We start from the raw sequence: 57447 nt of genomic DNA, 5'->3' as shown, positions 1-57447 counted from the left end.
TTCCCGCAATGTGAAATTCTGCATTTTCAATAAATTGCATCGCTTCAATCATCTTATCAATTCCTCTGGAATAATTGATGGTTCCTTGGTAAAGAATGATTTTTGGAGAGTTTTCAACGAAATTTTTGGGTGGTTCTGATTTTTGAGGAAAATTTCTAATGACAATAGGTCTCTTAATCTTGTAAGTGCTCTCAAACCAGTTGGCATAAGAATCATTTGCCGTGATAAAATATTTGATTTTTCTAATCAAAGCATTTTCCAGAAGTCTCCAAACATGCTGAACCCAACGGTTGGTTACAGTTGGCATTTCGGTAAAAATCTCGTGACTGTCCCAAACTAAAGGAATTCCTTTGATTTTTGAAACCAGATAATTCGGTAAAAGTGCATCTAAATCGTTGGCGTGGAGAATTGTATTTCGGTCGGCTTTTTTCAGCAATTCAAAGAATAATTTCCACTGAAATTCTAAGTAAGCGAAACGTAATTTTTTGGACTGTAAAGAAATTCTTGAAAATGGATAAGGTCTTTGCATTTCGGTAGTTCCACCCCAATTATTGCCTATTACTTCTATTTGGTAAGCATTTTCGTGCAAGGTTTTGCAGAATTTTTCCACACGCTGATCGGTGTATAAATTATTGAAAACGCTTACCAAAATTTTCATTATAAAAAACTTTTAATCGTGTTTTATTAAATGATAAAGTTGTATAACGCAAAGAATTGCGTTAGGAATAATGATAGGCCACAACATTCCGCTGAAAACACCATAAATTACAAAAGCGATACAACCGATAAGATTAATCACTCTAATTTGCTTGATGTTTTTCACCATAAAGCTCAGCACTACAAAGAATGATGCAGCATAACCTACATAATTTGCCCAATTCGCGTCCATTTCAAAAAAATTTAAGACGACAAAATTACTAATTTCCTGCTATTAATTTTGTAAAATAATGTCATAAAGTCATAATATGAGTTTGGTAAAGTATTTGTAACTTTGATTTACGAAATCAATTCATATTGACTTCATTAGAATTTTATTGAGAGAAATTATCATGGAAAATAAATTTTCAGAAGGCTTAACCAAAGTCTTCAAACACAGTAAAAGCGAAGCAAAACGTTTGCATAGCGAATTTTTATCTACTGAACATTTCTTGCTGGGAATTATTCAGACGGATAATTCTGCTAAAGAAATTTTAGAAAATCTTCAGGCAGATCTTACTCAGATTCGCAGAAAGATTGAAAACATGAATGTAAATACCAATCCTTTTTTAGAAGAAAAGGAAAATATTTCTTTCACCAAATTAGCAGATTATGCGGTAAAAAGAGCAGATTTAGAATGCAGACAATACAGAGCTTCAGAAATTAATACTGTTCATCTTTTGTTAGGAATACTCTATAAAATGGAAGATCCTACTACCAATATTTTAAGCGCTTATGAAATTGATTATGATAGCGTAGCTAAAGAATATCAATCTATGCTTAAAAACTCTGGTCAATTGCCAAAAAGTTCTGCGTATGATGATGACGAAGAGCGTGAAGAATACGGTCAAATGAAAAAACCTACTGGAAATCTAGGAACAGGAAAAAGCAAAACGCCAACTTTAGATAATTTTGGTAGAGATCTTACTGCGCTAGCTTCTGAAGGGAAATTAGACCCTGTAATTGGTAGAGAAAAAGAAATTGAAAGGGTTTCTCAGATTCTGTCAAGACGTAAGAAAAATAATCCGCTTTTGATTGGGGAACCAGGCGTTGGTAAATCTGCGATTGCAGAAGGTTTAGCGCTTAGAATTATGCAGAAAAAAGTGTCTAGAGTTCTGTTTAATAAGCGTGTAATTACGTTAGATTTAGCAAGTCTAGTTGCTGGAACTAAATACAGAGGTCAGTTCGAAGAGAGAATGAAAGCGATTATGACGGAACTAGAGAAAAACAGAGACGTCATTCTTTTCATAGATGAGTTACACACGATTGTTGGTGCAGGAAGTTCTACAGGAAGTTTAGATGCTTCTAATATGTTTAAACCTGCTTTAGCAAGAGGCGAAATTCAATGCATCGGTGCGACTACTTTAGACGAATACCGTCAGTACATCGAAAAAGATGGTGCTTTAGAAAGACGTTTCCAAAAAGTAATGGTAGAACCTACTTCTGTGGAAGAAACCATTTTGATTTTGAATCAAATTAAAGACAAATACGAAGATCACCACAATGTAACGTATACAGACGAAGCGATTGCAGCGTGTGTAAACCTTACTTCGAGATATATTACCGATAGATTCCTTCCAGACAAAGCGATTGATGCGATGGACGAAGCAGGTTCTAGAGTGTATATCAAAAATATGAAAGTTCCTACTGACATCATTGAGCATGAAAAGCAAATTGAAGAAATCAAGGAACTTAAACAAAAAGCGGTAAAAGCTCAAGATTATTTAGAAGCGAGAAAATTAAAAGATGAAGAAGAGCGTTTACAACTAGAATTGGCTGTGGCTCAAGACAAATGGGACAAAGAAGTGAAGGAGAAAAAAGAAGTGGTAACCGAAGAAAATGTAGCTGAGGTAGTTTCGATGATGTCTGGAGTTCCAGTAACAAAAGTGGGCAAAAACGAGATGGATAAATTAGCCAATATGGATAATTTACTCAACGGAAAAGTTATTGGCCAAGAAGATGCTGTGAAAAAAGTGGTGAAAGCCATCCAAAGAAACAGAGCAGGATTGAAAGATCCGAACAGACCGATTGGTACGTTTATTTTCCTAGGAACAACGGGTGTTGGTAAAACCGAATTGGCAAAAGTAATGGCTCGTGAATTATTCGATTCTGATGATGCATTGATTAGAATAGACATGAGTGAATACATGGAGAAATTCGCGGTTTCTAGATTGGTAGGAGCGCCTCCAGGTTATGTAGGTTATGAAGAAGGCGGACAATTAACCGAAGCGGTTCGTAGAAAACCTTACGCTGTAGTTTTATTAGACGAAATAGAAAAAGCACACCCAGATGTTTTCAATATTTTATTGCAAATTTTAGATGAAGGTCACGTTACCGATTCTTTAGGAAGAAAAGTAGATTTCAGAAATACGATTATCATCTTGACTTCTAACATCGGAACCAGAGATTTAAAAGATTTCGGTGATGGAGTAGGATTCGGAACTTCTGCGAAGAAAACTTCTTCTGATGCTAGAGCGAGAGCAACCATAGAAAACGCTTTGAAAAAAGCTTTTGCGCCAGAATTCTTAAACAGAATAGACGATATTATTATTTTCAATTCTCTTGAAAAAGAAGACATCAAAAAAATTATTGACCTTGAGTTAAATAAACTCTACAAACGTCTAGAAAAACTAAACTACAAAGTAGAATTAACAGACGATGCTAGAGATTTCATCGCAGAGAAAGGTTGGGACAAAGATTTTGGAGCAAGACCTCTAAAACGTGCCATCCAAAAATATATAGAAGATTTATTGGCAGAAATGCTCGTAAATAAACAATTCTCTGAAGGCGAAACCGTAGTTCTAAAACTAAACGAAGCCAAAGATGCTTTAGAAGGTGAAACCCAAAAGAAATCTAAACAAAAAGCATAAAAAAACCTCCGAATTTTGGACTGCCCCCAAAAAGTTAGACACTTTTTAGGGGCATTTTTTATGGGGAAAAGTAAATATTCATTAGACTTTAAATTAAAAGCTATAAAGAGATATCACAAAGGGGATATTGGAACAGACGATTTAGGAAAACGCATTGGAGTTTGTGGTTCCTTGGTTCGTAAATGGATAAAATTTTATGAACTTTATGGAGTTTCAGGACTTGTTCGGCTTTCCAATACGCATTACACAAAAGATTTTAAATTAAAGATTTTATCAGTAATTGAGAAAGAGAATTTAAGTTTAAAAGAAGCGTCGAGAAGGTTTAATATTCCTGCGGAGTCCAGTATTCTTAGTTGGCAGCGTAATTACAAAAAAAATGGTATTTTAGGTTTAGAAAACATACCCAGAGGAAGACCTAAAACCATGAGTAATTACACGCGAAAAAAAAAGAAAACAGGCAAACCCTTAACAAGGGAGGAAGAACTGTTGGAGAGGATTTATTATTTAGAAGCCGAGAACGCCATTTTAAAAAAGTTAGACGCCTTAATTCAGGAAAGGAAAAATCCAAAGCCATCGAAGAGTTAAGGCAGGACTTTGATTTAGCAGTACTACTGCATTGTACATCGATGGCAAGAAGCAGTTTTTATTACTATCAAAAACGCTTTCAAATGAAAGATAAATATGCGGAAATAAAAGAAATGATTAAGCAGATTTATCATCGTCACAAAGGAAGGTTGGGCTATAGAAGAATTACTTTGCTTTTGAAAGAAAAAGGAATTTTGATTAATCACAAAACTGTTTTACGACTTATGAAAATATTAGGTTTAAAGAGTATTATCCGAGTGAAGAAATATAAATCTTACAAGGGAGAGCAAGGGAAAATTGCGCCCAATGTTCTACAGAGGAATTTCAAATCGGACACTCCTAATCAGAAATGGGCAACCGATGTTACAGAGTTTAATGTATCGGGTAATAAACTTTATCTATCTCCAATCATCGATTTATTTAATGGTGAAATTGTCAGTTTTGACTTATCTGAAAGACCTGTGTTTAGCCAAATCATCAGAATGCTAAAGAAATCATTCAGAAAAGTAAAATCTACACAAAACATCATTCTACATTCTGATCAAGGTTGGCAATATCAAATGAAACATTACCAAAACTTGTTAAAAGAAAAAGGTATTATTCAAAGTATGTCCCGAAAAGGAAACTGTTTGGACAATGCGGTGATAGAAAACTTTTTTGGAACGATAAAATCAGAAATGTTTTATGCCAGAAAGTTTGGTTCCATTCAGGAACTTAAGATGGAAATAGTGAAGTACATTCACTATTACAACAATGATAGAATAAGACTCAATCTCAAAGGAAAGAGTCCGGTACAGTACCGAACTCTTTCCTTTGAAAATATTGTTTAATTTTGTCTAAACTTTTGGGTGCAGTCTATTTTCGGAGGTTTTTATTTTTTAAAATATTCTACAACCCAAAAACCATCCCAATATTAGGTACAAAACCACTGCTGAAAATACTGCTGTTTTGTTTCCAAAGTACATTATACATTCCACCAATCTGCAAATAAGAATTGTTACCCATTCTTTGCATATAACCTCCGCCAATGTAAAGTGCAGATTCGTTTGAACTGTATTTTTCTTCTGAAGATTTTACTTTTTGATTGATAAAATATTCTTGAAATTGAGAACCTAAATAGAAATTTCTGCCCAAATAATAATTCACAAATGGTCCAATTCCAAACAAAGTGGAGTAAGAATAAGATGAGTTTTGCCAATTGAGACTGCTCATCAAACCTGCTTCTAAATTCTCAGAAATTTTATAGCCTACTTTTGGTGCAATATGTACTGCAATGCCGTTATTACTGCCAAAACCGCCCGTTAAACCAGCATAACCACCAAAAGTCCATTTAGAGTTTTGTGTAGAGGTTTCCACCTGAGAAAATGCCGAAAAAGACATCAAAATCAGAAAGAATAGAGATAATTTTTTCATTTTTAGAAAATTTCTATGATTCAAATTTAGCAGAAAAATTTCAAATGAGTTTTTAATTCGTAATTTTGCAGTCGTAAAACTTTCCCTTAACGAAAGCGTAACTCAATTATGAAAATAGTAGTCGGTTTATCAGGAGGTGTAGACTCCAGCGTTGCAGCGTATTTGTTGCAGAAACAAGGTCACGAAGTCATCGGACTTTTTATGAGAAATTGGAACGATGCTTCCGTAACTTTAGAAGATGAATGTCCTTGGATTGAAGACAGTAATGACGCCCTTTTAGTGGCCAAAAAACTGGGAATTCCGTTCCAAGTGATTGATATGAGCGAACTCTACAAAGAACGCATTGTAGATTATATGTTTGCCGAATACGAAAAGGGTAGAACTCCCAATCCTGATGTTTTGTGCAACCGAGAAGTAAAATTCGATGTTTTTTTAGAAACCGCACTTTCTCTAGGTGCAGATAAAGTAGCAACGGGACATTATGCAAGATTAGATTCTTTTACCAATGAAAATGGGGAAGAAGTGTATCAACTTTTGGCTGGAAAAGATAACAACAAAGACCAAAGTTATTTTTTGTGTCAATTGAGTCAAAAACAGCTTTCTAAAGCGCTTTTCCCGATTGGAGAACTCACCAAACCAGAAGTAAGAGAAATTGCCAGAGAAATGGAATTGGCAACTGCCGATAAAAAAGATTCTCAAGGTCTTTGTTTCATCGGGAAAGTAAGTTTGCCTACTTTTCTTCAGCAACAATTAAAAGCCAAAGAAGGCGAAATTGTAGAAATTTTCAGTGATTTTGCTGAATATCACAAAGAAAAACCTGAGTTTTCTTCAAAATTAGAAGAGTTAGAATATTTGTCTGCAAAAATCCATTACAAAAAATCAGACGGGAAAGTGATTGGCAAACATCAAGGTGCACAATTCTACACGATTGGTCAAAGTAAAGGCTTGGGAATTGGTGGTCATAAAGAATCTTGTTTCCTCATTTCCAGAGATATGGAAAATAATTTGGTGTATGTAGGAGAAGGAAGAAATTTCCCAGGATTGTTTAGAAAAGCCTTGAAAATTGACAATTCAGAATTGCATTGGGTTCGTGAAGATTTACGTCTTAAAAACGGAGAATCTATGGAAGTAATGGCGAGAATCAGGTACCGTCAACCTCTAGAAAAAGCCACGCTTTATCAGTTTGAAGAAGGATTTTTCATAGAATTCGAAAATCCACAATCTGCGATTGCAGAAGGACAGTTCGCAGCTTGGTATGTAGGCGAAGAATTATTAGGAAGCGGAGTGATTTCTTAGAAATTTTAAAAGTATAAAGGAAAGCAGTCTGTCTTAGGCTGCTTTTTTTATGTTTAGTGACCCGTCCTAAAATAAGTTTACACCAAATAGACTTATTATGGAAAATCGAGAGAAGACAGTAGAAAAGCGTACACAACAAGATTACACAATGGCTTTTAAATTAGGTATTGTAAGCCGTGTAGAAAAGGGCGAATTCACTTACAAACAGGCACAGCAACATTACGGTATCCAAGGTAGAAGTACCGTTTTGGTTTGGCTCAGAAAATATGGTAATTTAGATTGGAGCAAACCCACCATTCATACCATGTTACAATCCAAAGAAACACCCGCCGAAAAGATTAAAAGATTAGAGAAAGAATTAGCTGATGAGAAACTAAAAACCAAAGTTCTCAATATGATGATTGATATCTCGGACAAGCAATACGGCACACAGATTCGAAAAAAGTTTACGCCCAAACAGTCAGACAACTCCAAGAAAAAGGATTGAGTTTATCCAAAATCTGCAGATTGTTTGGGATAAGCAGACAAGCCATTTACCAGCAGCGCCAAAGATTATGTGTTCGGGAAAAAGAATTGGAGAAAGTTAAACGATTTGTTGAGGAGATTCGTTTAGAACAGCCCAGAATAGGAACAAGAAAACTTTATTATTTGCTTAAAAATAAGTTCAAGCTTGAAAAGATAAAAATAGGCAGAGATGCGCTGTTCAATTATTTACGAAGAGAAAACCTGCTTATTTATCCTAAGAAAAGATATACAAGAACAACTTTCTCCAAACACTGGCTCAGAAAACACCCCAACCTTTTGAAAACGACTTGCCTGAAAAGAAAAGAACAGGTATTTGTAAGCGATATCACTTATATAAAAACCAAAACGAATGTCTGTTATTTATCTTTGGTTACGGATGCTTACAGCAGAAAAATAATGGGTTACGAATTAAGTGAAAATATGAATGCTGAAAATGTAGTCAAAGCTCTGAAAATGGCCGTTAAAAACAGAACAACACATCTTCCGCTTATTCATCACTCAGACAGAGGATTGCAATATTGCTCAGAAGTGTATCAGAAAGTACTTGTTGAAAACAAAATAAAACCCTCAATGACAGATGGCTATGATTGTTATCAAAATGCTTTGGCAGAAAGAATAAACGGAATATTGAAGCAGGAATTTTTAATTTATAAATGCAAAAACATTCAGGATTTAAAACAAATGGTTAAAGAAAGTATTTATATTTACAACAACAAAAGACCACATCTTAGTCTGAAGATGAAAACCCCGGAAACAATCCACAAAAAATCCGGAAAATCAATATCTTCCGGATTGGTATCTTAATGTAAAACTTGTAAACCTATTTTAGGATTAGTCATAGAATAAGAAAAAACCTTATCAATAAAGGCTTTTAAGCAATAAAAACTTTTATTTTGAAGTTATAATTAAAATGATGCTTATGAATTACAATGAACTCTATGAAATTTTAAAAGAAAACTTTGAAAAAGAAGGAAATTTCAAAACAATTGAAGACCTAAATGTAACGATAGAAACCATTCATTTTCATTCTAAAAAAGCAGATTTACTCAATGGTTCTTTTTCTACCACTTCTTGCGAAAAACACCAAACACATTTCAAGGAAAGCAATGAAAATCAAACGCTTTACGGTTTTTCCAGCATTGATGTAAAAGATTTTGACATCGAAAGAAATAAGCATTTTGAATATTATATTCTCAAAAGAGCAGATGTAGAAATCGCCGAAGGAACGCTTATTTTTTTCCATGGATTGAACGAGAAAAAGTGGGATAAATATTTACCTTGGGCTTATGAATTGGCTCAAAAAACCAAAAAAGCCATCATTCTTTTTCCGATTGCTTTTCACATGAACAGAGCCGAAGAAATCTGGAGTGACAGACGTGCAATGGTAGAAGTAGCACAGTTCAGAAAGAAAAATTATCCCGAAAATACCAATTGTTCATTTGTAAATGCAGCAATTAGTTCACGTTTAGAAGCACATCCTCAGAGAATTTTTTGGTCTGGTTTTCAGACATATTCAGATGTGATACAAGTGGTGAAAGATATTAGAAATCAGAAGATTAAAAGTATTTCAACGGAAACTTCTATTGATTTATTTGGCTATTCTATTGGTTCATTTTTGTCGATGATTTTAAAAATGGCAGATCCTGAAGGAATTTTTGAAAATTCTAAATTATTCTGTTTTTGTGGCGGAATGACGATTGATAGAATGTTCCCGATTTCTAAATACATTATGGATGCAAGAGCAGCTATAAAAATGCAAACGGTTTTCGCAGAATTGTTAAGCTCTGATTTCCAGTCAGATGAAAGATTAGGTCATTTTCAAGACGAGAAATTACATCCGCAGGAAAGTTGGTTCAAAATGATGTTGAGGTACAATTATTTCCAAAAAGAAAGAGAAGACAGAATTAAAAAACTGCATCATCAAATCAAACTCTATGTCCTTGAAAAAGACGAAGTTGCACCACCAATGGAAGCACTCAATACTTTGCAAGGTGGTTACAGAAATATAAAAACAGAGGTAGAAATTCAGGATTTTCCTTATGAATATTCACACATGGTTCCGTTTCCTTTAACCAATAAAATTCAGAAAGAAGTTACGGAAGCTTTTCAGCATTTTATCAATTCTGCGAGTGAGTTTTATAAGGGTTAATTTCTACCAAAACAATCTTTTAAACTGATATAAATAATAATTAAAGCTAATCCTCCAAAGATTATTTGGTCTATTAAAACATCATAGCGATATTTGGGAAGTTGATGTTCTGGATAATAAATTTCCCAAACCTTTGTATTAGCAAATTTTGTTAAAATTTCTGGAGTTATTGGGATTCTTTCTACGCTATCATAAGGAGGTTTAAAGAATATTTTTCCAATTGAAAAGTTATTGCTAATTTCTTCTTCATTATGAAAATACCATAAATAATTATCAAAGTTTACTCCATATTTTTTGTGATAGCTTCCAAGAAATTCATCCATATCATCACCATAAATCCCTAAAGAAAAAATATCAGTGTCAGGAAAAATATTATCTTCTTTTAAGAAATCTTTTGTAAAATCTACAATTTCTTCTATAGTAATCATTTTCAATTTTGCACTTTCAATTTTCAATTACTTCACCAACCAATCCTTAAAATCTTTCACACGTTCTCTACTTACCGTAATTTCTTCGGCTGGTTGCGCTTGCAATTCTACTTTGTAATTCGGTGAAGTATGAATGTTTTTGATACAATCTGAACTGATGATAAACTGCCTGTTTACCCGGAAAAACGTCTTTTCATCCAAAACTTCTTCCAATTCATCTAAGGTAAAATCTGTTGGGAAACTGCGTTCTAAAGTTTGAGCGTAAACAATTTTGTTTTCAGAATAAAAACAACAAATTTCTTCGGTTTTAACCACTTTCAAATTATATCCAATTTTTACCAAAATTCTAGACAATTTCGGTTGATCTTCTTTGATTAAAGATTTCATTTCCAAAGCGTTGTGCGTTTCTTCTGAAGGCAAAAAACTTTTGAATTTTTCAATTGCTTTGGCTAAATCTTCCTCTGAAATTGGCTTGAGAAGATAATCTATGGAATTGAGTTTGAAGGCTTTTAAGGTATATTGATCAAAAGCAGTGGTGTAAATAATGAAACTTTTGGTAGGAACTTTCTCAAAAATATCAAAAGACAAACCATCACCCAAAACGATGTCTGAAAATATTAGTTTCGGATGTTCGTTTTTACTGAACCAATCTACAGCGTCTTCCACAGAATGGAGCGTTGCAACCAATTGTAAATCAGTAAAATTGCTTATTAATCTTTCGAGTTTTCTCGCGGCTGGTTTTTCGTCTTCTATAATTACTACTTTCATATTCTTTAATTCAAATTTTCAAGGTAAAAGCTTAGGGTTTCTAATGTCATTCTGAGTGAAGTGAAACGGAATGAAGAATCTATTTTTAAGAATAATTTCATCTCCAAATTAGCTCATTTTTTATATTTTCAAATTTCTATTTCTTTCCATCAATTCACGTATTTTCTTTTCTTCCCAGTTTTTTCCGAGGATAAAATTAGGCAAGAAAACGGATAAACCATGAGCAAAAAGTCCAATTCCCCAAAGTCCGATTCCCCAGAATTGATTTTGCTGGAAAAACGTTTCAAAAGAATCGTATTTTATGGATGTTGACAGAATTAAAAACAAGTTGACCAAAACATAAACCAAAGCGTGAATATAGAAACCTTTGATTTCTTTCACCCTTTTTTTGGCTCTTTCGTATTGAATATTTTTATCGTTTATAGGTTCCATTTTTTAATTTTTTTGTTTGTATTTCTCCATTAATTCTTTGGTTTTTCTTTCTTCCCAATTTCTGAAATAAGGCGTGAATAAATAAATTCCGTAACCCAAAAGAAAAATTCCCCACAAGATTACAATCCAAACGCTGTAATTTCTAGAAATATTAAGAAGATTCCCGTCATAATTTCGGCTAACAATGAAATAACCCACCGCTAAATATCCCAAAACCATGTAATAATACGTTCTGATGTCTTTTACTCTTTTTTGTGCTTTTTTGTAAGCAATTTCGTTGAATTTATTTTGATTTTCCATAGTTATTTCCATTTTCTGGCGTTTTCTTCTTCTTTTTCCATGTATTTTTTGATTTGGCGCTCTTCCCAATCTGTTCCGATTCCGAAAGTCTTAATTCCGTGAGAAATTACACCGATTCCCCAACCTAGCATTGGCCACCAAAACCAATGATATTTAGGCGAAGTTTGGAAGTTGATAAAAATTAAAAATGGGATAAAAATGCAGTAAGAAATTAAGTTTCCGTAGAAACCTTTGAGTTCTTCTACGCGTTTTGCAGCTTTTTCGTAAGCCAATTGTTCTTGTGATGGAGTATATGGATTCATAGGGTTCAATTTTTCTGTTAAAATAGGGAGTTTCACACGGAAGAAAGCTTCTGATTTTTCTACGAAGACATTTCTTTCGGTTAATAAATTATATCTCGAAACTATGTTCGCTAAACCTACGCCTGTAGATGTATTCGGCAATTCTCTGGTTTGCAAATTATTTTCGATGATGAGGTTTCCTTTTTCTGTAAATATTTTGATATTCAATGGTTTAGATGAGGTGGCAAAATTGTGTTTAATAGAATTTTCGAGCAAAAGTTGCAAAGAAAGTGGTACTACAAAACCTTTTTTGTCTTCCTCTGAAATGTTGAAATCAAAGGTTACTGCGTCTTCAAATCTGGTTTTCAAGAGTTCGCAATAGGTTTTGGCAAAGTCTATTTCTTCTTCCACCGAAACCAATTCCTTGTCTTTTTGTTCCAAGACATAGCGATATATCTTCGACATAGAATTGGTAAAACGTTGCGCTTGAACAGGATTTTCCTCAATCAAAGAATCTAAAACATTCAGAGAATTGAATAAAAAATGCGGGTCTAATTGATTTTTTAAACTTTCGAATTGCGCATTGGCTGATTTGGCGATAAGTTTTTGTTCTACTACTTCTTTTTTGGTAGAGTTTTTCCAAGCCGCCATAAAACCTCTAGCGTGACCAATTGCCGAAATCATAATCGCAAAATTGATGAAAAACCAATTGATGAAGTTCATCTCTCCATTGAAGAATTTTTCTGGATTTTTGCCTTGTATAATAATGAAATTCAGATAATTACAAAAATAAACCAGCGCAATATTCATCACCAAAGTTCCTACAATCGCCGCAATGGTTCTTTTGCGCGTTTCATCTGTCCACGAAAATTTAGAATCTAGATAATCGTTTAAAAAACCGTTTCCTAAACCTATGAAAAACGTGTACATTCCAGAAATAAGGAAAGTAACAGAGTACCTTTCGAATGTTTTTTCTCCTGGATCAATTAAGAAGATAAAAAGACTTACAATAATATTGATGTAGAGTAGGTTAAGTGCCGTTTTTTTGATTACCTCGAGTTTCATTTTCTAAAAATAATATTTTAAAATTATTTTTCGTTTAAAATTTCTTGGATTTTTCTTTCTTCCCAGTTTCTGCCTAAAAATAGCTCACCACCAAAAACCGATAAACCATGAGCCAATAAGCCGAAACCCCAGAAAAAAGCCGTGTAATAATTATCCATGTTATTAAAACCTTTTCCGTCTGCAATTACATTAGAGAAAATAATAAATACGTTTACCAATACGAAAACCAAAGCGTGCGTGTAAAAACCTTTGATTCTTTTTACGTGCTTTCTAGCGTTTTCTAGTTTCTGTTCTTGTGTAGTTTTGTACGTTTCCATAGTGTTTGAATTTTAAAAATTAATATTTTGTGATTGGGTTAAATTTCTTGATGTAAAGGTAGTTTTATAAGAGGCGCTTTCAAATTTTAGTTGACTGAACCGTCATTTTTGTATACTGAAATGTAATTTAATCCTTAAAGGATTTCAAATCCTTTAAGGATTGGAAATGAAAAAATGTTATTTTTACAAAAAAACTAATGGATTCTTTAGCCTTAATACCTGGAAATTTTTACCATATTTATAATAGGGGAAATAATGGACAAGATATTTTCTTTGAGAATGAAAATTATATTTTTTTTCTTAATCGATACGACAGATATATTTCGCCCTTTTGTGAAACGATAGCTTGGGTTCTTTTAAAAAATCATTTTCATATTTTAATTTATGTTAAAGATTATGAAGATTTTAATATGAATAACCTAGAATATTCAACTGTGAAAAGTCCCAAACGTATAGATTTGCATTTACAATTTGGACACTTTTTTAATTCTTATGCAAAAGCTATTAATAAACGATATAAAAGAACAGGAAGCCTATTCGAGAAAAAATTTGAAAGAAAAATTGTAAATTCTGATACTTATTTACAAAATCTGATACATTATATCCACTATAATCCTGTAAAACATCGTTTTACGGAAAATATTTGGGATTATCCTTGGAGTTCTTATGAAAGCGTTTTATCTAGTAAACCCACAAAACTTAAAAGAGAATTTGTTCTTAATTTATTTAAAAACAAAAAAGTCTTCGAAGAAGAGCACCAAAAAGAAAAAAATTATATAGACATTGAAGATTTAATTATTGAATATTAAAAAATCCTTTAAGGATTCTTAATCCTTAAAGGATTGAAATAAAACTATTTCGCTTGAGAAATAAAATAATTTGCTTCACCTTGTCCCCAATTTGGATCAAGAGAAGATTTTAATTTATAAGTTTTGAACTGTTCTAAAGCTTTCTTAAAAAGTTCAATTCCTTTGGTTTTGCTTCCGCCGAATTGTTCTGGAGTGAAATATAAATCTTCGGCTTCCATAATTGTAATTCTAGGATTTTCTGGATCTAATTTTTTAGCTTCAGCAAGAGCATTTTGAGCAGCGAGACCTTCAGTTTGCCATCTTTCCATAGGATTTACCATCATTTTAAGTCCGTGATTCATTTTTTTCAAAATATAGATTTCTGCATTATTTGGAGAAAGTGCTTCTGCTTTATCAATGTAATTTTGAGCCTCTTTTGCCACTTCGTCTAGTTGCGCAATTTGGTTTTGTTGCATCAGTGTTCTTCCTTTTTTTAGAATCGAAAAAGCGGCGTAATAATACGGTTGCCAAAGTGTTTTTTCTTTGTCTCCAATTCTTGCAAAATCATTGGCTTGAGCAGTGTAATCATCTGGATTAGGTTTTGGCATTTCGATGGCTTGAACTTTCGGCATCATGGCTTTTTCGTAAGCAGTTTGTGCAAAAGTGTAAGTAGTTGTAAATGCGAAAGAAAGTGCTAAAATTGTTTTTTGTAAAGTTTTCATATATAATATTTTTTAGTTGTTTCAATTTTATGGTTCAAAGATATTTTGAAAGAAATTTTCTTGAAATTTTAGTTCACCGAACTGTAGTTTTTCTTGACTGAATGGTTTGTATGGTCAATTTTGGACTTAATTCTATAAGTTATTATTAATGGCTTCTTGAGTTCTGTCTGTCCCAAAACTGATGAATGCACCGATGAACACAAAAGTATTGGTAGGAGGAACGATGGCTCTAGATTTCAATCCATTGCTCGAAAAATTGTATCCAAATTCATTTTTAGTTCCTAGAATGTTATTGATAGAGAGCACCAAAACGGTGAAAGCTCTTGCATCTTTTTTGCCTAAATTCGGTAAATAATTAAGGCTGAAATTCACCGCTTGATAATCTTTTACAAAGCCTTGATTTTTGAGATCAGTATTACCATTTTCGGTCACGAAATTGTAATAAGGTCTTCCGGAATTGTAGTTGTAAGAAAAATTGAAACCTGTTTTCCAAGCGGTAATAAATTTTTTAGCAACGATAGAAATTGTGTGTTTTGCTGCAAAATTTGGGAAAAGTTGCTGGTTGTAATTCAGATAGTCTCTCTTAGAATCGAGATAAGAATAAGAAATCCAATAATCTATGTTTTTTAAAGTTTTTTTGTCTCTCCAAAAAAGTTCAATTCCCTTTGCATAGCCACTTCCGTTGTTATTGATGGCAATTGGTTTGTAGAAATTATTAGAAGTTTTTACCAAATCTTCGTATTTTTTGTAATAGGTTTCAAATCTCAAACTTCTACCATCCACAGTTCTTTGGAGTTGGAAAATGTAATGTTCTGCTCTTTGATAATTGGGTTGATAATTTTCGGTAAAAAATCTACTTTCAGGATTTTGGAAGAAAGTTCCGTAAGCTAATGAACTTGTCCATTCTTTAGAAATTCTGTAAGCCATGGCAAATCTTGGCGAAAAATTCCAGTGGTTAATAGAAGAAGAATTTTCTGCTCTTGCTCCTATTTTTAAGGATAAATCATTGCTGATTCCCAAATCAGTTTCCGCAAAAAGTGATGTGATATCATCTCTAAATTCATATTTTTTTTGAGCGATGAAAACCCAAGTTTCTTCTTTGGTTGTATTCAGTTCTATTCCTGCTCTTATTGCCGAAATTTTAAATAATTTTCTCTCAATCAAAGCTTTGGCGTTGAAATAATTGCCTTTAGAATCTATGTCATTATTGAATTGAGAACTTCCGTTTTGGTCTACATTAGAAAAATGAAGAATATTTTGGTTAAAAGTATATGAACTTCCAAGATTCAAAGTATATCTGCCAAATTTTTCTCTGTAAGAAAGCGAGTGAAATGTATTTTTCCCGTTTTGATTGATTTTATCAGAAGAAGTTTCGTTGTCTAAATTGGGAGAAGAAAGCTTCATAGAACTGGTGTCATAACTTCCGTAATATTTGATAAAACCGCCTCTTGACGTTTTAATTCTGAAGTTTCCATTGCCACCGAAACTTTGAGGTGCTTTTTCGAAATCGGTATTGAATTTTAGAATTTTCTGAATGAGTTCTAGGTTAGAATAGCCTAAAGAAATTCCGTAAGAATGTGTTTTTTCTTGATTAACTCGCTGAATTCCGCCGCTTGCAAAAATGGGAGAAATCCCAAAATCTGCAGCATTTCTCTCTGGTAAATCGATACTTTCCAAAGCTAAAACTCCAGATAAAGCTTGTCCGTAAACTGCAGAATAACCACCACTCGAAAATACATTTCCTTTAAAAAGCGAAGTATTCAATCTATCCATCGCTTTAATTCCGGGTACAGAATTTCCGAAATAATTATTGACCAAATTTCCGTCCATGAAGAATTTGGTTTCCGTTCCGGTTCCTCCTCTCACGAAAAGACCTTCTGATTCTCCCACTTTTTGAACTCCAGGTAAGGTTTCTAGTGCCGAAGAAATTTGACCATTGGCTCCAGCTGTTGTGTAAACGTCAATTGGTGTCAATAGAGTAGTGGCGCGTTTTTTATCGCTGGCTTCTATGCTTCCCGCAGAAATGACTACTGCATCTATTTCGCTCACCGATTCTTTTAGTTCAGCATTTAGAATAAGGTTTTTGTCTTCAATTTGAATAGATTTTTCAATTTCTATAAATTTAGGATGAGAGAAAATCAAGGTTTGGCTTCCTTTTTCAGAAGTTTCAAATTTGTAATTTCCTGTTTCGTCTGTTGTAGCGCCATCATAAGTATCTTTCAGTGTTACAGAAACATCTTTCAGCGGTTTGTTATTTCTTCCTAAAACTTTTCCAGAAATGGTAATTTGAGCAATTAAGGTAAAGGTAAAGGCAAAGGTAAAGAGTAATGTAAAAATGCGAGTTTTCATAATTCTGTTTTTGATGAAGCAAAGGTATCTCTGCTCATTTCTGAAAAGAAATAAGTTTTACTGAACCGTAAAAAATAGAAACTGAATCGTAGAAAATTACAAAATAGGAATGCAGAAATCTACCAAACACTTTTTCTCAGGGTGTTCTTGGTAATCATTATGGTAAATTTCATAAGGACATTCTTTTCTGAACTGATGTCCGTTTTCGTTCATCCAAAGGAAAAGTGCGTTCCAAGCAGTTTCGAATTCGGGGAGTGTAATTTCTTGTCGAGAAACGATATATTTCCCTTTTGGTAAAATTTCTAGGAAAACTTCGCCTTCATTTTTGATGGGTTCTTCTAGCAACATGCCTGCGTGAATTCTCACTTTATTGGGAGCAGTAACTTTGAAACTATCGTGATAAACGGTAATCATTTTCACATTTTCTCTAGGGAAAATATTTTTAGAAATAGCCCAAGAAATAAGGGTATTGTAAGCGTTTCCTATATTTTGTACACCTATGCTTAATACTGATGCAATCTGCATTTCTGGCATTTCTTTTATTTGAATATTGGCTTTATTTTCCATAAAAAATTTCATTTGTTCTAGTTGGTAAAGATATTGCTCGAAAACGACTTCTTTTTGTCCGATATTGCTGATAATGGTTTGAATTTTCTTAAAATTTTCTGGCGAATTTTTTCTAAAAGCAGCAGGTGAAATCCCAAAGTGCTTTTTGAAGGTTTTGCCAAAAGTAGAATGGCTATTGAATCCTATTTCCAAGAAAATATCTTCTAAAGATTTTTCTTTTTTTAAGGAAAGCATCATGGCAGCTTTTTCCATGCGTTTTCTGGTGATGTAACTTAGCAAAGTTTCACTGGTAACCGCGCGAAAAATCCTATGAAAATGAAATGCAGAATAATTGCCCATTTCTGCGAGTTTTTCCAGAGGAAGTTCATCGTCCAAATGTTGGTCAATGTAATCTAAAACCTTTCTAATTCTTGCAAGATGTTCTTGTGAAGTCAACCGATTATTTTTTTACAAATATAGAACTAAAAACCACAGCACAATGGTCTATTCTTGCTCTTATAAAATGCAAAAAACTCGAAGACGAATCCTCGAGTTTTCTGTTACAAAAGTTTAATATGAAGGGAATTTTATTTTTTAGGCTTGCCTTCAATTGCTTGAATTTCAATATTATTGTTATTTGCATTCATAGCGTCTTTTAACCATTTTTCTTGTTCTTTGAAAACTTCGCCGATGGTTTTATCTTGTCCTGGCATTTTTTGAGACAAAGCTTCTGCAGGAATTCTTCCTTTAATTTTAGCAAAAGGATCATTTTTATAGTCTGCGTATAATGTTTCAAATTTTTTGCGATCTACTTCTAAATTGTTTATTCTCTGCCCAAATTGTTTATTGAGTTTTTCTGCATAAGTTTCTTCTTCCCAATTTTCAATGGTTTTATTTCCTTTTAATTGCCAAGAGTAGTTTTGATTAGCGTCTTCTATCTTCACAATAAGCCCTGGTAAACCATAAAATTTATATGGTCCATCTTGAAATGGTAAATCCTCAGAAAACCAAGCCGTCCATTTTCTGCCACCAAATTCGGTAGTAGCTTTTTGTGCTTGATATTCTCCAATTTTGGATTTTTCTGATTCTATTTTCCAGTTAAAATTGATAGCTTCTTTGTAAGTAATATCGTCTTGTAACATTCTTTCCGTATATCTTATTTCTGTTATAGGATATACTTTTCTAATGGTGTGACCAAATTTCGGTAGTTTTATAATTTTAGTTATATCTGGCATAATACCAGATTTTTGAGAACTTTCTATAGTTGTTTTTAAAATAGAGTCTTGTGTAACTTGCAGATGATCTCTGTAAATAGATCTATCTTTGGTAATGTCTAGGAAAAGAATATGTTTTTCTGTTCTAGCTGAATCTTTCTGTGGTTTAAAGGTCAATTCATAAAAAAATCTGTTAGCAGATTGTGCATTTGCAAGAGTTACTAAAAACAATAAAGCAAAGCTTAAAGATTTATACCATTTCATTTTTTAAATTTTATTAATTAGTAAGAGATTTTTTACTTTGTTACAAAAATTTATGAAAAAAATTACTCTTAATGCTTTAAAACTATTTTTTTGTGATTTTAAAATCCACATTTACAGATAATTTATATTTTTGTTTAAAATTTAAGACAAATGAGATTCTTTAGAGCGCCTATTTTAGGAATATTTGCAATGATGCTTTTCGTAATCAGTTGTAAAAAAACAGACATTGCTTTGCCAAAATCCGAAGCCAATATAGACAGCATTGCTTCTAAATATTATGAAGGTTACCTGAAAATGTTTCCTCTGGAAGCCACTATGCAAGGCGATAATAGATATAATGACCAATTGCCAAATGCGATCAGTCAGGATTTTATTTCTAAAGAAATCGGTTTCTATACCGAAACTCAAAAAAAGTTGCAAACTCTTGATTATGAATCTCTTTCTGATAAAGACAAAACCGTTTATGATGTTTTAGATTTTACCTTAAAAGATAAGATTGAGAAGTATGCGTATCATCCAGAACTGATGCCTTTTAACCAATTTGAAGGTTTGCCATTAGATTTTCCATTGTTAGGCAGTGGAGATGGAAATCAACCGTTTAAAACGACTAAAGATTATGATAATTTCTTGAAAAGAATAGATGCTTTTGCCGTTTGGATGAATACTGCCGAAAAGAATTTCAGAGATGGGATGAAACAAAATGTGGTGCTTCCCAAAAAATTGGTGGTGAAAATGATTCCTCAAATGAGAGGTGAAGAAATTATTTCTGAAAATTTTGATAAAAATATTTTCTACGGGCCTATCAAAAAAATCCCAGCCAGTTTTTCTGCTGCGGATAAACAAAAGTACTCCGTACTTTATCAAAACGCTATTAAAACGAAAATTATTCCTGCCTACAAAAGTATGGGTGATTTTCTAGAAAAAGAATATTTGCCAAAAGCGAGAAATACAGATGGAATTAACGCTATTCCAAATGGAAGCAATATTTACACGTATCTCGCAAAATCTTGGACTACCACTAATCTTACTCCCGATGAAATCAATAAAATTGGGTTGAAAGAAGTAGCCATGCTAAGAGCAGAAATGGAGAAAGTAAAAACTCAATTAGGTTTTAAAGGAACACTAGAACAATTTTTAGTAAGTCTAAAAACAGACAAAAAAGCAATGCCTTATAAAACGCCAGAAGAAGTAATTGCCGCGTTTAATGGTATTTTAAAGAAAATAGAACCAAAGCTTCCAACGATGTTTAGTCAATCTCCTAAAACACCGTTTGAAATCAGAAGAACAGAAAAATTTAGAGAAGCAAGTGCAAGTGCAGAATATAAACCAGGTTCAGCAGACGGAAGCAGACCGGGAATTTTTTATACGCCTATTCCAGATGCTACTCAATATAATGTAACCAATGGTTTCGAATCTTTATTCCTGCACGAAGCTATTCCAGGGCATCATTATCAAGTTTCGCTTCAACAGGAAAATATGGAAATTCCTAAATTCATGAGATTTGGTTGGTTCGGAGCTTATGGAGAAGGTTGGGCGCACTATACCGAAACTTTAGGACCAGAGTTTGGTTTGTACACCGATCCTTATCAAAAAATGGGTTATTTAAGTGATCAAATGTTGCGTGCAGTTCGATTGGTAGTAGACACAGGAATTCACACTGGAAAAATGACCAGAGAAGAAGCTATAAAATATTACCTAAACAATATTTCTGATTCTGAGGAAGGCGCAACTGCCGCAATTGAGCGTTATATGGCGATTCCGGGACAAGCATTAGGTTACAAAATCGGTTCGCTTAAATTTTTAGAATTAAGAGCTAAATATCAAAAAGAACTAGGTAAGAAATTTAGTTTGGCTAAATTCCATGATGAAATTCTGAACCAAGGATGTCTTCCATTGTCCGTTTTAGAAAGAAAGATGGAACTTTGGGCAAAGAAACAGTAAAAATATAAACCGCAGAATTTTGCGGTTTTTTTTATTTCTCAAAAAGCATTTTCGTGAGGTAATCTTTCTCCTGATTTCCTCTGGCTGGAGAATATTCTCTGCCGTAGAAAATAATTTGGAGGTGAAGTTTATTCCAAGTTTCTTTTGGGAAAAGTTTTTTAGCGTCGTTTTCGGTTTGAACCACGTTTTTTCCTTCGGTTAATTTCCATTGTTTCATCAATCGATGAATGTGAGTGTCTACCGGAAAAGCAGGAACACCAAAAGCCTGACTCATCACTACACTCGCCGTTTTATGACCTACTCCTGCTAAATTTTCTAAATCCTCAAAGTTAGAAGGAACTTCGCCGTTATGTCTTTCCAGAAGTTGATTGGCCATGATTTTTAGATTTTTGGCTTTGGTTGTAGAAAGTCCGATTTCTTTAATCAATTCCTTGATTTCAGGCTCTTCTAATGAAGCCATTTTTTCTGGATTGGGTGCTACAGAAAACAATTTGGGAGTTACTTCATTTACTTTTTTATCAGTAGTTTGTGCAGAAAGTGCAACTGCAACCAATAGTTCATAAGCATTTCTATGGTTCAGTGGAATAGGAACTTCGGGATAGATTTTTTCTAACTCAGTCATTACTATTTTTGCACGCTCTTTCTTAGTCATTTTCTGTAAATTTGAGCAAAAATAAGCATTATGTTAAAAATAGGTGATACACTTCCTACGTTTCAATTGGATAATCAAGACGGAAATCTGGTTAAATCTTCAGATTTCAAAGGGAAAAAATTGGTGGTTTTCTTCTATCCGAAAGCCAATACGCCAGGTTGTACAGCAGAAGCTTGTAACCTTAATGAAAATATAGAATACTTAACGAAACAAGGTTTTACGATTTTGGGAATTTCTGCAGATCCTGTGAAAAATCAAAAGAAATTTCATGATAAATTCGGGTTTAAATATGATTTATTAGCCGATGAAAACCATGAAGTTTGTGAAAAATTCGGGGTGTGGCAACTCAAAAAATTCATGGGCAAAGAATTCATGGGAATCGTGAGAACTACCTTTTTATTTGACGAAAATTCTGTTTGCACAGAAGTCATCGAAAAAGTAGAAACCAAAAATCACGCAGCTCAGATTTTGAAGTAATCTTTTTTACATTGTCATTCTGAACGAAACGCAGTGAAGTGAAGAATCTGTTCTATATTAAAGAGATTCTTCATTCCGTTTCACTTCTTTTCAGAATGACAGATAATTTTATTTAAATATCAGCTTCGAAATACAATAATTCTTCTGGATCACCATCCATGAAGAATTTTTTTTGGAATTTTAAACCTAGTTTTTCTAATAATTTTCTAGAAGCGTGGTTGTATTCTACCGTAATTCCGCCCAATTTTTTAATTCCGTAATCATTTTTAACCAAATTTTTCATAAAATGGGCACTTTCGTAGCCATAACCTTTTCCCTCAAATTCTGGCAAAAAAGCAAAGCCAATATCAGGAGCATTATCTGTGTTTTCTCTAGCGTAAACTCCACAAGTTCCCATTTTAGAAGAATCTTCCTTTAGAATTACGGTAAAACTTCCGTAGCCTAGTCTTTCAAACTGAGGAAAACATCTATTGCGAATGTAGTTTTCGGCGTCTTCTATGGTTCTTACGTTTCTGTCTCCAATATATTTGATGAAACTTTCAGAATTTAAAAGTTGAAGAATAAATTCGGCATCCTCTAAATCTGTAGGTTTGAGTAAAAGTCTTTCGGTTTCGTAGGTTTTCATATTAATTAAGGATAAATTACAGTAAAAATATAAGCAGCCAAGTTCACAAGTAAAACTACACCGTAAAGAATGTTGGTTTTTCCTCGACTTAGCGATAACATGGTGATAAAAATAGACAATCCCAGCAAAACCATCGATTTATAATCTAATCCTAAAACAAGGTCTAAATCAAAAATACTGCACACTACTGCAACTGCGGGAATAGTAAGTCCAATAGAAGCCAAAGCGGAACCTAAAGAAAGATTGAGGCTGGTCTGTAAATCATCTTTTCTGGCTGCTTTAATGGAAGCGATTCCTTCTGGTAATAAAATCACTGCTGCAATGATAACTCCAACCAAAGATTGTGGCAATCCTGCATTTCTAATGATGGTTTCTATAGGTGTAGAGAGTTTTTTTGCCATTAATACTACAATTCCTAGACAGACCAATAAGGTAATAAAACTCAGAATACTTTCTTTTGCAGTAGGGACAGAAACTACTTCTTCTTTGTTATTGGGTAAAAAATAATTTCTATGTCTCACCGTTTGAACCAATAAAAAAGTGCTGTAAATGGTGAGACAAGCTATAGAAACAAAAATCAATTGAGGTTGCGTATAAACAGGACCATTTATACTGGTCGTAAAATTAGGAAGAATAAGAGTAAGCACTAAAATAGCAATCAAAGAAACGAGTAGGGAATTGGCAGAAGTTCTCGCAAAAAACTGTTCGTGAAATTTCACACTTCCTACCAATAAACTTAAACCTAAAACACCGTTTAAAATAAGCATTACCGCTGCGAAAACAGTATCTCTGGCGAGATGTGAGGTTTCTTTTCCTCCTGCTGTCATGAGCGAAATAATAAGTGCTACTTCTATAATTGTAATGGAGATCGCCAAAACAATAGTTCCAAAAGGTTCGCCAATTTTATGTGCGATGACTTCTGAATGGTGTACTGCAGAAAATACACTTAACATTAAAAAAACGCCACAAAGCATTAAAATAACTGTACTGTCTGAATCGGGAGTTAAAAAGTAAATAACCCAAGCTAAAATAGGAGCAATAACCGTCCAATGGAAAAGTTTTTTTAATTTCATACGCGTTTATATTTAAGTTATATTCCTTTTTTACCTGCTAAAATCATTTCTATCAATTTTACCTTTCTGTTTTCTCTGGTTTCTGGTTTTTTGGCTTCGGTAATCCATCTCATGTATTCTTTCCGATGCGTGTAAGACATTTTCTGATACATTTCAAAAGCATCTTTGTTCTTTTCGAAAACTTCTAAAACATCTTCAGGAATTTCTACAATTCTTTCTTCTTGGTCTTCCCAAAGTTTCACCGTAACCTTATCGCCAAAAGTTTTCCCAAGTTGTTTTCTTACTTCCTGAGTTAATCCCAGTAGATGACCATCACTTTTCATTTTGGCAAGGCTTCCTCTGTATTCTACTTTTTCATCAAGCAAAGCTTTGATTTTTACCTGACCTTTTTTGCCAAATAATTCTTCTGTAGAGAAAGGAAAGTCTACAAAGGCAGCATTCATAGTGCCATTTTGCTTAATTTCTGTTTCAAAAGTGATGTAATCCGTTGACATTTTTATGAATTTTGAGAAAAAAGAAACGTTTAAAAAATTATGATTTCCTAAAAATAAGAAAATTTGAGTTTTTATAAAAGTTTTTTAAAAACTAAACGGAGTAAAAAGTAATAAAAAACCTCGAAGAAATTTCTCCGAGGTTAGTTTTAGAAGCAAAAAAGTTGCCTTATTTTCTGATGGTCATTTCGTTTAATAAATAACCAGCTCCGTGATATTTATCCATTACCCAAAGTAAGAATCTTACATCTAGGTTGATGGTTTTTTGCCATTGTTTTTCGAAAACGATATCTCCAGAAAGTGCTTCAGAGTTACCATCGAAAGCAAGACCAATTAATTCACCATTTCCGTTTAAGATAGGAGAACCAGAGTTTCCACCTGTAATATCATTATCTGATAAGAAGTTTACAGGCATATAACCTTTTTTGTCTTTGTATGGACCGAAATCTTTTTTCTTGTATAGATCTAATAATCTTTGAGGTAAATCAAACTCTGCGTCGCCTTTTTTGTATTTAGCCACCATACCTTTCATATCAGTATAGAAGTTATCTTTTACGCCATAATATTGTCTGTCTTTTCTGATTGGTAATCTATCTACTTTACCGAAAGTTACTCTCATAGTAGAGTTAGCATCTGGATAGAATTCTTTTTCTGGCATAGATTTTCTAAGACCGTCAAAGTATAATCTTGTGTTTTTAGCAAATTGGTCATCAGCTTTTACATATTTGTCTCCAAACATCATAGCTTCTGCTACCATAATTCCTGAGAATTTGTAAAGCGGATCGTTTTCCAGAATAGCTAAACTAGGATTTTCGATGAATTTAAGTAGAGATTCTTTGGTGCTGAAAATAGAAGCGTCTGCTTGGTTAGCTAATTCTGCTGGATTAGAATATTTCATCACCGGAAGTTGATAATCAAACGGTACTTTGTTCTTATAAAGAGAAAGTAAAGTTTGTAACATATCTTTTTCTACTACTGGGTGGAAACCATCGTAAGAAGCTTCTACACCAGCAAGAAGTCTAGCTTTCATAGCCGCTTTTCCAGCTTCGTTTTGCTCAATATAAGATTTAAGAGCAGCGCCAATTCTGTAAGGAAGAACTGCATATTTAGCATTTCTTTGGAATTGAGTAGCGTAGTTTCTTTCTAAATTTCTATCAGCAATTAATTTGTAATACGCTTCGATTTCTGAAAGAACATTGCCATAAGTAGCTTTGTTTTCAGCTAAGTTAGCCCATTCTTGGAATTTAGCTTCTACTTTTTGTTTGTCTGCAACTGTTCCGTTTTTGTTTACAGATTCTATGGTTCCAGCTCTGTTTTTCCAGTAGTTTGCTACAGAAGCGTATTGAGAAGCGTAATCTAATCTGATTTGCGTGTCTTTATCCATGTACTTCTTCATCACATCCATTGCAGATTTAGAAGCTTCTACCCAACCGATATAATCTTTAGTCACCAATTGATTGATTCCATAAGAAGTTAAATATCTGTTAGTTCTACCAGGATAACCCATAATCATGGTGAAATCACCAGGTTTTACACCTTTCATAGAAACAGGAAGGTGATATTTAGGTTTTAATGGAACGTTGTTTAATGAATATTCTGCAGGATTTCCTTTAGCATCACCATAAATTCTGAAAACAGAGAAGTCACCAGTATGTCTTGGCCATTCCCAGTTATCGGTATCACCACCGAATTTACCAATAGATTCTGTAGGAGTTCCTACCAATCTTACGTCTTTATAATCTTGATATACAAAATAGTAGAATTCATTTCCACTGAAGAAATCTCTTACTACTACAGTATATTTACCATTTTCTGAATTTTCTTTTTGGATGGCTTTGTATTCTGCTTCGATTACGGCGCGTCTTTCGTCAGCAGACATTTGAGGATTAAGTTTCCCGTTAATTCTAGCTGTTACATCATCCATTCTTACTAAAAATCTCACATAAAGATTTTTTGCAGGAAGTTCTTCTTTGTTGTTCATGGCGAAGAAACCATCTTTTAAATAATTTTTTTCTGGCGTAGAAAGTGCTGCAATAGCATCATAACCACAGTGGTGGTTTGTGAAAAGCAAACCTTCTTTAGAAACTACTTCTGCGGTACAACCACCATTAAACTGTACGATGGCGTCTTTTAGGCTAGAGTTGTTTACAGAATAAATTTCTTCTGCAGTTAATCTAAGACCTTGTTTTTGTAAGTCTTTTCCGTTTAATCTCTTTACGAGCATCATCAGCCACATTCCTTCGTCTGCACGCATTTGTGCAAAGCTCAATAGAAATGTGAATAGTAAAAATATTCTTTTCATTGATCTAAAAAATTTTATGGGTAAATGTATGAATTAAAAGCGATTTTTGAAAATTGGTATATAATTTGACTGGTCTGTTACAAATTACCTATGATGAAAACACGTTTTTTTATAATCAGCATATTATCAATTTCATTTTTTATGATGAGTTTTGCTCCACAGAAAGAAATTTCTTCTCTGGAGAGAAAGTGGATGTTAGTTGAATTTCAAGGATTTACCAAGGAAGAACTCATTCAGAAAAAAGCATATTTAGACCTAACTCACTTCGAAAGAGGAGGTGGCGCAAAAATGGGTTGCAACAGTATTTTTTTCTCTGTAAAATTGAAAAATAATCACAGAATACATTTCTCAGGAGTTGGTTCTACCATGATGTATTGTGACGGAAACATGAAATTAGAAGAAAACTTCGGGAAATTATTACCTACGATAACCAAATATCAAGTAAAAGGGCATTTTTTGACTTTGAAAAATAAAAATGGACAAACCATGAAATTTGTTGCCGAAGATTGGGACTGATAGTTTGATATTAAGTAGATTTGATGAAGATTTTGAAAAAATTCGCAAATTTGAATTAAAAAAATCATCATATCAACTCATCATCATATTAACACATTATCAAATGAATTTTAACCCAGAAATTCTCGGCTTGATTGCAGGAACATTGTCTTGCATAACTTTCGTTCCGCAAATTTTTAAAACTTGGAAGTCTAAATCGGTAAAAGATATTTCTGTAACTTCTTTTATGATTGTGGTGACCAGTACTTTAATTTGGTTGGTTTACGGAATTTGGAAAGAACTTCCTTCTGTAATTCTCACCAATGTAGTAGTCTGTATATCAGCAGTTATCATGCTTTTACTCAAGTGGAAATATTCTGAAAAGTAAATTCTATAAAAGATTCTTTAAACCTTGAAATGTTCTTTTGGAGAAAAGGAATTTTCTTTGAAAGAAAAACATGAATATCAATCCAGAAGTCTTTGGGTTTATAGCTGGTGGAATTTCCTCAGCGCTTTTTATCCCACAAATTGTTAAAATTTTCAAGGAAAAATCAGCCGAAGAAATCTCTTTGCTCACTTGTATTATAGGAATCATCAGCAGTGTGCTTTGGTTGTATTATGGTGTGGTAAAAGAAAGCATTTCTATGATGGTGACTAACAGTATTTCTATCGCCATCACCGTTTTTTTATTGATTTTAAAATGGAAATTCTCAAAATCTCTATGATAGGTGAATATATATTACCTTTGTAAAATAATGTAGTCAGTAAACCTTATGCTCGAAAAAAAAGAACATCAATACGAAAAAGCCGTTTTAGTAGGCTTAATTACACAGCATCAAGACGAAGAAAAACTTACCGAATACCTCGATGAGTTAGAATTTCTTGCCTATACTGCAGGTGCAACTGTAGAAAAACGCTTTACGCAAAAATTATCTCAACCAGATTCTAGAACCTTTGTAGGAAGCGGAAAAGCAGAAGAAATTAAAAATTTTGTAAAAGAAAACGAAATAGGAACCGTTATTTTTGATGACGAACTTTCACCTTCTCAATTGAAAAATTTGGAGCGAGAAATGGAAGTAAAAATCCTCGATAGAACCAATCTTATCCTTGATATTTTTGCACAAAGAGCACAAACTTCTTACGCAAGAACTCAAGTGGAACTTGCTCAATATCAATATCTTCTTCCAAGATTAACCAGAATGTGGACGCACTTAGAACGTCAAAAAGGAGGAATCGGAATGCGTGGTCCTGGTGAAACCGAAATTGAAACTGATAGACGTATTATTCGTGATAGAATTACGCTTCTAAAAGAAAAGCTGAAAACCATTGATAGACAAATGGCGACTCAACGAAATAATCGTGGAAAAGTGGTGAGAGTTGCGTTGGTAGGATATACCAACGTAGGAAAATCTACCTTGATGAATGCGCTTTCTAAATCTGAAGTTTTTGCAGAAAATAAACTTTTTGCAACGCTAGATACTACTGTTCGTAAAGTGGTAATTGGAAATTTACCATTTTTATTGACAGATACGGTTGGTTTCATCAGAAAATTGCCGACTCAGTTGGTAGAATCTTTCAAATCTACGCTTGACGAAGTTCGCGAGGCTGATTTGCTTATTCATGTAGTAGATATTTCTCACGAAAGTTTCGAAGATCACATTGATTCTGTGAATCAAATCCTCATGGAAATCAATGCGCATCAGAAACCTATGATTATGGTTTTCAATAAAATAGATGCTTTTGCTTATGAGAAAAAAGACGAAGATGATTTAACTCCAGCTACCAAAAAGAACATTTCTCTAGAAGAGTGGAAAAAAACGTGGATGGCAAAATCTAAATATCCTACCGTTTTCATTTCGGCTTTATCTAAAGAGAATTTTCCAGAAATGAAGAAAATGATTTACGATGAGGTTCATAAAATTCATATTTCTAGATTTCCATATAACGATTTCTTGTTTGAATATTTTGAGGATGAGTAAGTTGTTTAAACACAGAGGCACAGCGAAAACACAGAGCATACTGTGAACTCTGTGAAACAAGCTCTGTTTCTCTGTGTTTAAATTTTTAAATTAGATTTTTGCACACTTTGTCATGCTGAAATCTTTAGATTCGACGAAGTCAAAGCATCTAAATAATTATGAGAACTGAATTTTTTAAAAGTAGAATTTTTTTCTACATTTTTCTTGCAATTGTGAGTCTAGACTTTGTAAATGGGCTTCTGCTGGTTTATAAACCAACAGAAATTGCTGGAATTCTTGTTTTAAAGTGGCTAAAACTTCTTATTAGTTTTTCTGCTTTTTTAATGTTCTTCTTAAAAACAAATTATAATCATCAGATTTTTAAAATATTTATTTATTTCGTTGGAATTTTAATGCCGTTATATATTCTACTTTATCACATAAAAGAATTAGTTTTTTATGGTATTCACCCAATTTCTGCTGAGAAATTAATTGAAAATGGCTTTAATTTATTTTTTGCAATTATTCTTTTAATTTTTTATAATAAATATAAAATTGATAATAATGTACAACCAAATCCTTGAAGCCTTACAATTTCTTTCTACACCAGAAAAGAGAGATTTTTTGCCGTATTTTTTTAAAACGGGAAAAGGTCAATATGCAGAAGGTGACCAATTCATTGGTGTAGTCGTTCCAGATTCTAGAAAGTTGGTGAAGGAATATTGGCAAAAAGCCACTTTAGATGATGTTCAAGAAATTTTGAAATCAGAATTTCACGAGATGAGATTAGTGGCGCTGTTGATTTTAGTAACAAAATTTGAGAAAACCAAAGACGAAAAAGAAAAGAAAACGCTCGTTGATTTTTATCTAAAAAACACAAAGTATATCAATAATTGGGACTTGGTAGATTTGTCTTGCTATAAATTATTAGGAAGATATTGTTTTGAAAATCAGAAAGATGAAATTTTGAAAAAGTTATCGAATTCTGAAAACATGTGGGAAAAACGCATCGCCATTGTGGCTACGATGTATCATATCAAGAAAGGAAGTCATGATTTAACCATAGAATTGGCGCTGAATAATTTGAATCATTCACATGATTTGATGCACAAAGCAAACGGTTGGCTTCTAAGAGAAATGGGCAAAAAAGATGAAGAAAAATTATTGAATTTTTTGAAAACGCATTACCAAAATATGCCCAGAACTTCACTTCGTTATGCGATTGAAAAACTAGACGAAGATTTACGGCAAGACTTTTTAAAAGGAAGAATTTAAACTTTGGAAATTGCAAAAATCATAATGCATTATTTTTTACACTTGATATTTCCAGTGTTTATAGCGCTTGTTTTCTATAAAGAAAATCGGAAAAAGGCTTATTTCATTATGTTAGCCACCATGTTGGTAGATGTAGACCATCTTTTAGCTACGCCAATTTTCCAAGAGGGAAGAAGTAGCATTGGTTTTCATCCTTTGCATACTTATCCTATGATTTTTTTATACTTTTTAGGCGTTTTATTTCTGCGAGGGAACTACAGAATCATAGCAATAGGATTGCTATTTCACATGTTTACAGATTTTCAGGATTTCTATTTCTGGAGATGGTTAATGAAATTATAGTTTTCTCAGTTTGGTATCCATTTCCATTTTATAGGACATTAAACTGGCAATATTTTCGGCTTTAGATTTGGCAGATTCTGCAATTTCGCCAGAGAATAATTGGTCTACAGTAGATTTCCAAAGACTTAACCACGTGTCAAAATGATGTTTTTCCATTGCCATTTTTTCGTTAATAGGGAAGTGTGCACCCATAGGATTTCCGTCAAATTTCACATCAGCAAATAACAATGCTTGCCAGAAAATGTACATTTTGGGCAAATGTTTTTCCCAGTTTACTTGGGCGATTTCTTCAAAGAAAAAACCGATTTCTGATTCTCGAACGCTTTCGTAAAAAGTATTGACGAGTAGTTGTATATCTTGAATGGTAGTAATGTCTTTCATTTTACAAAAATAGTTCTTTAAAACATCAAAAATTTATGATTTCAGTCAATTAGTTTTAATTTTGCATCATTAATGATAAGATGGATTTAGAATTTTATAAAAATCAAGCTTTACAGAAGCAAAAAGAACTCAAAAAGTTTCTAGAAAATCTCAAAAAAAAGCCGCCTAAAAATTTAGATTATGTGGTTCAAGAAATGCATGATGAGGTTTTCGATGAGGTTGATTGTTTGTCTTGCGCCAATTGTTGCAAAACTACAGGACCATTGTATACCGAAAAAGACATCGAGAGAATTTCGAAACATTTGAGAATGAAACCAGCAGATTTTGAAGCAAAATTTCTGAGAATAGACGAAGATAATGACAAAGTTCTGCAAAATTTACCTTGTTTTTTCTTGAATCAAGATAACACGTGTTCTATCTACGAAGTAAGACCAAAAGCTTGCCGAGAATATCCTCATACGGATAGAAAGAAAATTTATCAAATCAATAATCTCATGTTGAAAAACACCGTGATTTGTCCTGCTGCATTTACGTTTGTAGAGAAAATGATGAAGAATCTAACCAAATAAAAAAGTCTCGAATAAAATCCGAGACTTTCTACCGTTTTACGGGTCTTTATTTTGAAAAAATCATCACTTATTTAGACTACACCTTGTGCAAGCATTGCTTCAGCTACTTTTACGAAACCAGCAATATTAGCACCTTTTACATAGTTTACGTATCCATCTTCTTCTTTACCGTATTTTCTACAAGCATTGTGAATACCAATCATAATTTCTTTTAGTCTAGCGTCTACTTCTTCAGAACTCCAGTTTAATCTGATTGAGTTCTGCGTCATTTCTAGACCAGAAGTTGCTACACCACCAGCGTTAGAAGCTTTTCCTGGGCTGAATAATACTTTATTATCTAAGAAATAGTTGATAGCATCTAATGTAGAAGGCATGTTTGCCGCTTCTACTACACATCTACAACCGTTTTCTACTAAATTTTTAGCATCTTCTAGGTGAAGTTCATTTTGTGTAGCAGCAGGAATAGCCACGTCACATTTCACTTCCCAAGGTCTCTTACCAGCATGGAATTCTGCAGTTGGGAATTTCTTCACATAATCTTCCGCTCTGTTGTTTCCAGAAGCTCTTAATTCTAATAAGAAATCTATTTTTTCGCCAGTAATACCGTCTTTGTCATAAACATAACCATCAGGACCAGAAATAGTTACTGCTTTTCCACCCAATTGTTCAATTTTTTTGATAACTCCCCAAGCTACGTTACCGAAACCTGAAACGGTTACGATTTTATCTTTGAAATCTTCGCCTTTTGTTTTTAGCATTTGTTCACCAAAATATACTACACCATAACCTGTAGCTTCTGGTCTGATTAATGAACCACCATATGCTAAACCTTTACCAGTAAGAACTCCGGTAAACTCATTTCTAATTCTCTTGTATTGACCGAAAAGGTAACCAATTTCTCTAGCACCTACTCCGATATCTCCTGCAGGAACGTCTGTTTCTGGACCAATGTGTTTACACATTTCCGTCATGAAAGATTGGCAAAAACGCATAATTTCGTTGTTTGATTTTCCTGTTGGGTCAAAATCAGAACCTCCTTTTCCACCACCCATTGGTAGAGTAGTTAATGAGTTCTTGAAAACTTGCTCGAATGCTAAAAATTTAAGCACTGATAAGTTTACTGTAGGATGGAATCTAATTCCTCCTTTATATGGTCCGATTGCAGAGTTCATCTGAATTCTGAAACCTCTATTTACCTGAATTTCACCTTTATCATCTACCCAAGGAACTCTGAAAATGATTACTCTTTCAGGTTCAGCCATTCTCTCTAGAAGCTTCATTCCTCTGTATTCTTCTTTGGTAGCAATAAAAGGAATAACTGTAACCGCTACTTCTTTTACCGCCTGTAAAAATTCTGGCTCATTTGGGTTTTTTGCTTCAATTTTCGCAACGAACTCTTGTATTTTTTGTTCGATAGTGTTTTGTTCCATAGATGTTATGAATTATTAAAGACAAATTTAATTTTTTTTTCTATTCTCACAAGAATTATTTTGACTTTAATGAAAATTATATAAATTATGATAAAAATTTTATTAAATTCATAATTATAATGTTTCTGTTAAGGAAAACATGATGTTATGTGAAAAATAATGAAATATTAAAAAATTGTGAATTTTTAAATTATAGAATATTGCTTTCCGGAAAGTGCTTTAATGTATCCTTTTAACTCAAAATCAAGCAAAATGGGCAATAATTTATAAGGAGGAATGTCTAGTTTTTCGCTCAAGTCGTCTAACGAAATTTGAGGTTGAGAAGCAATCGTGTCATAAATCGGTTGTAAGTCTTTGCTCAGTTTAATTTCTCTCGCTGCAAAAAGGCTTCCTATCTTTTCTTTTTCTTTACCCAATTGCAATTCGTCTAATATTTCTTCAAAATTTTGTAAAATTCTAGCTTTGTTCTGTGCGATGAGTAAATTACAACCTTGGCTGTACTTATCATTGATTTTTCCTGGCAGCGCAAAAACTTCTCTGTTGTAATCATTAGCATAACTTACGGTACTCATAGAACCGCCACCAAAAGCAGTTTCTATAACAATGGTAACCGGAGAAAATCCTGCTACAATTCTGTTTCTTTGCAGAAAATGTTCTCGGTCTGGTTTATCACTAGAATTAAATTCGGTGAGTAAAGCGCCATCTTGTTCTAAAATTTCTGCGGCTAATTTTTTATGCTGAGAAGGATAGATGAGATGCAAACCATGAGCTAAAACTCCTGCTGTTTTCAGTTGGTTTTTCAAGGCTTCTGTATGAGCGCAACCATCTGTTCCGAGTGCCAAACCACTTACAATGAGCACTTTTTTATTTTTTAAAATTTCTAGAAATTCTTCAATGAAATGTTTGCCATAACTCGTCATGTTTCTGGTTCCTACGATGGAAATGGGAGTTAAACTTTCGTCTAAACTTCCTTTTTGGTAAAGAATTGCAGGAGCATCATCACAATTAGAAAGTAATTTTGGCAATTCTTTTAAATGGCGAAGATTAATTTTAATGTTATTTTTTTCACAGAAGTCAATTTCCTTTTCTGCGAATTTCAAATATTTTTCGTTGCCGATTTCTTTCGTAATTTTAGAGCCAATTCCCGGAATTTCTTTGAGCAATTTCTTAGAAAGATGCCAAGTTTCTTTGGCAGAACCGGTAATTTCTACCAATCTCATAAAATTTACATCGCCAATAAGCGGAGTAGCGCGTAACGCTATGGAATATAGATGTTCTTCATGTAACATTCTCAAAAATAAGAAAAAATCGCTTTACTTTTTTCTGATTTCGTCTAAATGTTCCCAGATTTCTTCTTTCTTTTTCTGAGGCATTTCTAGAAAATGTTCAGGATGACCTTCGATGTATTCTTGCCAAAGTTTATCGTCTTTTTCGCTGTAATAATTAGGGAATTCCCAAATGAATTTTTTCTTTTTTTCTTGATGTTTTTTTCTGAAAATTAGCGCTAGAGAAAGACCAACTACCGCTCCAGAAAGGTGAGCTTGCCATGAAATTCGGCTTGGTTCATCTAATCGATAGAATAATTCTTCTGGAAAAATTCCCCAGATTAAACTTCCATAATACAAGGCGACTAAAAGGGAAACAGTTAGCAGTTTTTTGTCTTTTCTGAAAATTCCGCTGAAGAATAAGAAAAATGCTAGCATATATACAATTCCACTTGCTCCGATGATGCAGGTATAAGTAGCTTCTTGTCCGAAAAAATTCATAGGTGGCAGTAACCAAACTACGAGTCCTGTAACAATCCATCCGTAAAAAAATACAGGATTGGCCAATTTAGGATAAAACTGATAGAGCAAGAACAGCAATGCCGCAATCGGTACAGAATTACTGGCGATATGTTCTAAATTCCCGTGTAAAAGCGGAGAAAATATTACGCCTTTTAATCCTTCTGGAACTAGAGGAATGAGGGAACCTTCGCAGTTTTCTACAAAACCGATGTGTTGTAAAAAGAAACCTAACCACATGGCAGAAAGCATGAAGAGAGGAATTAGAAGCGCTTTGATGTGGATGGTGTTTTTTAGCATAAATAAAATGTGACTAAATAAATGCCAAGACAATTTTATGGAAAATTTGACTATAAATCCCCGATTTTTTTAAAAATTATAGACAAAAAGTAAGATTTTTTCGTTTTCAAGACTTCCATTCGTTTTACAAATTGTATTTTTGAACTGGTTTTTTAAATTTTGAAAATGAAGAAGTTGTTAATTTTTGTGTTCGGTTGTCTATCTATTAATATGTATTACTCCCAAATTGAGAGTAAAAGAATTCTAGATTCCATTAGCGCAGAAAACTGGAAAAAAAACATTCCTAACTTAGATTCTTTGGCAGAAATTAATTTGCAAAAAATAGATGTAAAGCACAAGGATTCCATTATTCTAAAAACCGATAAAATTACTGCGGAACTCGGCACTGAAATTCCTATTACACCGTTTCAATTGATTAAAACCAAAGAAGAAAAAGTTTGGTATTTCTATGGTCAAAACAATATGGTTTTTAACCAAGCGAGTTTCAGCAACTGGAATTCTGGGGGAAATAATAACATTGGGATTTTAGGGAAAATCAACTATAATTTGAGTTTCAAAAAGCGAAAACATTATTTAGAAAATAATTTCCAATTAGGATACGGAATTGTAGCAGCAAGCGGACAAACCACTAGAAAAACAGAAGATTTCATCAATATCATGGCGAATTATGGTTATGATTTAGGAAGGAATTATTACTTGTCTTCAGGTTTGCAGTTTATTTCTCAGTTTGCGCCGGGTTATAATTATGTGAAAACGCCAAGTCCGAATTTTGATGACAGAATTTCTAAATTTTTAGCACCTGCATATATTAATACGGGTATCGGTATCTCGTATAATCCTAATGAAAATTTCCAAGTGATTTTTAGACCGATTAATGGTAAGTTTACCATCGTGGCCGATAAGCATTTGCAAAAAGTAGGTTTTTATGGTTTAGAAAAAGATGGTCAAAGCCTCAGAAAAGAGTTAGGAGCCATGGTGAATATTTTGTACAGACAAAAAATTTATAAAGACATTAATTTGGTAAATCAACTGAACTTCTTTACCAATTATTTATATCATACAGAACGAGTGGATTTTTCTTACAACGGTCAATTGAACTTTAGAGTTAATAAGTTAATTTCTGCCAATGTAAGTGCAGATTTATTGTACGATCACGACCAAATTAAAAGAATGCAGTTTAAGCAAACTTTAGGTATAGGTTTTTCTTATAACCTCGGCATCGAAAACCAAGACAAGCCAAAAATTAAAAAAGTGGTAAAACCATTTTTATAATGAAATTTAAATAATTTAGAAAAATATAATCCACCAATAATTTGGTGGATTTTTTTATTATTACGCTCAATAATAGAGATTTTAAGCATTCGCTTTATCAATTCGCTAGCGAATTTTGCTTTGCTTTCTTAAAAAGGTTAATCTTTTATTTTAAATCTTTGCGTTTTAAAACTTTTAGTTAGCTCTTAATTCATCATTGCAGCAGCTCCCGCTCCAATAAGTCCAATGAAAATCATAATGGCATAAAAAGAAAGCAGAATGATGGTTAAAATCCCCATAAATTTATAATGAGATTTTAAAAATTCAAATGCATCTCTAATAGCGTTATTGTCATTGTTTTCAATTGCTTTTTTAGTATTTTCTGAAAATTGATACAAGTAAGAAATTGGGAAATAGTATAAAACAGCAAATGCCAAATAAAGAAGCATCATAAATATTTTTCCACCAAAAGGAAAATCTCCATTAGACATTAATGATGACGGAGCAAAAAGCATTACTAATGAACCCAAAACCATTAATCCAATTCCTACGAAACCTAAAATGGCTAAAAACTTAGTCCATTTTGCTGTTTCTTTTAAAAATTCTTTCGAACGCCAATCGATTACTAAATTTTCGCCGTTCTCTACATGTAAATTGTTTTCCATAAATTATATAGTTTAAAAAATTAAGCATTCCAAAATTCTCTATCCAGACTTCTGTATTGTATGGCTTCAGAAATATGATGAGAAAGAATATGTTCTGATTGTTCTAAATCTGCAATAGTTCTAGAAACCTTCAAAATCCTATCATAAGCTCTTGCCGAAAGATTTAGTTTTTCCATTGCGTTTTTGATGAGATTTTTAGAATCTTCATTCAGTTCGCAGTATTTTTCTAATTCTTTAGGCCCGATTTGAGCATTGTAACTGATGTCTAAATCTTGGTAGCGCACATTTTGCATTTCTCTGGCTTTCAAAACACGCTCCCGAATTGCAATACTGCTTTCGCCTTTTCTTTTGTCTGAAAGTTGCTCAAATTCTACTTTTTGAACTTCGATGTGAATATCAATTCTATCCAACAAAGGTCCAGAAAGTTTATTCATGTAGCGTTGCATTTCAAATTGAGACGAAGTGTTATTAGGATCATCAGGAAAATAACCACTTGGTGATGGATTCATACTTGCCACCAGCATAAAACTTGCAGGATAATTCACCGAAAATCTCGCTCTGGAAATCGTCACTTCTCGGTCTTCCAACGGTTGACGCATTACTTCCAGAACTGTTCTTTTAAATTCTGGCATTTCATCCAGAAACAAGACGCCATTATGCGCCAAAGAAATTTCGCCAGGTTGAGGATAACTTCCGCCACCAACTAAAGCCACGTCAGAAATCGTGTGATGCGGACTTCTAAAAGGCCTAACTGTCATCAAAGAATTATTGGCGCCCATTTTTCCTGCCACAGAATGAATTTTGGTGGTTTCCAAAGCTTCTTTCATGGTTAAAGGTGGCAGAATACTTGGAACACGTTTAGCAAGCATGGTTTTTCCACTTCCGGGAGGACCGATGAGAATAATGTTATGACCACCAGCTGCGGCAACTTCCATCGCTCGTTTTGCGGTTTCTTGTCCTTTCACTTCAGAAAAATCAAAAGGAAAATGGTCTATTTTTTCTTGAAATTCTTTTCGGGTGTCAAATTCTGTTCTTTCTAGCGGAATATCTTCGTTAAAGAAATCAATAACTTGTTTAATGTTTTCTACACCGTACACTTCCAGATTATTGACTATTGCGGCTTCTCTTACGTTTTGTTTGGGTAAAATAATGCCTTTGAAACCTTCTTCTCTGGCTTTTATGGCAATGGGCAGAACGCCTTTTATCGGTTGCAAACCTCCGTCTAAGGAAAGTTCGCCCATGATGATGTATTTTTCTAAATTTTCGGCTTTTATTAAGTCTGAAGCAGCCAAAATCCCAATAGCAATGCTTAAATCATAGGCAGAACCTTCTTTGCGCAAATCTGCAGGAGCCATGTTAATGGTGATTTTCTTACCCGGAATTTTGTAGCCTACATTTTTGAGTGCGGCATTAATTCTATAGCTGCTTTCTTTAATGGCATTATCTGGTAAGCCTACAAGATGATAGCCTACTCCGCCTGTGTCTACATTAACTTCTATAGTGATGGTTTGCGCCGAAACGCCATGAATTGCGCTCCCGAAAATCTTTACTAGCATTTTGGTTATTAATTTTTTATAAAAGTAAAAGTAAGGATTTTTTTGAAATGAAAAAACCTCAATTTTTGGTTGAGGTTTTATGTATTGTTTAGGATTTAAATCTGTAATGTAGGGGTGTAGTTTAATTGTCTTTTCCTCTCGTCTTTTACAAATAATATTTTGCCTTTTTTAGTCTCTTTTTATTTTATAATTGTCCACTTTTTAGATTCTGTAGGTTTTAATCTTTTTAGAGTAAACTTTTTAAAATCCTTTGTTTGATACTCTAATTGAAATCTTTCATCGCTGAAATTTTCGCTATTAACATCTTTTACAAAACGCATAATTAGTCCCAAATGAAAGATTCCATTTTTGTCTTTTTTCAAAACTTTTCCAATGGATTGCCAACCTTCGATATATTCAAAATGTCCATTTTTAGGTGAATATTTATTTACTTGCTCAATCGTTGGATTGGTTTCTATTTGAATTAACTTATTGTTTTTTATCCAAAAAGTCTCCACTATTGAATAAGTAGCCCTATCATTTTCCCAGCCAATAATTTCTCCAGGAATACTTTCCCAGACATTTGGCTCTTGCTCAACCTCGTCAATTTCAGAAATAAATTTTTTCAGGATTTCAATAGAGTATTTTTTGTATTTAAATTCTTTTTGAACTTGTTTTAGAGTAATTTTTGCTACCGAATTTTGTGCAAATAAAAACCCTCCCAAAAAAATAGAAGAAATGATTAAAAGTTTTTTCATGATTTTTTTAATATTAATTAGGTTATATTTAAACCAAGCAAATCGCTTTTTCCTGATTACTAAATTATGAAAAAAAAGTAATATGAAAAGCATGTTGTGGCTAAATTTCTGATTACTAACCTAAAAATATACGTTCTGAAATTATAATTTGCGGTTTTGGAATGGTTTTTTTAGGTTCTAAACTTATCTTTTTAGGTTTTTGAGAAAAAAATATACGTTTCCAGCTGCGCAAAGTCTCCTGACTTTGAGCCCAATTACTCATCATAATTACTATATTTCCAAAACTCACTTGTTTTATCATTTTTTCAATCTTGCTCAAAGTTGCAAACTTTGCGCAGCTGGGGGGGATTTTTTTGAAATGAAAAAACCTCAATTTTTGGTTGAGGTTTTGGTTATTTTTATTTCAGATTTTGAGTAGAAGCGTCAGTTTTCTTTACGCCATTCCAGCAATGTTTATAAAATTGAATTGTTTGGTTGTCAGATTAAATTCTAAATAAACATTACAATTGCCACCATCGTGCATATCTGATTCATAATATTGATAGCTTTCTAATAAAAAGGAAGTCTTACAAAAGAAACGCGCTTGAATTAGTATTTCATTTCTACTGTTTTTCACTGCAACAATCTGTTTTAGGTATTCATTGAAATTTCTTAATTTTTTATTTTTGAGAAATTCCTTTTGAAAAATTTGATCTAACACTGATAATTCTCGAGTGTTTAAATCGTAATTTGAGTAATCTTGTTGCCATTCACCATTGTCAAAATTCTTATTAAACGTGAAAACAGCATAGTTGGGAAATTTATCCAGGTTAAGATTATTTTTAACAGGTAATGTTGTTTTCTCAATTTTCATTCTATCTGGGTTTTCACCATCAATAAACTCAATAAATCCATTTTTCAAAACTGCTGTTTCTGCGTTATTAAAATCAAGTTTAAAAGGATGAAATTTAATTGAATCCTTATTTATTTTCACTAGTCCTTCAAAAGTTTCATTCTTATTATGATTGGGTTCTCTTAAATTTTCTATAAACGTGTAAGTGCTGTCTGAAAATATTGTTAAAGTTCTTTTAACTACTTTAATGTTATTAAAATTTTGCGTTGCGATTAATAATGTTTCTTTCTGTTTATGGTTTTTTTTATCAAGCTTTGAACAGTTTGAAAAAAATAACAAAAAGGTCATTAAAGTTATTTGAATTAAGATTTTCATAAAATTTTGCCTAACACTCAAATATACAAAAGTTTTTAGACACTTAAAATCTCTCTTATTTTCTTTGACTAAAGTTCCAGTCAAAGTCTACTCAAGTTTTAGGTTTGCTCGTGGTTTGTTCGTAATTTATGGTACTTTTTCGAGGCTGATTCGAATGAAACACGAACAAACCACGAACAAACGTAGAGCAAGACTCCTAGAAGACTGCTTTTTGAGTGCTGCTTACTTGGTGAAATTTTTATCAAGAAAAAAGAATATGCACCCAACAAAAAACCCCAACTTGCGTTGAGGTTTTCTTCGAAATTATATTAGAAAAACTATGCTTCTACTTTTTCAGCAGCATGTTTTTTCACGAGGTCTTGTTGTACATTGGTAGGAACTAATTGGTAGTCGCTGAATTTCATAGAGAATTTTGCTCTACCTCCTGTTAATGAGCGCAATGTAGAACCGTAATCGTTCATTTCAGCCAATGGAACTTCTGCCATAATTTTTTGATAATGACCTTCGCTATCCATTCCAGAAATCATGGCACGTCTGGTTTGTAAATCTCCCATTACATCACCAGTACATTCGTCTGGAGCAAGAATTTCTACATGATACATAGGTTCTAGCAATTGAGGATGCGCATTGTGGAACGCTTCTTTAAACGCACCAGAAGCTGCCAATTGGAAAGAAATATCATTAGAGTCTACACTGTGCATTTTTCCGTCATATACAGAAACTCTGATGTTTTGGCAATGTGAACCAGTTAATGGACCTTCTTTTAACTGTTGCATAATTCCTTTTTTAATGGCGCCGATGTAGCGAGAATCTATCGCACCACCTACGATACACCAGTAGAATGCAAATTTTCCGCCCCATGGTAAATCTTCGAATTCTTTGCTTCTAATGTTTACACCTTCTGGTTCTGGCATTCCTTCGTAGTAGTTTTCTACTCTCATGTGAATTTCACCAAATTGACCAGCGCCACCAGATTGTTTTTTGTGTCTGTAATCTGCTTCTGCTTTTCCAGTGATGGTTTCGCGGTAAGAAATTTTAGGATTTTTCATTTCCATTTTCACTCCGAAATCTTTTTCGAGACGGTATTTTACTAAGTCTAGGTGCAACTGACCTTGTCCTCCTAAAATCGCCTCGTGCGTATCATGGTCTATCTCTACTTTTAGGGTAGGATCTTCTTCTTTAAGTTTATTAAGCGCAGCAAAAAGTTTTTCCGTTTCTGCTGTATTTTCTACGAAAACAGCTTTTCTCAATCTGCTTTCTGGGAATTTCATAGGTTCTATTTTTCTATCAACACCTTTTGTATTGAGGGTATTGTTAGAATGTCCGTTTTTAAGTTTTACGGTAACACCTAGGTCCCCTGCAACTAATTTATCTACGGCGGTTCTCTCTTTTCCTTCTGCTACGAAAATTTGAGAAATTCTTTCGACTTCACCGTTATTGGCATTAATCAGTTCATCACCTGGTTTTATTTCGCCAGAGAATACTTTGAAATAAGAAACTACGCCAACTTGCGGTTCAGATTGAGTTTTGTAAATGAAAATAGTGGTTTTGTCTGCAGCATTACAAGTTAAAACTTCTCCATTTTCTAGTTTGCTACCAAAACGATCAGCTGGAGATGGAGCGATATCATCTATAAAGCCCATAATTCTACCAGAGCCCATATCTTTAGCACCAGAAGCTACAAATACTGGGAAGAAATCGTGTTTTGCTAAACCAATCATTAAACCTTGTGCCAACTCTTCTTCAGAAAGATTACCTTCTTCGAAATATTTTTCCATTAATCCTTCTTCGTTTTCGGCTGCCATTTCTACCAATGCATTGTGCATTTCATTAGCTCTTGCCATTTCAGATTCTGGGATTGGTTTTTTCTCTGGTTTACCACCAGTTGCAGGGAACTCGTACATTACCATTCTCAAGGCATCCACAATTTGGTTAAAACTTTCACCAGAATTTAGAGGATATTGAATAGGAATCACTTTGCTTCCAAATCTATTTTTAAGTTGTTCTAAAGCAGCATCGTAATCTGCTTTTTGGTGATCCATCTGATTAATCACGAAAATAGAAGGTGTTTTGTAATCTTCTACATATTCCCAAACCAATTCAGTGCCTACTTCTACACCAGCTGCAGCATTTACCATAATCAGTGCAGTATCTGCTACTTTTAAGTTGGCAATTACTTCACCTACGAAATCGTCAAAACCAGGGGTATCTAAAATGTTGATTTTATTTTTTTTCCAATTCACGAACATTTGATGTGAGAAAATCGTGTTTTCGCGTTCGTGTTCTAGGTCGGTATTGTCGGAAACGGTGTTGTGTTGTTCTACAGTTCCTCTTCTTTTGATAGCTCCACCTTCGTAGAGCATGGTTTCTATAAATGTAGTTTTACCGCTTCCTGAATGCCCGAGTAAAACTACGTTACGGAGGTCTTTAGTGTTAGTGCTCATATCTTTTGAGTTTTAAAATTATTTTCATCTATCACATCTGATTTACTAAAATTCAGACGGAATGCACACTGCAATTCCTTATAAGGCGAAAATTTTTAAAATCAAGAATGTCTTAAAAGGCACTTTGAATGTAAAAATTTAGGATACTAAAATTACAAAAGATTTTAATACAATGTAAAATTTGTAACATGATTTTTGAAAGGTTGGGAATTGTGGGGTGATGGAAGCTGGATGCTTGATGTTAAAAAAATGGAAAATATTTTTGTTAAAACATCCATCACCCAACATCTAACATCCAACAAAAAATGTTACTTTTATCAAAATTTTTCAAGGAAATGGTTTTAAGCAGAATTTGGAGCGCATTTATTATTGTAGCCATTGTAGTGGCAAGTGTTAAATATTTATTTAGCGATAACTACAAAGCAATTTATAATGATTTGGTGGTAGGAAAAAGTGGAGACACGGTTCAGATTGCTAAAGTTCCTGTTCAAAAACTTTCTGCGGAAATTCAGAAATCTTTAACCGAAAACTCAGAAACAGAAATTGCGAGAATTAATTACAAAAAAGATTCTACCAATCAAGTGGCTGTTTATAGAGTTCAAAAAGCGGATGGTGTAATCTCTACCAGTAAAACTGCAGTAGAAATTTCTTTGGGATTGATAGGAATTATGACGCTTTTCATGGGTTTTATGAGCATCGCCGAAAAAGCAGGTGGTATCAATTTCCTTTCGAGAATGATTCAACCATTTTTCTCGAAATTATTCCCCGAAATTCCTAAAAATCATCCTTCTTTCGGTCACATGACGCTTAATTTCGCAGCGAATTTATTAGGATTGGATAATGCTGCAACGCCTTTTGGTTTAAAAGCTATGGAAAGTTTACAAACCTTAAATCCAGATAAAGACAGAGCTTCTAATGCACAAATTATGTTTCTGTGTCTTCATGCAAGTGGATTAACGCTGATTCCGGTTTCTATTATTGCGATTAGAGCTTCCATGAATTCTGCAACGCCAACTGATATTTTCTTGCCGACTTTAATTGCGACTTTCTGTGCAACGATGGCGGCGATGATTATTGTTTCCATCAAACAAAAAATAAATCTTTTTCAGCCTACACTTTTGGCTTTCGTAGGTGGAATTTCGGCACTCATTGCCTTGTTGGTTTGGTTTTTAGTAAGATTGAGCAAAGAAGAATTAGATGATGTGAGTAAACTCATCAGCAACGGAATGATTCTCTTGATTTTCTTTGCAATTATCACAGGAGCCGTTTACAAAAAAATAAATGTTTTCGATGCGTTTATAGACGGTGCAAAAGAAGGTTTCAATGTCTGCGTAAAGATTATTCCGTATTTGGTAGGAATGCTGATTGCGATTTCTCTTTTGAGAACTTCTGGTGTTTTTGATGTGATTATAGACGGAATGAAGTGGTTTGCCCAAATTGCCAATTTAGACACCCGATTTGTTGACGGTTTACCAACGGCTTTAATCAAACCACTTTCTGGTTCTGGAGCAAGAGGAATGATGGTAGATACGATGACTACTTTCGGAGTAGATTCTTTTCCAGCGAGACTTTCTGGGATTCTGCAAGGAAGTTCTGATACTACTTTTTATGTGATTGCAGTGTATTTTGGAGCGGTAGGAATTAAGAACACGCGTTATACAGTTGGTGCGATGTTGTTGGCAGATTTAGTGGGAATTGTTACTTCTATTTTAATGGCGTATTTGTTTTTTGGGTAGTATTTTTTCTAAATAAATGAACAAGAGAAGCAGAAATGCTTCTTTTTTTGTAACAAAAAACTCCATTCTTCGTCTAATTAAGAAACTTTTCATCCTATGAAAAAAATATTTTCACTCGTATTGTTATCAGCATTTTCTTTAGGGTTTTCTCAGAAGAAATGGAGTTTACAAGAATGTGTAGATTATGCTGTTAAAAATAATTTACAAGTTATTAGCAATCAATATAATGCAGATATTCAGACTAAAAATCTAGAAATTTCTAAAAGAGATAAATTGCCTTCAGTTTCGGGTAGTTTTAACAATAATATGAGCTTTGGAACTACGCAAGGTTTCCAAGGAAGTATCGGTAGAAATGATAATTTCAATAATAGCGCTTCAGTAGGGGCAAATATGCAGTTGTACAATAACGGAAGATTGAAGAAATCTGCCGAAAAATCTCAATATGATTTAGAAGCGAGTTTGTTAGATGCAGAACGTGTAAAAAATGATATTTCACTCCAGATTGCACAGCAATATTTACAAGTTTTACTGAATAAGGAAGTAAAGAAAATCTCTGATGAAGCCGTAGCAAATGCCGAAAAAGTATTAAGCAGAGCGAAAATTACTACAGAAGTAGGAACTACACCAAAAACAGTAGAAGCAGAAGCAACTGCAGGTTTAGCAAGAGAAAAACAGCGCCAAAAATCTGCTGAAATAGATATTCAGCGTTCTCTTTTTTCATTGGCGATGTTATTGCAACTAAAAGATTATCAGAATTTTGATGTGCAAGAAGTTCCTTTGCCAAATTCTTTGGAAGCACCATTGAATTCTACCGAAAATATTGTGGAAAAAGCCTTCGAAAATCAACCGCAAGTAAAAGCTGCTGAAACCAGAATTCTTTCTGCTCAGAAACAAACCGAAATCGCAAAAACTGCTTTTTATCCTTCTGTTTCAGCATTTGCAGGATTAAGCACATTTTATTTCTATAAAGTTTCGCCTACACTTAATCCAACTACAGGACAGGAAATAGATGTAGAGTATGACAGTTTTTTTAAGCAATACAAAGACAATTTTGGACAAAATATAGGTGTTTCTGCAAACATTCCCATCTTTAACAAAGGGATTACCAAATTACAAGTAGAACAGGCTAAAATTTCTGAAAGCATTGCTAAAAACACTTTAGAACAACAAAAAGTAGAAGTTCAGCAAAATGTTCAGCGTGCTTATTTTGATGCCAATGCTAATTATGAAAACTATCTGGCTGCTTTAGAAGCAGAAAAATCGACCAAGTTAGCATTAGAATTTGCCGAGAAAAGTTATGAAGCAGGTAGAGCTACCATTTATGACTTGAACAATGCAAGAAACAATTACATCAATGCGCAAGGTTCTGTTTCTCAAGCGAAATACAATTTTATTTTTAGCACGAAACTGTTGAATTTCTATGCAGGGATTCCGCTTTCGTTGTAATTCCGTGTTACGAGTTTCGAGATGCGAGTTTTTAGGATAGCAAAGTTTGATTAAATTGTTTATTTTAGCATAAAGTAACTCGCAACGAGTATCTCGGACCTCGTATCAAAATAATGTCAATAAAAGTTTTAGAGCAATTTTTACCAGAGAACGCGCTTCCTTATCTCAAAATTTGGTTTGGGAGTTATCCTTGTCATCTGAAAATTACTAAAAACAGAAACAGCAAACTGGGAGATTACCGAAAATTGCCAGATAAATCTCACCAAATTACCGTCAATGGAACACTAGAGCCACAATTGTTTTTCTTTGTGCTTACGCATGAATTGGCGCATTTGATTGCTTTTGAAAAATATGGCAGGAGAATTTCGCCTCATGGTGCAGAATGGAAGCAGACTTTTAGAGAAATGTTGTTGGAAAGTTTGACCGTTTATGCAGAAGATTTACGTCCCATTATTCAGAAATTTTCAAAATCTCCGAAAGCTAATTTTATGGCTTCTCCTGAATTAGTGAAATATTTTCATGTGCCAGAGGAAGATGAGTTATTATATCTAGAAAGCCTTATCGTTGGGGATGTTTTTGTCCTTAAAAATAAAGTTTTCGTAATTGAAGAAACAACAAAAAAGCGCTATCTTTGCCGTAATTTAAAATCTGGGCTAAAATATAAGGTAAATACATTAGCTCAGGTAAGAAAAATCGATGATCAATATGAAAAACAGTAACTACTGCGTAATCATGGCAGGTGGAATTGGCAGCAGATTTTGGCCAATGTCTACTCAGAAATTTCCGAAGCAGTTTCAAGATATTTTAGGAACGGGAAGAACCATGATTCAGCAAACTTTTGACCGAATAAAGCAAATCGTTCCTACAGAAAATATATATGTAATCACCAATCAAGAGTACGTAGAATTATCTCACCATCAGTTGCCAGAGATTCCTCTAGAAAATATTGTTGGCGAGCCTGTAATGAAAAACACAGCAGCGTGTAACATCTACATGGTTAATAAAATTGCAGATAGAGATCCTGATGCAAACGTAATTGTTTTACCAGCAGATCATTTAATTATAAAGGAGAAAACTTTTTTAGAAAAAGTAGAATTAGCTTTTAATTTAGCGAGCAAGCATGACTACCTTATCACGCTAGGAATTACACCCACTCGTCCTGATACAGGATATGGTTACATACAATTTATCGAGAAAAAAGAGGAAGAAGTTTTTAAAGTAAAAACTTTTACCGAAAAACCTAGTTTAGAAATCGCTAAAGCTTTTTTAGAAAGTGGAGATTTCCTTTGGAATGCAGGAATTTTTGTATGGAATGTTAAATCAATTCATAAAGCGTTTCAAGAGTTTTTACCAGAAATGACACATGAATTTGATACTTGCGAATATAATAGTGATCAGGAAACTGTTTGTATAGAAACTATTTATCCAAAAGTAGAAAAAATCTCTATAGACAATGGAATTTTAGAAAAAGCAAAAAACGTTTACGTAATTCCTGCAGATTTAGGTTGGAGTGATTTAGGAACTTGGACTTCTGTCTACGAAAACGCTGAAAAAGATGAGAATAATAATGCGGTAAAATCTAAGCACGTTCTTACCTATAATTCTAAAGGAAACATCATCAGACTTAGAAATAATAATAAAGCAGCTATTATAGACGGTTTAGAAAACTATATCGTGGTAGATACAGAGAAAGCTCTCCTGATTTGCCCAATTAGCAATGACCAGTTGATTAAGGACTACGTTTTAGACTTGAAAAATTTTAAAAAAGGAGAAAAATTCATGTAATTTTTATTCTTTAACTTTATAAAAACAAAAAGAGAAACTTATGCTAAAGTTTCTCTTTTTTCGTCTATTATAATCAGTTCAAAACCGAAAGTTTCGTCTTCACTTTTTACGGTTTTAATTTGCTGAGTTAATGCTAGCAGTTGCTCTACAAAAAAACTGGTCTCAAAAAACTGACGGTGAATCGTAGGTAATAATTGCATAAAATAATCACGCCCCACTTTATTATTATGCAAATCCATTTTTCGTTGTAGAGGCTCATTGGGAAATAAATCTTCGTGCATTTGTGTGATTTTTTCAGTCCAAATTAGCGCTTTTTTCGGGGAAGAAACCTTACAGCAATACATCATAATCAAACTGTTCCAAAGTGCGTGTCTGAAAGCATTTCCTGTACCGTGTAAACCATGTGTTTTGGGGAACAATTTTTCAGAAATTCTGTACGTTTTATAAGTTGCAAAAAAGGTTAAAATAGAGAAAATAGGATGACTAAACCCAATAAGAAATAATTTCAAAAGGTTTTTTAAACTTAGGCTTTTTAAGATATTAAAAACAAGTTTAGGCGTCATTCTAAGAGATTTTTCTAAGGATTAGTAAGTGTTTTTTTGAAAATGTTTCAAACAAAAATCGTAAAACAATTAAGTTTTACGATTTAAAATTATCTCAGAGAATAAATATTCTATTTATTCATCAATAGTTTCACTGTTTTAGAAACCGTTTCTTTAATTTCAGTTCTTTTTACAATAAAATCTACAAATCCTTTTTCCTGAATAAATTCAGATGTTTGGAAACCTTCTGGTAAATCTCTACCAATGGTTTCTCTAATTACTCTAGGACCTGCAAAACCAATTAAAGCGCCAGGTTCTGCCATGATTACATCTGCAGTCATTGCAAAAGATGCGGTAATTCCACCAAAAGTTGGGTCGCATAAATAAGCAATGTAAGGCAATTTTTTATCAGAAAGTTGAGCCAACTTAGACTGTACTTTTGCTAATTGCATCAGAGAATAAGCCGCTTCTTGCATTCTAGCACCACCAGATTGGCAGATAATCATGTAAGGAAGTTGATGTTCTATACAATAATCTACAGCTCTTCTGATTTTTTCGCCCATTACAGAACCAAGTGAACCCCCGATAAACGCAAAATCCATACAAGAAATCACCATGTCTACACCATTTACGCTTCCTCTTGCATTTCTGATGGAATCTTTAAGTTTTGTTTTAGATTTTACTTCTTTTAATCGGTCTGTATATGCTTTTGTATCTTTAAATTTAAGCATATCTACACTTTCTACATCGGGATGTAATTCTGTGAATTTCCCTTCGTCAAAAAGTATATCGTAGAACTCTGCGCTTCCTATTCTCACGTGGAAACCGTCTTCTGGAGAAACGTAATTATTTCTCTTAAGCTCGTCATGTTCTACAATCTTACCAGAAGGAGTTTGATGCCAAAGACCTTTTGGAACGTCTTTTTTCTCTTCGGTTCCTGTGGTAATATTTTTTTTCTTTCTTTTAAACCAATCAAAAGCCATAGTTATTTATTTAAGGTTAAAATTGAGGTTTCGAATTTAGTGAAATCTTTGATTTTAGCCTAATGTATTTACGTTATTTAAATCTTCAAAGGCTTTTACCAATCTATTTACGAAAGTTTCTTCTCCTTTTCTAATCCAAACTCTTGGGTCATAGAATTTTTTGTTTGGTTTTTCTTCACCTTCTGGATTACCAATTTGAGTTCTTAAATATTCGATGTTAGAATTCATGTAATCTCTAATTCCTTCTGTGTAAGCAAACTGAAGGTCTGTATCGATATTCATTTTGATAACACCATAAGAAATCGCTTCTCTAATTTCTTCTAATGTAGAACCAGAACCACCGTGGAATACGAAATTTACTGGTTTTTCAGAAGTTCCGAATTTTTCTTGTACATATTTTTGAGAATTGTCTAAGATTTTCGGAGTTAATTTCACGTTTCCTGGTTTGTAAACACCGTGAACGTTACCAAAAGCTGCAGCAATAGTAAATTCTGGAGAAATCGCTTTTAATCTTTCATAAGCATATGCTACTTCGTCTGGCTGAGTGTACAATTTAGAAGAATCTACATCTGAGTTATCTACACCATCTTCTTCGCCACCAGTTACACCTAATTCTATTTCTAGAGTCATGCCCATTTTAGCCATTCTTTCGAAATATTTAGTAGAAATGTCTAAATTTTCTTCAATTGGTTCTTCTGATAAATCTAGCATGTGAGAAGAGAACAATGACTTACCAAAAGCTTTGTAGTGCTCTTCGCTTGCGTCTAATAACCCATCAATCCAAGGAAGTAATTTTTTAGCACAGTGGTCTGTGTGAAGAATTACGGTAGCTCCATAAGCTTCTGCAAGGGTATGAATATGTCTAGCTCCTGCAATTCCTCCTAGGATTGCAGATTTTTGATTTTCAGTACTAAGGCTTTTTCCTGCGTTAAATGCAGCTCCTCCGTTTGAAAACTGAATAATTACTGGAGCGTTTAATTTAACTGCTGTTTCCATAGTAGCGTTTATGTTGCTAGAACCTACTACGTTTACTGCAGGAAGTGCGTAATTATTTTCTTTTGCGTGTGCAAAAATTTCTGATACTAATGAACCTGTGGCAACACCTGCCGGAAATTTTCTGCTCATTTTTCTTTTGTTTTATTATTGATTGTTAAATGTAAATTTCGAAATGTAAATTTAGTGAATTTTATGCTATTAATACTAATTTCTTTTGTCTTTGCCCCACAGCAATTTCTGCCTTAAAGTTTTGAAAAAGCTCAAGTCTTTTGGGTGCATTAAGATCAGTTGGAAGTCGGCTTTTTTTACCGTAATCACATCATCATTTTTCATGTGATAGAGTCTAGAATCTAGAGAAAGAGAATATTGTGGCACTCTGCTTTCAACTTTTAAGGTAATTTCTATATCGTCTCTTAAAACAATTGGTCTCACGTTAAGGTTGTGAGGCGCAATTGGCGTAAGCGAAAGAATTCCGTTTCCTGGTGAAATAATAGGGCCACCACAACTCAGTGAGTACGCTGTAGAACCAGTAGGTGTAGAAATAATTAAACCATCTCCCCAATAATACGTAAGAAATTGCTCATTAATGTGCGTTTCTATGGTAATCATAGAAGTGGTTTCGTTTCTAGAAACGCTCAAATCATTTAGTGCATAAGGGAAATCAATAGGAGTACCAGAAGAAGTAACGTGCAAAACGCTTCTTTTGCTCAAATTCATTTCTTTGGTGATGATTTCGTCTATGTGACTGAAGATTTCTTCTTTAGAAAAACTTGCCAAAAACCCTAATCTACCCGTGTTTACACCGATGATAGGAATTTCTAATTCTTTGATAAAATTTAAGGCATTTAGAATGGTTCCGTCTCCACCAAAACTGAAGAAAAAATCTATTTTTTCTTGTTTTACATCTTCGTAGTTAGAAAAAGTGGAGAATTCTTTAGAAAATTCTAAATCTTTGAAGAGCTGTTCATATATAATAGCTTTTACACCTCTTTTGTTAAGTTCTGATATAAACTTACTTAAGTATAAAAATGTATCTAAGTCTTTTTTCTGTGAATAAATGGCAGCTTTCAAAATAAATCTTTTTATAAACTCAAAAATACATTAAAATTCTAAATATTTTTGAAAATATTGATATCGGTCTTTGATGAGTTCTTCTTTTTCGTCGTTATAAAATTTATGAACTACGTGATAACCAAATCGGTCGAAGGTTTCGTCTATGGAGCTTAAATTATCATGATTAATTTTCATGGTAACTTGTATTACATCATCATTTACATGACTGATGAACGCTCCGTAAAATTTAGAATTGTTGCTTTCTACAATTTTGGCAATTTCGGTCATCGAAAACGATTTTAAGTTGGTTTCTACCGTTAAAACCGCTCCGTTTTCAGAAAATAAAGGATATTTCGACAGTTCATTAAAAACATCATCGTAAGCAATGTATCCTAGATATTCTTCATTTTTATTGATAATAGGAATAATATTAGCATTAAAAGTATAGAATAATTTTACAGTATCTAATACGGTTCCGCCTTCTAAAATGGCAAAACGTTCGATGTGAATAAGGAGTTCTTCTAAATTTTTATCTGGATTTTCTTCCAAAAATTCTTTGCAGATTCCTCCCAAAAAAAGATTGTTTTTTTGCACAAAAACATGGGTGAAACCAAATTCTGAGGCTATTTCTAATGCTTCTTCTGCAGATGAATCAACTTCAAAAGCGGGAAAATCTTTGGATATGTATTCAGAAATTAACATGTTGCAAAGGTAATTAATTCTTATCAATCAGCTAAATGACGGAAATCATAAAAAATTTTCAAACATTTTTGAATTTTATTGAAAAAAAATTTTATCTTTGTCACCTTTCATTTTTACTTTTTATTAGATTTATTTCAAACTGCATTGCTTCCTAAGGGGTTATGCAGTTTTTTTATGTAAAAATGCTAGCTTTTTTTCTTTCTTAGAAAAATTAATCCTCCCAGAATAATTGCACCGCCTATTCCTTGTAAAAAAGTAAAACTTTCTCCGTCTATTATTCCCCAAGCTACCGCTACAATTGGCATTAATAAAGTTACGGTAGACGCAAATAGCGGATTAGAAACACTCATTAATCGATATTGTAACATCATAGCCAATCCAGTTCCGAAGATGGATAAAGTCGCTACAAATCCTAATCCTATCATGTTTTCTCTTGTAAAAGAAAACTCGTGGAAGAAATTTGAGAAATATAAAGCCAATAAAGACGGTAAAAACAAGACGTAGAAAAAGACAAATGAGGACAAGAGTTTCGCGGGAATATGCGTGAGTTTTGCGCCAACTGTAGTCACGCTTACAGCGTACAAGAAAGCAGCAAAAAGCAATAATCCTATGTAAAATAAGAGTTCTGTATTATTATCATGTCCCGAATTCATCAATAAAATCACTCCAAAAAAACTGATGACAATTCCCAAAATTTGTCGAGGAGTGGTTTTGGTTTTCCAAAATGCTGCACCTACGATAATCACAAAAAGCGGCATCGTAGAATTGATAATTCCTGCAATACTGCTGCTGACTTTGGTTTCCGCAATAGGAAATAAGAACATAGGAATAAAATTTCCACAAAGTGCTGCAATAATGAGCCATTTTAGATGTGATTTAGGAAATTTTTTGATGTTCAATAAAGCAATCGGCGAGAGTAAAACCCCAGAAATAAGAACTCTAAGCGCTCCTACTTGATATGGATTAAAGTGTTCCAGCGATTTTTTTATCAAAATAAAAGAAGAGCCCCAAATCAAAGAGAGCAATATTAATAAAATCCATTTTTCTTTTTCAGGGTTCATATTTTTTTTATTTTTTGGGCGCCAATTTCCTCGTTCCGCTCTCGCTTTTTTAAAATTTGTTAATTTTAAAAAGAGCTCCGCTCAACTCGGGGCGCAATTTCTTTATCATTTTACGTTCTCGTCTGAGAAATTTTGTTTTAAAATTTTTAGAAACTCCCTTTTAGGAATTTCTTTAGCACCTAAAGAAGCTAAATGTTCTGTGTGAACTTGGCAATCAATCAGCTCATACTGATTTTTGTATTTTTCTACAAAATAAATAAAACCCGCTTTACTTGCATTGCTCACTTTGGCAAACATACTTTCTCCACAGAAGACATGACCTAAATCTACTCCATATAAACCTCCCACCAATTCATCATTTTCCCAAACTTCTATGCTTTTGGCTTTCCCAAAACGATGCAGATTGCTATAAGCTTTTATCATTTCATCGGTAATCCATGTTCCGTCTTGTCCTTTTCTTTCTGCGGCTTGGCAGTTTTTCATCACTTCTTCGAAACATTTGTTTTCGGTAAAAGTAAATTTTCCTTCTCGCAGAATTTTCTTCATGGATTTAGAAATTTTCAAATCTTCTGGAAATAATACGAATCTAGGATCGGGACACCACCACAAAATATCATCTTCAGGATTAAACCACGGAAAAATCCCGTTCTGATAAGCAAACCAGATTCTTTCTGGAGATAAATCTCCGCCCATTGCCAATAATCCTCCGTCAAAATCATACAAAGCAGGGTCTGGAAAAGCAATTTCTTCGGAATCTAGTAGAAACATATCTTATTTTAAAAACGAAATCCCACTTGTTAAAGTAGGATTTCAAATGTATAAAATTTCTATTGTTTTAGAAAGGTAAATCGTCATCACCTTCGTCTGCGAAAGGATTTTCGTTTGTTGTAGCTGGAGTAGCCGTTGCAGATGGAGCAGCATAAGTAGGTTGTGCACCGTTATCTGCTACTTTTTCTAATCTCCAAGCCGTAATAGAGTTGAAATATTTTACTTCACCTTGTGGGTTAGTCCACTCTCTACCTCTAATATTGATTCCTAATTTTACAGTTTCGCCTTCAGAAACATTATCTAATAAATTAATTTTATCTGATAAAAATTCTATTGAAATAGGCTGAGGATATTGTTCCTGAGTCAATAAAACCATTTCTCTTTTTTGAAAACCACTTGCAAAAGTCTGGGTATCAAATATTTTCTTAACCGTTCCTTGTAATTCCATATCTATTAATCTTAAAGTTGTAAAAGTAATAAAAAGAGAAAGAAAAATCTAATTTCTAAGTTTTTTTTTAAAAAAATAAAAATTTTCAAAAAAAAGTTGTGAACATTAGGAAAAAGTTTCTATATTTGCACTCACAAAAAACGAACAAAGTTCTTTAAATACTAGCGGATGTGGTGTAATTGGTAGCCACGCCAGACTTAGGATCTGGTGCCGAGAGGCGTGGGGGTTCGAGTCCCTTCATCCGCACACGAAATAGAAATGCGAAAATAGCTCAGCTGGTAGAGCACAACCTTGCCAAGGTTGGGGTCGCGGGTTCGAATCCCGTTTTTCGCTCTCCATTTTGCCCTGGTGGTGGAACTGGTAGACACGCAGGACTTAAAATCCTGTGTCCGCAAGGACGTACGGGTTCAAGTCCCGTCTGGGGTACAAAAAACGCTGTTAATCATTTGATTTTCAGCGTTTTTTATTTTAAAGGGGGAACAAAAGGGGGAACACTTTAATTCTTTACTATTTTATAGAACCATAATCTTATAACTACACTGCAAGAACATCTATTTTTCTAAAATCAAAAATAATCACTGATTATTGAACGAGATATTGGAAAAGCTGTTCTGTATAGTTCTAAAATAACGATACAAGTTATTTAATATATCTCATCTTAATTATATCAATAATTACTTTAAAATTTCTAATTTCTTTTCTTTTGACAGACTCTTAATAAAAGAAAATTTAGAGATTCTTTAATGCATATAATTTTTGATAAAAAAAACAGAAAACTGTATTTTCTAATACATTGATTTTATTACATTTGTATAAAACAAATAAACGGAGACTCAAAATCTATAAACAATTACATCTACAATTAAAATTTGCAGCAATAGTTATCGGATTACAACCTATAATGTGCTTTTGCGAAGTTTTCACAGGAAGCAAAGCTTCCTGTGAAAACTTCGCAAAGCCGCCGAGTCGTTAGCGGCAATTATATCGCGAAACTACAAAACCATCACTAAACAATGAGTTACACTTTTAAGAATACTGAAATAAATAATGAAAAAGCATCAGTTTTTGAAACAAAATCATTGTTGTATCTAATTGGAAAAAGTAGTAGTAAAAAAGAAATTGAATATATCACTTTTGATTGTTTCAATGATGTTAGTGGAATAGATAAAAAAGGACAAAATATTTGGGATATTCAATCTAAAAATGAAGGAAATCTTAATCCCAAAAAAATTGGACAATATTTTTTCACTCTATTCGATAATTCAATCTCAAAGTTGAATTTTAAAGAGTTTATTTTTTTCACTCGTCAACTAAAAGATGATTACAAAATTGACAAATCTTTAAAGGTGTATGGATTTGATAATTTCGAGACAAAAACAAAAGAGAGAATAAAAAACGGATTAATTGAAGAGATTCAACGAGTAAAAGGAAAAATTAAGGATTACACTTATGAAATTACAAAATTCTTAGATAATGTTTTAATCGTAGAAGATGATACTACAGAACAAGAATATCTAAAGCTAATAACTAAGTTCAAAAACAAATCTCTAAAAACGGATGACTTTTATTCAACGGTTTTTAAAGAATTAAGAGACATTCAATCTTCCAAAAAAAATTCGTTAATTGAAAATGAAACAATTTCCAACGTTTTAGATGTCATAAATTTCAATCGGCATTTAAAAATTCTTGATATTGAAACATTTGTTATTTGTCGTATAATTGGCGTAGAAATTTTTAACTATAAAAGTATTCCTTTTGGATTTTTTGACTACGTTAAAAACTTGTCTCGTGATGACAGAGAGGATCTAATTCAAGAATGTAACTCTAATCTAACAAGATGTCTATTCAACAAGACAAGTAACAAAGAATTTTGGAGAGTTTGTGAAACAATTATAGATTATTTAGATACAACATTTTCAGATGATGTTGAACATATTTATACAACTAAATTCAATTCATATACTCCAAAATATAACTATTTAAAAGAAATGACTATCAAATATCTAATCGCATTAATAATAGAAGGCTTCAAATGATAATAAAGAAAATTGCAATAGGAAATAGTTCAGAAGCTTTCATTGAAGAAAGGTTTCAGAATAAAACGAACATAATCTTTAGTGATGACAACAATAAGGGTAAAACAATTCTTATGCAAAGTATTGTTTATTCCATTGGATATGATTCTATTTGGCCAGTAGGATTTAACCCAAAACAATACTATTTCTATTCTAAAATCTCATTTAATGATATAGATTACGAGTTTCTTAGACACAATAATTCGATTATTGTTATTGGGAACAATCAAAACTACATATTTAATAGTATTGCAGAATTTAAATACTTCATTTCAAAAGAGGTAAATGAAATACCATATATTCCTAAAGATGGACAATTGAAAATTTCTGATTTAAGTCTATTTTATGAATTATTCTTTTTAGGTCAAGATAAAAGAAACACCTCAAACATAATCGTAAAGTCTTTTAATAACAAGGTAGACTTTTTAAATATGATATTCTCGCTTCAAGGAATTTCGAATATCGTTTTCGACGAGAACCTTGATATCGAAGACTTGAAGACAAACAAAGCAGAATTAGAAGAAAAAATAAAAATTGAAAGAAAAAAAATTCAAATTCTTAAAAAGAATCCCAAAATAGCTAACTATGTCAGCAGTTTGGCTAATAATGAAGATTTTGAACGTATTAAGAATCGATTAAAGGAATTACATAACTCAATCACAGAATTACGTAAACAACGCAACAGAGAAGAAAACAGAAAAATCAAACTAGATTTTCTTATTAGTGAGTTAATTTCTTTAAATAGAAATCTAAAGGAAGGAAAAGTAAAATGCTCTGATTGTGGTAGTTCTAATATTACATTTACAAATGATGATTTCGAATTTGACGTAAGTAACCAATATGTCAGAAATAGTATAATTGCTTCAATCAAAGAAAACATAAAATTAAA

General features: G+C 33.2%; 59 protein-coding genes and 3 tRNA genes (2 of these 62 only partly in view). 26 read left to right on the top strand and 36 right to left on the bottom strand.

Annotated elements, in window-relative coordinates; genetic code table 11:
* A protein-coding gene (locus KKQ79_RS11260; RefSeq protein ID WP_213190216.1) for a glycosyltransferase crosses the window boundary here: on the bottom strand, positions 1-658 show its 5' portion. It extends 461 nt beyond the left edge of the window; only the first 658 of its 1119 coding nucleotides appear in the window; it begins with the start codon at positions 656-658; its stop codon lies off the left edge, out of view.
* Positions 659-670: 12 nt separating this feature from the next.
* Positions 671-889, bottom strand: a complete 219-nt coding sequence (locus KKQ79_RS11255) for a uroporphyrinogen decarboxylase (protein ID WP_069799835.1) — start codon at positions 887-889, stop codon at positions 671-673.
* 160 nt (positions 890-1049) lie between these two features.
* On the opposite strand from KKQ79_RS11255, the gene KKQ79_RS11250 reads away from it, so the two are divergent.
* Both KKQ79_RS11250 and KKQ79_RS11245 read left to right on the top strand, forming a co-directional pair.
* On the top strand, positions 1050-3566 hold the full coding sequence (locus KKQ79_RS11250) for an ATP-dependent Clp protease ATP-binding subunit (protein WP_213190215.1): 2517 nt from the start codon (positions 1050-1052) through the stop codon (positions 3564-3566).
* A 60-nt stretch (positions 3567-3626) separates the two neighbouring features.
* Positions 3627-4981 (top strand): IS3 family transposase gene (locus KKQ79_RS11245; RefSeq protein WP_213190656.1). Its coding sequence is split into 2 segments (ribosomal slippage): positions 3627-4101 and positions 4101-4981, totalling 1356 coding nucleotides; the frame shifts between segments, so codons are not numbered across the junction.
* 58 nt (positions 4982-5039) lie between these two features.
* On the opposite strand, the gene KKQ79_RS11240 is transcribed toward KKQ79_RS11245, so the two are convergent.
* Positions 5040-5564, bottom strand: coding sequence for a hypothetical protein (locus KKQ79_RS11240; protein ID WP_213190214.1), 525 nt, complete (start codon positions 5562-5564; stop codon positions 5040-5042).
* A 108-nt stretch (positions 5565-5672) separates the two neighbouring features.
* Here KKQ79_RS11240 and mnmA point away from each other — a divergent pair, with 108 nt between their 5' ends.
* From mnmA to KKQ79_RS11225, 3 genes are all read left to right on the top strand, one after another.
* The gene (mnmA, locus tag KKQ79_RS11235) at positions 5673-6860 is read left to right on the top strand and encodes a tRNA 2-thiouridine(34) synthase MnmA (protein ID WP_213190213.1); all 1188 of its coding nucleotides are present in this window, start codon (positions 5673-5675) and stop codon (positions 6858-6860) included.
* Positions 6861-6957: 97 nt separating this feature from the next.
* A protein-coding gene (locus tag KKQ79_RS11230) for an IS3 family transposase (protein ID WP_250131172.1) occupies positions 6958-8189 on the top strand; the annotation gives its coding sequence in 2 pieces (ribosomal slippage) (positions 6958-7306 and positions 7306-8189; 1233 coding nt in all).
* A 115-nt stretch (positions 8190-8304) separates the two neighbouring features.
* Positions 8305-9534, top strand: coding sequence for a DUF6051 family protein (locus KKQ79_RS11225; RefSeq protein ID WP_213190212.1), 1230 nt, complete (start codon positions 8305-8307; stop codon positions 9532-9534).
* On the opposite strand, the gene KKQ79_RS11220 is transcribed toward KKQ79_RS11225, so the two are convergent.
* The 6 genes from KKQ79_RS11220 to KKQ79_RS11195 all read right to left on the bottom strand — a co-directional run bounded on the left by KKQ79_RS11220 (position 9531) and on the right by KKQ79_RS11195 (position 13125).
* Positions 9531-9962 carry a DUF1493 family protein gene (locus tag KKQ79_RS11220; protein ID WP_213190211.1) on the bottom strand — a complete coding sequence of 144 codons (432 nt, stop codon included), beginning with the start codon at positions 9960-9962 and terminating at the stop codon, positions 9531-9533. The two genes, KKQ79_RS11225 and KKQ79_RS11220, sit on opposite strands and share 4 nt — an antisense overlap.
* A gap of 27 nt (positions 9963-9989) precedes the next feature.
* Positions 9990-10730, bottom strand: coding sequence for a LytR/AlgR family response regulator transcription factor (locus KKQ79_RS11215; RefSeq protein WP_213190210.1), 741 nt, complete (start codon positions 10728-10730; stop codon positions 9990-9992).
* A gap of 120 nt (positions 10731-10850) precedes the next feature.
* Positions 10851-11162, bottom strand: a complete 312-nt coding sequence (locus KKQ79_RS11210) for a 2TM domain-containing protein (RefSeq protein WP_213190209.1) — start codon at positions 11160-11162, stop codon at positions 10851-10853.
* A 3-nt stretch (positions 11163-11165) separates the two neighbouring features.
* Positions 11166-11474: a 2TM domain-containing protein gene (locus tag KKQ79_RS11205; RefSeq protein WP_213190208.1), complete on the bottom strand. Its 309-nt coding sequence runs from the start codon at positions 11472-11474 to the stop codon at positions 11166-11168.
* Complete coding sequence (locus tag KKQ79_RS11200) at positions 11465-12808, bottom strand: 2TM domain-containing protein (protein WP_213190207.1); 1344 nt, start codon at positions 12806-12808, stop codon at positions 11465-11467. The genes KKQ79_RS11205 and KKQ79_RS11200 overlap by 10 nt, the downstream gene beginning before the upstream one ends.
* Positions 12809-12831: 23 nt before the next feature.
* Positions 12832-13125, bottom strand: a complete 294-nt coding sequence (locus tag KKQ79_RS11195; protein ID WP_213190206.1) for a 2TM domain-containing protein — start codon at positions 13123-13125, stop codon at positions 12832-12834.
* A gap of 410 nt (positions 13126-13535) precedes the next feature.
* On the opposite strand from KKQ79_RS11195, the gene KKQ79_RS11190 reads away from it, so the two are divergent.
* Complete coding sequence (locus KKQ79_RS11190) at positions 13536-13934, top strand: hypothetical protein (protein ID WP_213190205.1); 399 nt, start codon at positions 13536-13538, stop codon at positions 13932-13934.
* Positions 13935-13978: 44 nt separating this feature from the next.
* Here the strand turns inward: KKQ79_RS11190 and KKQ79_RS11185 are convergent, their stop codons facing one another.
* From KKQ79_RS11185 to KKQ79_RS11170, 4 genes are all read right to left on the bottom strand, one after another.
* Complete coding sequence (locus KKQ79_RS11185) at positions 13979-14635, bottom strand: hypothetical protein (RefSeq protein WP_213190204.1); 657 nt, start codon at positions 14633-14635, stop codon at positions 13979-13981.
* Between the two features lie 132 nt (positions 14636-14767).
* A complete protein-coding gene (locus KKQ79_RS11180) occupies positions 14768-16984 on the bottom strand; it encodes a TonB-dependent receptor (RefSeq protein WP_213190203.1) in 2217 nt (738 codons plus the stop codon).
* A 96-nt stretch (positions 16985-17080) separates the two neighbouring features.
* Positions 17081-17986: an AraC family transcriptional regulator gene (locus KKQ79_RS11175; protein ID WP_213190202.1), complete on the bottom strand. Its 906-nt coding sequence runs from the start codon at positions 17984-17986 to the stop codon at positions 17081-17083.
* A 131-nt stretch (positions 17987-18117) separates the two neighbouring features.
* Positions 18118-19008 carry a GLPGLI family protein gene (locus KKQ79_RS11170; RefSeq protein ID WP_213190201.1) on the bottom strand — a complete coding sequence of 297 codons (891 nt, stop codon included), beginning with the start codon at positions 19006-19008 and terminating at the stop codon, positions 18118-18120.
* Positions 19009-19158: 150 nt separating this feature from the next.
* Here KKQ79_RS11170 and KKQ79_RS11165 point away from each other — a divergent pair, with 150 nt between their 5' ends.
* A complete protein-coding gene (locus KKQ79_RS11165) occupies positions 19159-20949 on the top strand; it encodes a DUF885 domain-containing protein (protein WP_213190200.1) in 1791 nt (596 codons plus the stop codon).
* A gap of 31 nt (positions 20950-20980) precedes the next feature.
* On the opposite strand, the gene nth is transcribed toward KKQ79_RS11165, so the two are convergent.
* Complete coding sequence (gene nth / locus KKQ79_RS11160) at positions 20981-21601, bottom strand: endonuclease III (protein ID WP_213190199.1); 621 nt, start codon at positions 21599-21601, stop codon at positions 20981-20983.
* Between the two features lie 30 nt (positions 21602-21631).
* On the opposite strand from nth, the gene bcp reads away from it, so the two are divergent.
* Entirely contained in the window at positions 21632-22078 is a 447-nt protein-coding gene (gene bcp / locus KKQ79_RS11155) for a thioredoxin-dependent thiol peroxidase (RefSeq protein ID WP_069799804.1), read from the top strand.
* Between the two features lie 112 nt (positions 22079-22190).
* On the opposite strand, the gene KKQ79_RS11150 is transcribed toward bcp, so the two are convergent.
* The 4 genes from KKQ79_RS11150 to KKQ79_RS11135 form a co-directional block, all read right to left on the bottom strand.
* Positions 22191-22703 carry a GNAT family N-acetyltransferase gene (locus KKQ79_RS11150; protein WP_213190198.1) on the bottom strand — a complete coding sequence of 171 codons (513 nt, stop codon included), beginning with the start codon at positions 22701-22703 and terminating at the stop codon, positions 22191-22193.
* Positions 22704-22708: 5 nt separating this feature from the next.
* Positions 22709-23776, bottom strand: coding sequence for a calcium:cation antiporter (locus KKQ79_RS11145; protein ID WP_104793045.1), 1068 nt, complete (start codon positions 23774-23776; stop codon positions 22709-22711).
* Positions 23777-23793: 17 nt separating this feature from the next.
* Positions 23794-24270, bottom strand: a complete 477-nt coding sequence (locus tag KKQ79_RS11140) for a YdeI/OmpD-associated family protein (protein WP_213190197.1) — start codon at positions 24268-24270, stop codon at positions 23794-23796.
* Positions 24271-24436: 166 nt separating this feature from the next.
* The gene (locus KKQ79_RS11135; protein ID WP_213190196.1) at positions 24437-26569 is read right to left on the bottom strand and encodes a S46 family peptidase; all 2133 of its coding nucleotides are present in this window, start codon (positions 26567-26569) and stop codon (positions 24437-24439) included.
* 93 nt (positions 26570-26662) lie between these two features.
* Here KKQ79_RS11135 and KKQ79_RS11130 point away from each other — a divergent pair, with 93 nt between their 5' ends.
* The 7 genes from KKQ79_RS11130 (at position 26663) to KKQ79_RS11100 (ending at position 30639) form a co-directional block, all read left to right on the top strand.
* Positions 26663-27085 (top strand): META domain-containing protein, encoded by a 423-nt coding sequence (locus KKQ79_RS11130; protein WP_213190195.1) that lies wholly within the window; start codon positions 26663-26665, stop codon positions 27083-27085.
* A gap of 103 nt (positions 27086-27188) precedes the next feature.
* Positions 27189-27452, top strand: a complete 264-nt coding sequence (locus KKQ79_RS11125) for a SemiSWEET family sugar transporter (RefSeq protein ID WP_213190194.1) — start codon at positions 27189-27191, stop codon at positions 27450-27452.
* Positions 27453-27522: 70 nt separating this feature from the next.
* Positions 27523-27789, top strand: coding sequence for a SemiSWEET family sugar transporter (locus tag KKQ79_RS11120; RefSeq protein WP_213190193.1), 267 nt, complete (start codon positions 27523-27525; stop codon positions 27787-27789).
* Between the two features lie 48 nt (positions 27790-27837).
* On the top strand, positions 27838-29043 hold the full coding sequence (hflX, locus tag KKQ79_RS11115; protein ID WP_213190192.1) for a GTPase HflX: 1206 nt from the start codon (positions 27838-27840) through the stop codon (positions 29041-29043).
* A 158-nt stretch (positions 29044-29201) separates the two neighbouring features.
* Positions 29202-29606 (top strand): hypothetical protein, encoded by a 405-nt coding sequence (locus tag KKQ79_RS11110; RefSeq protein ID WP_213190191.1) that lies wholly within the window; start codon positions 29202-29204, stop codon positions 29604-29606.
* Positions 29587-30297 carry a DNA alkylation repair protein gene (locus KKQ79_RS11105; RefSeq protein ID WP_213190190.1) on the top strand — a complete coding sequence of 237 codons (711 nt, stop codon included), beginning with the start codon at positions 29587-29589 and terminating at the stop codon, positions 30295-30297. The genes KKQ79_RS11110 and KKQ79_RS11105 overlap by 20 nt, the downstream gene beginning before the upstream one ends.
* Positions 30298-30321: 24 nt before the next feature.
* Positions 30322-30639 (top strand): DUF6122 family protein, encoded by a 318-nt coding sequence (locus tag KKQ79_RS11100; protein ID WP_250131244.1) that lies wholly within the window; start codon positions 30322-30324, stop codon positions 30637-30639.
* On the opposite strand, the gene KKQ79_RS11095 is transcribed toward KKQ79_RS11100, so the two are convergent.
* Entirely contained in the window at positions 30634-31020 is a 387-nt protein-coding gene (locus KKQ79_RS11095) for a group III truncated hemoglobin (RefSeq protein ID WP_213190189.1), read from the bottom strand. The two genes, KKQ79_RS11100 and KKQ79_RS11095, sit on opposite strands and share 6 nt — an antisense overlap.
* An 80-nt stretch (positions 31021-31100) precedes the next feature.
* Here KKQ79_RS11095 and KKQ79_RS11090 point away from each other — a divergent pair, with 80 nt between their 5' ends.
* Positions 31101-31589, top strand: coding sequence for a YkgJ family cysteine cluster protein (locus tag KKQ79_RS11090; protein WP_213190188.1), 489 nt, complete (start codon positions 31101-31103; stop codon positions 31587-31589).
* A 71-nt stretch (positions 31590-31660) separates the two neighbouring features.
* Here the strand turns inward: KKQ79_RS11090 and gdhA are convergent, their stop codons facing one another.
* From gdhA to KKQ79_RS11075, 3 genes are all read right to left on the bottom strand, one after another.
* On the bottom strand, positions 31661-33019 hold the full coding sequence (gene gdhA, locus KKQ79_RS11085; RefSeq protein ID WP_213190187.1) for an NADP-specific glutamate dehydrogenase: 1359 nt from the start codon (positions 33017-33019) through the stop codon (positions 31661-31663).
* Between the two features lie 185 nt (positions 33020-33204).
* On the bottom strand, positions 33205-34308 hold the full coding sequence (dprA, locus tag KKQ79_RS11080) for a DNA-processing protein DprA (RefSeq protein ID WP_213190186.1): 1104 nt from the start codon (positions 34306-34308) through the stop codon (positions 33205-33207).
* A gap of 24 nt (positions 34309-34332) precedes the next feature.
* Positions 34333-35103: a rhomboid family intramembrane serine protease gene (locus tag KKQ79_RS11075; protein WP_213190185.1), complete on the bottom strand. Its 771-nt coding sequence runs from the start codon at positions 35101-35103 to the stop codon at positions 34333-34335.
* Positions 35104-35268: 165 nt separating this feature from the next.
* Between KKQ79_RS11075 and KKQ79_RS11070 the strand changes: the two genes are divergently transcribed.
* Complete coding sequence (locus tag KKQ79_RS11070) at positions 35269-36375, top strand: DUF3078 domain-containing protein (RefSeq protein ID WP_250131243.1); 1107 nt, start codon at positions 35269-35271, stop codon at positions 36373-36375.
* Positions 36376-36560: 185 nt separating this feature from the next.
* Here the strand turns inward: KKQ79_RS11070 and KKQ79_RS11065 are convergent, their stop codons facing one another.
* The 6 genes from KKQ79_RS11065 to KKQ79_RS11040 form a co-directional block, all read right to left on the bottom strand.
* On the bottom strand, positions 36561-37019 hold the full coding sequence (locus tag KKQ79_RS11065; RefSeq protein ID WP_213190184.1) for a DUF5362 family protein: 459 nt from the start codon (positions 37017-37019) through the stop codon (positions 36561-36563).
* Between the two features lie 20 nt (positions 37020-37039).
* Entirely contained in the window at positions 37040-38575 is a 1536-nt protein-coding gene (locus KKQ79_RS11060) for a YifB family Mg chelatase-like AAA ATPase (protein WP_213190183.1), read from the bottom strand.
* Positions 38576-38754: 179 nt separating this feature from the next.
* Positions 38755-39312: a hypothetical protein gene (locus KKQ79_RS11055; RefSeq protein ID WP_213190182.1), complete on the bottom strand. Its 558-nt coding sequence runs from the start codon at positions 39310-39312 to the stop codon at positions 38755-38757.
* A 115-nt stretch (positions 39313-39427) separates the two neighbouring features.
* Positions 39428-39631 carry a hypothetical protein gene (locus KKQ79_RS11050; protein WP_213190181.1) on the bottom strand — a complete coding sequence of 68 codons (204 nt, stop codon included), beginning with the start codon at positions 39629-39631 and terminating at the stop codon, positions 39428-39430.
* Between the two features lie 114 nt (positions 39632-39745).
* Positions 39746-40519, bottom strand: coding sequence for a hypothetical protein (locus KKQ79_RS11045; protein WP_213190180.1), 774 nt, complete (start codon positions 40517-40519; stop codon positions 39746-39748).
* 317 nt (positions 40520-40836) lie between these two features.
* Positions 40837-42963, bottom strand: coding sequence for an elongation factor G (locus tag KKQ79_RS11040; RefSeq protein ID WP_213190179.1), 2127 nt, complete (start codon positions 42961-42963; stop codon positions 40837-40839).
* A 335-nt stretch (positions 42964-43298) separates the two neighbouring features.
* Here KKQ79_RS11040 and KKQ79_RS11035 point away from each other — a divergent pair, with 335 nt between their 5' ends.
* The 4 genes from KKQ79_RS11035 to KKQ79_RS11020 all read left to right on the top strand — a co-directional run bounded on the left by KKQ79_RS11035 (position 43299) and on the right by KKQ79_RS11020 (position 47930).
* Positions 43299-44699, top strand: coding sequence for a nucleoside recognition domain-containing protein (locus KKQ79_RS11035; RefSeq protein WP_213190732.1), 1401 nt, complete (start codon positions 43299-43301; stop codon positions 44697-44699).
* Positions 44700-44795: 96 nt separating this feature from the next.
* The gene (locus tag KKQ79_RS11030; RefSeq protein WP_213190178.1) at positions 44796-46145 is read left to right on the top strand and encodes a TolC family protein; all 1350 of its coding nucleotides are present in this window, start codon (positions 44796-44798) and stop codon (positions 46143-46145) included.
* 113 nt (positions 46146-46258) lie between these two features.
* The gene (locus KKQ79_RS11025; protein ID WP_213190177.1) at positions 46259-46864 is read left to right on the top strand and encodes a SprT-like domain-containing protein; all 606 of its coding nucleotides are present in this window, start codon (positions 46259-46261) and stop codon (positions 46862-46864) included.
* The gene (locus KKQ79_RS11020; RefSeq protein WP_250131241.1) at positions 46851-47930 is read left to right on the top strand and encodes a mannose-1-phosphate guanylyltransferase; all 1080 of its coding nucleotides are present in this window, start codon (positions 46851-46853) and stop codon (positions 47928-47930) included. The genes KKQ79_RS11025 and KKQ79_RS11020 overlap by 14 nt, the downstream gene beginning before the upstream one ends.
* A 38-nt stretch (positions 47931-47968) precedes the next feature.
* Here the strand turns inward: KKQ79_RS11020 and KKQ79_RS11015 are convergent, their stop codons facing one another.
* The 8 genes from KKQ79_RS11015 to KKQ79_RS10980 all read right to left on the bottom strand — a co-directional run bounded on the left by KKQ79_RS11015 (position 47969) and on the right by KKQ79_RS10980 (position 54483).
* On the bottom strand, positions 47969-48439 hold the full coding sequence (locus KKQ79_RS11015; RefSeq protein ID WP_250131240.1) for a DUF6973 domain-containing protein: 471 nt from the start codon (positions 48437-48439) through the stop codon (positions 47969-47971).
* Positions 48440-48603: 164 nt separating this feature from the next.
* Positions 48604-49455, bottom strand: coding sequence for an acetyl-CoA carboxylase, carboxyltransferase subunit beta (accD, locus tag KKQ79_RS11010; protein ID WP_069799756.1), 852 nt, complete (start codon positions 49453-49455; stop codon positions 48604-48606).
* Between the two features lie 54 nt (positions 49456-49509).
* The gene (fbaA, locus tag KKQ79_RS11005) at positions 49510-50580 is read right to left on the bottom strand and encodes a class II fructose-bisphosphate aldolase (RefSeq protein WP_213190175.1); all 1071 of its coding nucleotides are present in this window, start codon (positions 50578-50580) and stop codon (positions 49510-49512) included.
* 75 nt (positions 50581-50655) lie between these two features.
* Positions 50656-51522, bottom strand: coding sequence for an NAD kinase (locus tag KKQ79_RS11000; protein ID WP_104793069.1), 867 nt, complete (start codon positions 51520-51522; stop codon positions 50656-50658).
* 30 nt (positions 51523-51552) lie between these two features.
* A complete protein-coding gene (locus KKQ79_RS10995) occupies positions 51553-52206 on the bottom strand; it encodes a CBS domain-containing protein (protein ID WP_069799749.1) in 654 nt (217 codons plus the stop codon).
* Between the two features lie 185 nt (positions 52207-52391).
* Positions 52392-53267, bottom strand: coding sequence for a DMT family transporter (locus tag KKQ79_RS10990; protein ID WP_213190174.1), 876 nt, complete (start codon positions 53265-53267; stop codon positions 52392-52394).
* Between the two features lie 105 nt (positions 53268-53372).
* Positions 53373-54035: a leucyl/phenylalanyl-tRNA--protein transferase gene (gene aat, locus KKQ79_RS10985; RefSeq protein WP_213190173.1), complete on the bottom strand. Its 663-nt coding sequence runs from the start codon at positions 54033-54035 to the stop codon at positions 53373-53375.
* Between the two features lie 67 nt (positions 54036-54102).
* Positions 54103-54483 carry a DUF3127 domain-containing protein gene (locus KKQ79_RS10980; RefSeq protein WP_213190172.1) on the bottom strand — a complete coding sequence of 127 codons (381 nt, stop codon included), beginning with the start codon at positions 54481-54483 and terminating at the stop codon, positions 54103-54105.
* Between the two features lie 164 nt (positions 54484-54647).
* On the opposite strand from KKQ79_RS10980, the gene KKQ79_RS10975 reads away from it, so the two are divergent.
* The 5 genes from KKQ79_RS10975 to KKQ79_RS10955 all read left to right on the top strand — a co-directional run.
* Positions 54648-54729, top strand: a tRNA-Leu gene (locus KKQ79_RS10975).
* A 14-nt stretch (positions 54730-54743) separates the two neighbouring features.
* A tRNA-Gly gene (locus KKQ79_RS10970) sits at positions 54744-54816 on the top strand.
* Between the two features lie 9 nt (positions 54817-54825).
* Positions 54826-54909 (top strand) — tRNA-Leu (locus KKQ79_RS10965).
* Between the two features lie 587 nt (positions 54910-55496).
* Positions 55497-56519, top strand: a complete 1023-nt coding sequence (locus tag KKQ79_RS10960) for a hypothetical protein (protein ID WP_213190171.1) — start codon at positions 55497-55499, stop codon at positions 56517-56519.
* A protein-coding gene (locus KKQ79_RS10955) for a hypothetical protein (protein WP_213190170.1) crosses the window boundary here: on the top strand, positions 56516-57447 show its 5' portion. Its footprint extends 676 nt past the window's final position; only the first 932 of its 1608 coding nucleotides appear in the window; it begins with the start codon at positions 56516-56518; the stop codon falls past the right edge of the window. The genes KKQ79_RS10960 and KKQ79_RS10955 overlap by 4 nt, the downstream gene beginning before the upstream one ends.

This window comes from Cloacibacterium caeni (assembly GCF_907163125.1).
Lineage (GTDB): Bacteria > Bacteroidota > Bacteroidia > Flavobacteriales > Weeksellaceae > Cloacibacterium > Cloacibacterium caeni_B.
This window is presented reverse-complemented; position numbering and strand designations above follow the sequence as displayed.

Coding starts and splice junctions, on each gene's coding strand:
- KKQ79_RS11215 (WP_213190210.1), bottom strand. CDS start 10,730: ATGAAAGTAGTAATTATAGAAGACGAAAAACCAGCCGCGAGAAAACTC.
- KKQ79_RS11075 (WP_213190185.1), bottom strand. CDS start 35,103: ATGCTAAAAAACACCATCCACATCAAAGCGCTTCTAATTCCTCTCTTC.
- KKQ79_RS11110 (WP_213190191.1), top strand. CDS start 29,202: ATGAGAACTGAATTTTTTAAAAGTAGAATTTTTTTCTACATTTTTCTT.
- KKQ79_RS10990 (WP_213190174.1), bottom strand. CDS start 53,267: ATGAACCCTGAAAAAGAAAAATGGATTTTATTAATATTGCTCTCTTTG.
- gdhA (WP_213190187.1), bottom strand. CDS start 33,019: ATGGAACAAAACACTATCGAACAAAAAATACAAGAGTTCGTTGCGAAA.
- KKQ79_RS11120 (WP_213190193.1), top strand. CDS start 27,523: ATGAATATCAATCCAGAAGTCTTTGGGTTTATAGCTGGTGGAATTTCC.
- KKQ79_RS11140 (WP_213190197.1), bottom strand. CDS start 24,270: ATGTCAACGGATTACATCACTTTTGAAACAGAAATTAAGCAAAATGGC.
- accD (WP_069799756.1), bottom strand. CDS start 49,455: ATGGCTTTTGATTGGTTTAAAAGAAAGAAAAAAAATATTACCACAGGA.
- KKQ79_RS11165 (WP_213190200.1), top strand. CDS start 19,159: ATGAGATTCTTTAGAGCGCCTATTTTAGGAATATTTGCAATGATGCTT.
- KKQ79_RS11145 (WP_104793045.1), bottom strand. CDS start 23,776: ATGAAATTAAAAAAACTTTTCCATTGGACGGTTATTGCTCCTATTTTA.
- KKQ79_RS11130 (WP_213190195.1), top strand. CDS start 26,663: ATGAAAACACGTTTTTTTATAATCAGCATATTATCAATTTCATTTTTT.
- KKQ79_RS11100 (WP_250131244.1), top strand. CDS start 30,322: ATGCATTATTTTTTACACTTGATATTTCCAGTGTTTATAGCGCTTGTT.
- KKQ79_RS11065 (WP_213190184.1), bottom strand. CDS start 37,019: ATGGAAAACAATTTACATGTAGAGAACGGCGAAAATTTAGTAATCGAT.
- hflX (WP_213190192.1), top strand. CDS start 27,838: ATGCTCGAAAAAAAAGAACATCAATACGAAAAAGCCGTTTTAGTAGGC.
- KKQ79_RS11180 (WP_213190203.1), bottom strand. CDS start 16,984: ATGAAAACTCGCATTTTTACATTACTCTTTACCTTTGCCTTTACCTTT.
- KKQ79_RS11225 (WP_213190212.1), top strand. CDS start 8,305: ATGAATTACAATGAACTCTATGAAATTTTAAAAGAAAACTTTGAAAAA.
- KKQ79_RS11090 (WP_213190188.1), top strand. CDS start 31,101: ATGGATTTAGAATTTTATAAAAATCAAGCTTTACAGAAGCAAAAAGAA.
- KKQ79_RS11170 (WP_213190201.1), bottom strand. CDS start 19,008: ATGAAATGGTATAAATCTTTAAGCTTTGCTTTATTGTTTTTAGTAACT.
- KKQ79_RS11255 (WP_069799835.1), bottom strand. CDS start 889: ATGGACGCGAATTGGGCAAATTATGTAGGTTATGCTGCATCATTCTTT.
- KKQ79_RS11220 (WP_213190211.1), bottom strand. CDS start 9,962: ATGATTACTATAGAAGAAATTGTAGATTTTACAAAAGATTTCTTAAAA.
- KKQ79_RS10995 (WP_069799749.1), bottom strand. CDS start 52,206: ATGTTAATTTCTGAATACATATCCAAAGATTTTCCCGCTTTTGAAGTT.
- KKQ79_RS11195 (WP_213190206.1), bottom strand. CDS start 13,125: ATGGAAACGTACAAAACTACACAAGAACAGAAACTAGAAAACGCTAGA.
- bcp (WP_069799804.1), top strand. CDS start 21,632: ATGTTAAAAATAGGTGATACACTTCCTACGTTTCAATTGGATAATCAA.
- KKQ79_RS11125 (WP_213190194.1), top strand. CDS start 27,189: ATGAATTTTAACCCAGAAATTCTCGGCTTGATTGCAGGAACATTGTCT.
- KKQ79_RS11190 (WP_213190205.1), top strand. CDS start 13,536: ATGAATAACCTAGAATATTCAACTGTGAAAAGTCCCAAACGTATAGAT.
- KKQ79_RS11105 (WP_213190190.1), top strand. CDS start 29,587: ATGTACAACCAAATCCTTGAAGCCTTACAATTTCTTTCTACACCAGAA.
- KKQ79_RS11070 (WP_250131243.1), top strand. CDS start 35,269: ATGAAGAAGTTGTTAATTTTTGTGTTCGGTTGTCTATCTATTAATATG.
- mnmA (WP_213190213.1), top strand. CDS start 5,673: ATGAAAATAGTAGTCGGTTTATCAGGAGGTGTAGACTCCAGCGTTGCA.
- KKQ79_RS11045 (WP_213190180.1), bottom strand. CDS start 40,519: ATGAAAATCTTAATTCAAATAACTTTAATGACCTTTTTGTTATTTTTT.
- KKQ79_RS11200 (WP_213190207.1), bottom strand. CDS start 12,808: ATGAAACTCGAGGTAATCAAAAAAACGGCACTTAACCTACTCTACATC.
- aat (WP_213190173.1), bottom strand. CDS start 54,035: ATGTTTCTACTAGATTCCGAAGAAATTGCTTTTCCAGACCCTGCTTTG.
- KKQ79_RS10980 (WP_213190172.1), bottom strand. CDS start 54,483: ATGGAATTACAAGGAACGGTTAAGAAAATATTTGATACCCAGACTTTT.
- KKQ79_RS11185 (WP_213190204.1), bottom strand. CDS start 14,635: ATGAAAACTTTACAAAAAACAATTTTAGCACTTTCTTTCGCATTTACA.
- KKQ79_RS11210 (WP_213190209.1), bottom strand. CDS start 11,162: ATGGAACCTATAAACGATAAAAATATTCAATACGAAAGAGCCAAAAAA.
- KKQ79_RS11095 (WP_213190189.1), bottom strand. CDS start 31,020: ATGAAAGACATTACTACCATTCAAGATATACAACTACTCGTCAATACT.
- KKQ79_RS11040 (WP_213190179.1), bottom strand. CDS start 42,963: ATGAGCACTAACACTAAAGACCTCCGTAACGTAGTTTTACTCGGGCAT.
- KKQ79_RS11205 (WP_213190208.1), bottom strand. CDS start 11,474: ATGGAAATAACTATGGAAAATCAAAATAAATTCAACGAAATTGCTTAC.
- KKQ79_RS11150 (WP_213190198.1), bottom strand. CDS start 22,703: ATGAAAACCTACGAAACCGAAAGACTTTTACTCAAACCTACAGATTTA.
- KKQ79_RS11035 (WP_213190732.1), top strand. CDS start 43,299: ATGGTTTTAAGCAGAATTTGGAGCGCATTTATTATTGTAGCCATTGTA.
- KKQ79_RS11020 (WP_250131241.1), top strand. CDS start 46,851: ATGAAAAACAGTAACTACTGCGTAATCATGGCAGGTGGAATTGGCAGC.
- KKQ79_RS11135 (WP_213190196.1), bottom strand. CDS start 26,569: ATGAAAAGAATATTTTTACTATTCACATTTCTATTGAGCTTTGCACAA.
- KKQ79_RS11060 (WP_213190183.1), bottom strand. CDS start 38,575: ATGCTAGTAAAGATTTTCGGGAGCGCAATTCATGGCGTTTCGGCGCAA.
- KKQ79_RS11250 (WP_213190215.1), top strand. CDS start 1,050: ATGGAAAATAAATTTTCAGAAGGCTTAACCAAAGTCTTCAAACACAGT.
- KKQ79_RS10960 (WP_213190171.1), top strand. CDS start 55,497: ATGAGTTACACTTTTAAGAATACTGAAATAAATAATGAAAAAGCATCA.
- KKQ79_RS11240 (WP_213190214.1), bottom strand. CDS start 5,564: ATGAAAAAATTATCTCTATTCTTTCTGATTTTGATGTCTTTTTCGGCA.
- fbaA (WP_213190175.1), bottom strand. CDS start 50,580: ATGAGCAGAAAATTTCCGGCAGGTGTTGCCACAGGTTCATTAGTATCA.
- KKQ79_RS11030 (WP_213190178.1), top strand. CDS start 44,796: ATGAAAAAAATATTTTCACTCGTATTGTTATCAGCATTTTCTTTAGGG.
- nth (WP_213190199.1), bottom strand. CDS start 21,601: ATGACTAAGAAAGAGCGTGCAAAAATAGTAATGACTGAGTTAGAAAAA.
- dprA (WP_213190186.1), bottom strand. CDS start 34,308: ATGTTACATGAAGAACATCTATATTCCATAGCGTTACGCGCTACTCCG.
- KKQ79_RS11055 (WP_213190182.1), bottom strand. CDS start 39,312: ATGAAAAAACTTTTAATCATTTCTTCTATTTTTTTGGGAGGGTTTTTA.
- KKQ79_RS11025 (WP_213190177.1), top strand. CDS start 46,259: ATGTCAATAAAAGTTTTAGAGCAATTTTTACCAGAGAACGCGCTTCCT.